This is a genomic window from Desulfobacula sp., from assembly GCF_030145145.1.
GTDB lineage: Bacteria > Desulfobacterota > Desulfobacteria > Desulfobacterales > Desulfobacteraceae > Desulfobacula.
Map to the genome: position 1 here is coordinate 57672 of NZ_JAQYWD010000015.1, position 57671 is coordinate 115342.

Genomic DNA, 57671 nt, shown 5'->3' on the forward strand with positions numbered 1-57671 from the left:
TTTTGATTGATCAAAAATGAGAAGGCCTGAATGTATTGTCCTAGGTGGTTTTTAATAATTCATATCAATTGAGGTTCAATGATGAAAAAACTTATAACCGGAAATGAAGCCGCAGCCTTAGCAGCCAAACTTGCCAGGCCCCAGGTCATCGCCGCTTATCCCATTACCCCCCAGACCAGCATTGGTGAGAAGCTTGCTGAATACACAGCTGATGGAAGTCTAAAGGCCCGCTATATCAAAGTGGAATCCGAGACGTCTGCCTTTGCAGCATGTATCGGCGGCTCACTGTCAGGGGCTAGGGTGTTCACAGCAACATCTTCCCAGGGATTGGCACTGATGCATGAACTCCTCCACTGGGCTTCCGGGGCAAGACTGCCCATTGTACTGGTCAATGTCAACCGTTCCATGGCCTCGCCCTGGTCCCTTGGGGTTGATCATAATGACACGCTTTCTCAACGGGACACAGGGTGTCTTCAAATTTACTGTGAAACAGCCCAGGAGGTCCTGGATACGATTCTGATTGCATATAAACTGGCAGAGTCTGTTATTCTGCCCATTTTTATCTGTATGGACGGATTCCTTTTATCCCATTATTCCGAAGCCGTTAACATTCCTGACCAGGATGAGGTGGATTTATTTCTTCCCCCCCGGGATGCTCAATACTTTATGGATACCAACGCCCCAGCCACATTTGGCGGTGGGGTGAGTTCCGAAGCACTGTATCAATTCAGGCAGCGCATTCAAGCGGATATGGACAATGTGTTAACTGAACATGATCGAATCTGTGACCAGTTTTACCAACGATTTGGCCGGCGATACACAGCCGTTGAAACGATTAAACCGGAAAATCAGGAACTGGTAATTATTACCAACAGCACCATGGCCGGTACGGTTAAAGCCTATATCAAAGAAAAAGGACAGCAAAAAGGAGTGGGTCTTATCAAGATCAGATTTTTCCGGCCCTTCCCCAAAGAGGCCCTAAAAGAAGCGCTCAAAGGGTTTAAAAAGGCGATTGTCATTGATCGCAATCTGTCACCCGGAAGCGGTGGTATTTTTTCACAGGAAATAAAAGCCAGCCTTTATGGCAGTGAAGACCAGATTCCAATCGTCAGTGTAATCGGCGGTTTAGGGGGCGTAGATGTCACTGTGGATCATCTGGATCGTCTGGTCTGTGAGGTTCTAAAACAAAAAAAAGCCCAACCCGGGACCATCTGGATGGAGGCATAAAAATGGAAACAATGCAAATAAAAGACGAGATGTTTTATCCCGGAAGTTTCTCATGCCCGGGTTGTGGGTTGACCATGGCATATCGCCATGTGACAAAGGTTCTCGGAAAGAACACGGTCGTGGTTACAACTGCAGGATGCGGATCAGTGGTGGCTGGATATTATCCCACGACCACATCCAAATTACCCTTTTTCCATTGCTCATTCGGTACGACTGCCGCTACAGCGTCCGGCCTGAAAGCTGGCCTGGATATGATGGGCAAGACAAACACCCATGTTCTGGCATGGGCAGGAGACGGCGGGACATTTGATATTGGATTGCAGTCCTTGTCCGGGGCAGCTGAACGAAATGATGATATCATCTATGTCTGCTACGACAATGAGGCTTATATGAATACCGGAGTTCAGAGAAGTTCAGCCACGCCTTTGGGAACACTGACCACCACCACGCCACCACCTGCACTGGAAAACCGTGATAAAAAGGATATAATCGGTATTATGGCTGCCCACAAGATCCCATACATGGCCACGGCTTGTGTCTCTTATCCCATGGATTTACAAGAAAAAATCCGCAAAGCAAAAAAAACAAAGGGATTTAAATTTATCCATGTGTTGATTCCCTGTCCCACAGGGTGGTTTTTTCCAGCAAAAGACGCCGTCACTGTGGGCCGGTTAGCCGTTCTCTCCCGGGCATTCCCTCTTTTTGAAGTCATTGATGGAAAAGAGTATCGAATGAACGTGTTTGAGGAAAAGATACCGGTAGCGCAATACCTGACTGCCCAGGGACGCTTCAGGCAAATGTCAACCGACCTTTATCCCAGAATTCAGACCGATATCGATAGCCGCTGGTCTGAACTTATGGCCTTGTCTAACAAAAGGGAGGAATCAACATCATGATTGAGGTGAAGATATCAGGACGTGGCGGACAGGGAGCGGTATTGGCCTCCCAGATATTGGCAACAGCACTATTTAAAAAGGGCCTTTCAGTTCAGGCTTTCCCGTCATTCGGTGCAGAGCGCAGGGGGGCACCTGTGTCGGCTTTTATGCGATCAGATTCCGAGGAAATCACACTTCGGTGCGGTATCCAGCATCCGGACTGGATCATTCTTTTTGATCCCCAACTCTTGGAAAATCCATTGATCATGGGTGGCGCAACTGAAAACACGTCAATCCTGTTAAACGCGTCTAAGGATTTATCCTTTTTTGATATTTCTGGTTTTAAAAAAACATTTCGTGTTGATGCCACAGCCATTGCCGAAGGCTTAAACCTTAAGACCACTTCCTTTTCCATCGTGAACACGGCGATGATAGGCGCCTTTGCCCGCGCATCAAACTTGATCGATATTGATGCGATTGCAGCGGCAACCAGAGATCTTGCACCCATAAAAAAGCAAGAAAATGTCGCTGCTGCTGAAACGGCCTATGGAAGGATAAAGGAGGTTTTAAGATGAATCACGACACCAATAATGCTCCCCCAATGGCTGCAGCAACAAAATCCACAATTGATTTTAAAACAGGATCATGGCGATTTGAAACTCCTGTTTTTGTTGAACAGCTTGCGCCCTGTACCATGGTCTGTCCGCTGGGTATAGATATCCCTGTTACGATGTCCTTTGTGGAAAACAATCAACTGAAAGAAGCCTATGGTAAAGTTATAGAGGAAAACCCATTTCCGGGAATCTGTGGGGAAATTTGCTTTCATCCTTGTGAGAAGGCTTGTAACCGGGAGCGGTTCGACCAGGCGGTTTCCATAAAAGATCTGGAAAAATATATCGCCCATTCGCATGGAAAAACCGGCTTTAACTTAAAGCGTCTCAAGGCAACTAGCGGAAAAAAAGTGGCTGTGGTCGGGAGTGGCCCTGCCGGATTCTCATGCGCATATTTTCTTGCCTGTTTAGGACATCAGGTGACGATGATGGAATCAGGGCCTGATCTTGAGATTTTCATGATGGCACCCGAAAACAAATTGTCAAGTAAACTTATCGAACAAGAAGTTGAACGGATCATGTCATTGGGAGTTGAGCTTAGAACGGACACGCCAAAAGACGATTGCCTGATTGAAAATCTTGCAAAAGAGTTCAATGCGGTTTATGTGTCTCAAAAGGCATGGGCTTCAGATAGTGTCGAAATGGGGACGTCAAGCCTTAAGAATGTCTATTCAACACGAGCGTTATTCAGTCGTATCAAGGCTGGCAACCCACCTGTTCTGGCTGACCATCCTGTTATTATAGCGGGTGGCAAAAATGATAGTGATGCCGATTACAGCAAATCCATTGTCCGTAAAATCGCCTCGGGAAAACAAGCCGCCCTGGTTTTGGACATGTCGATTAATAACCTCTCGTCTGAGCAAATCCGGCAACTATCCCTGGGGAGGATGGGTTCATTATCCATGGAAACCTACCAATTGAACCCATCGGTATCAGAAATCCCCAGGACCCATAAAGTGGTCCAGTTTCAGGATCTCAACCCTGCATATTTAAAAAAATCCCCCCGTATTACCCCCTCACTCCCTGATAATCTTTTTACCCAACAAGACTCTCAACTATCGGCCGAGCGATGCTTTAAATGCGGCAAATGCACCTTCTGTTACAATTGTTATGACTATTGTCCGGATTTATCGATCCATATGGATGCTGAACAAAAACAAAGAAAAATCGATTATGATTATTGCAAAGGATGTGGCATTTGTGTTCAAGAATGCCCCCGGGCAGCTATTATTTTGACAAAAGGATAACCGCCATGAGGCTTTTCCTCCAGAGATGTTTTAATAATAAGGATATACCATGTTGACCCAGACAATAAAAACAGAACTGACCGATATTGTTGGAAAAGAAAGATATCTTGATAAAACAGCAGAACTTGCCTGTTTTTCATATGATTCTTTTACTGAAGAAGCCATGCCTGAGGCGGTTATATTTCCAATGACCACCAGGGAAGTCTCCAGGGTAATGGAGATTGCATCAAAATATAAAATTCCAGTCACGGGAAGGGGGGCCGGAACCAGTGTCTGTGGAGCACCTATTCCCGTAAAGCATGGGATCGTTCTTTGTTTTACAAAAATGAACAAAATCATCGAAGTCAACACACCAGACAGATATATTATTGTGCAGCCCGGTGTGGTGAATATTAATGTCCAGAAAGCACTCATCCCTCTTGGATTTTTCTATCCGCCTGATCCGGGCTCCATGACGTCCTCGACAATTGGCGGAAATATTGCACAGAATGCCGGGGGACCCAGATGCCTTAAATACGGGGTCACCATGGACTATATCCTTGGAATGGAAGTTGTTCTGGCCTCGGGAAAAATCGTCAGGTTTGGCAGCAGGAACGTAAAGGATGTGACAGGCTATAAGTTAGCATCATTGTTCTGTGGATCTGAAGGTACACTCGGGCTTGTCACTGAAGCCATTTTAAGGGTAGTGCCCCAACCGGAGACCCAGAAAACAATAATGGTCATATTTGATGATCTTGATAACACGGCAAAAGCGGTGTCGGATATTATTGGATCCGGCATTATACCCGCAGCGATGGAACTGATGGACAATGCCAGCATGAATGCGATTGAAGATGCCGTGGGTATTGGTTTTCCAAGAGATGCGGAAGGTGCTTTGCTCATTGAAATAGATGGTATTAAAGAAGCGTGTGAAAAACAGACAAAGCAAATTATAGAAAAGGCCAAGAAAAACGGTGCCGTGTCAGTCCAGGAAGCCAAATCAGAATCGGAACGGGAAAAATTCTGGAATGCAAGAAGATCTGCATATGGCGCTGTGGCAAGAATTGCCCCTGACCCTATATCCGAAGATGTGACCGTACCCGTAAGCAAGGTTCCGGAAATGATTCGGCGAATTATTGAAATCACGAGTAGGTATGGCCTTAAGGTTAGCGTTGTTGCCCATGCAGGAGACGGCAATATGCATCCTGTGATCCCCATAGACCGCAGCAATACTGATCAAAGACTAAAAGTTGAAAAAGCATTTGCCGAAATTTTCAAGGTCGCCATTGCACTGGGCGGTACGCTTTCAGGAGAGCATGGCATCGGACTTGGAAAATCAAAATATCTTCCCCTTGCAATGAGTAAGGATTCAATTGAATTTATGTCTGTCATTAAAAAAGCGGTTGACCCTGATGAAATCTTAAATCCAGGGAAATTTGTATGACAAAAAACGCGGTTCAAAATTGTGCTAAATGCGGAATGTGTTTGAATGTATGTCCTGTCTACACTGTTTTAAATGAAGAGCAGGCTTCTCCCCGGGCCAGACTGCATCTGATTAAAGCCTATGAGCAAAACAAGCTTTCATCGTCACCTTTGTTAAAGGAAATCATATCCAAGTGCCTTATGTGCGGCAGTTGTGCGGCCATTTGTCCTTTGGGGATCAATCATTATTCAGAATTCATGGAAATGAGAAAGAGGATGGTGGAAGATCACGGAGAAAAGTTGCCCATAAAAAGCCTTGTGTATCTTCTTGCCAAAGAGCAGCGACTAAAATTTGCGAACACCCTTGCAAGGGTGGGACAAAATATTGTGCCTGAGCAGTTTAAGGAAAAATATAAACTTGGCAATATTCCATTAAAAAGGCTCCCTGTCTTAAATAAAAAACCGTTCAGATCTGCCTTGCCCGAGACAATCTTTCCCAATGGAGAACAAAAAGGAACCGTTATATATTTTACAGGGTGTGCCACCAATTATATTTATGAAGACACCGGATTTTCAGCTGTCAACATATTAAGTCATCTGGGATACAGGATCTTAATACCTGAAACTCAAACCTGCTGCGCAATTCCCATGCTGTTCCACGGTTTTGTTGAAAAAGCCCGGCAAAGTATTAAAGAAAATATCGCCGCGCTAAGTCAGGACAGCGTTGATGCCATAATCGTTGACTGTGCCACCTGCGGAACTGCTCTAAAAAAAGAATACAACCTTCTTTGTGATAAATTGGATCTGGATAAATCGGCTGTAGATGAAATTTCATCTAAGGTAACGGATATTGGATCTTTTATGTTAGCAAACGCAGATTTTTTTAACTTTAAGAAAATACAAAATCCAAAATCATTAAACCTAACCTATCATTTGCCATGTCATTTAAAAAATTCCTTTGGGAATACGGAAACCATGGAAACTCTTTTAAAAATTATTCCCAATATAAACTATATAAAAGCAGCAGATTTTGATTCCTGTTGCGGTGGCGGTGGAACATTCTTTTATGAATATCCTGAAGTTTCAAAAAAAATAGGCAATAAAAAAAAAGAAACGGCAATAAAAACAGGTGCAGATTTATGGCTTACCGACTGCCCTGTATGCAGGATCAACCTTTCGGGTAATCTGGACGAAAATGATTCGCTCAAAGTAGTTCATCCTGTGAGCGCAATCAGTTCTTTACTAAAACCTAAAACATAATTAAAGGAGTCTCTAAATGGCAATTATCAAAGTCACCGTCGAACGAATTGATGGATATTGTAAGCAGCCCAAATTAATAGGAGACAGTTTCATTGTGGATGGGGGGAAAATTATTGTAAAGGATAATACGCCGATTTGTATGTGGGCACTCCAAAGCATGATGCCCATTTTTCCAATTCTTCAACAGGCAGGCGGTAGCAGGGACCACTGGACAGGAAAGGTAAACCAATTTTGCTGTCCTGATCCAAAAGGCAGAGTCCACTATTATTTAGAAAGGATTGAATCATGATGACAATTCAAATATTTCCTGAAAAATGCTCTGGCTGCACCCGCTGCGAAGTTAATTGTTCTTTTTTTCACACGGGAGCAACCAGTCGAAACCGGGCCAGGGTGCGAGTCGTGAAAATAGAAGAGATAGGGGTCACCTTTCCCATTTTTTGTAGACAATGCAAAGAAAAATATTGCACTCAATGCCCTGAGTCAGCTATTAAAATAGGCGAATTGGGTCAGGTTTTTGTATCCCCGACCACATGTGTTGGTTGTGGTATTTGCCAAACGCTTTGCCCTGTCGGTGCTATTGAACTTTATAATGAACTCCCCTATATCTGCGACTTGTGTGGCGGCTCTCCCCGGTGTGTTAACCAATGTGTATCCGGAGCAATAGCGTTTGTCAAAGACATCACCGAGCCTGTCAGCCTTAAAAAATATAAAAAAAGGAACAAAGGAAAGAGCCCGGAACAAAAACGTATTGAATATGCATTGGACTTTACCAGTGGGACGCGAATCGATCTTCTATCAGAAGGGAGGGGGTAAAATGCTGCATGGATATGGCGGGCGGATTTTACGGGTCGACTTGTCGAGCCGACGAATATTAAGAGAAAAAATTGATCCTGACTATATGGCCAGAGCCATTGGCGGGCGCGGATTAAATTCTTTGAGGATGCTTGATGAATTGGATCTTAACCTTGATCCATTATCACCTGAGAATCTACTTATCATGGGTATCGGACCCTTGACCGGGTCGCTTCTGACCTCTTCTGCCGGTATGACGATATCAGGAAAATCTCCTCTGACCAATAGGGTAGGTAATTCCATTACCAGCGGTTTTTTCGGACCTGAATTGAAGCGGGCAGGATATGACCAGGTTATTTTTACGGGGAAGGCGAAGAATCCATGCTACCTTCTTGTTGCCGACGATCATGTGGAAATAAAAGATGCAACTCATCTGTGGGGATTGGACACATGGCAGGCAACATCAGCCATCCTAAAAGAACTTGGTAGTAATTTATTTCAAGTGGCAGCCATAGGTCCTGCAGGTGAGAACCTGGTGAAATTTGCGAACCTTGCATTTAATGGATTCCGGATGGGCGGAGGAAATGGGATGGGGTGTCTTTTGGGTTCAAAAAACCTAAAGGCGATTGTCGTGCATGGGACATCCCAGGTGACGCTTGCAAAACCCTTAATTTTTCACGCATTATGCAGTGAAATGGATCAAAAAATAATAGCTCACGATACCTTTGATGAAATCACCAAAGAAACGCCTGCCAGAGCGAACCAGGTAAAGAACAAATCCTGCTATAACTGCAACCTTAATTGTTTCCATTATCATGTAAAAGAACAGGTTGAACTGGAAGGGCCTGAACATGACAGCCTTCATGGCTATTCTTCCCGACTCGGTGTAGATGACCTGTCATCCTCATTAAAAATGAATACCTATCTGAATAAAATGGGGATAGATTCTTTGGAGAGCACACAGACAATCGGGTTGACTATGGAATGTTTTCAAAAAGGGCTTTTGAACCGGAATGACGTTGATGGACTCGATTTTTCCTTGGGAAATCAGAAAACTGTTTATGCCATTTTGAAAAAAATGATAACACGTGAAGGTGTTGGAGATCTGTTTGCAGAAGGAATAAGCAAGTTATCGGAGACCCTTGGCAAAAAGTCTGAAAATTCTTTGAAAATAAGTGAAATAGCCGATCCCCTTGTGAAAAAGCAAAAGACTTTTTTTACCGGGCAAACCGATCAACAGGAATTGCTCATGGACTGCATGACCCTGTGTAAAAAAAATGAGCTTGCCATGGATACGTTGGATATAGATGCTGCATCAAAATTTCTCACTGCCGGAACCGGCATTGATTTTACACTGAAACGGATTGAAAAAAGCCTTCAGGGTATCATTGATGCAAATAAAAAAATGAATACGGATTTAAGCAGTATCAAGGAGTAATTTATGAAATTTTCTCTTCCCCAGAAACCCTGGCATGGAAACGCTTTTATAGAGATAGAAACACCTGGTGATTGGGATGTTGAATTTTGCCCCATGCAGGGTTACGATGACGCTGCGTTGCCTTTTGCCGAGATGGAAGCCGCTTTAAAACATCCAATCGGCACACCGCGGTTAAAAGACATGGCAGCAGGAAAGAAACGGGCAGTGATTATTTTTGACGACATGACTCGGCCCACAAGGGCCTTTGATATTGCACCGATGGTGTTAGATGAACTCCATGCCGCAGGCCTGAGGGCGGATGATATTACCTTTGTTTGTGCTCTGGGTACCCACGGTGCACTGACCATGGCTGATTTTCGTAAAAAACTGGGATCAAAGATCATCGAAAAATATCGGGTCTTCAACCATAATATCTATGAAAACTGTGTGGACGTCGGAAAAACAAAACGGGGAACCCACGTCCTGTTCAACAGAGAGGTCATGGCAGCAGACTTAAAAATTGGTATCGGTTTAGTCTCAGCGCATATTTCAGCCGGATTTTCTGGCGGCGGCAAACTGCTTTTGCCAGGGGTTGCTCATATTGATACTATCTGCCATTTTCATTCAACCGATGCAGCCATGGACAAGAACAATACGGGTATGGGATGTCATACCGGCAATATCCTGCGTGAGGAGATAAATGAAGCAGCCGCTATGGCTGGTGTTGATTTTATCATCAATGTGGTTGTGAACGGACGCGGAGAAACCACGAATATCTTTGCCGGAGACCTATACCATGCACATGATGCAGCTGTAATCAAAGCCAAACAGACATACCAAACGGTTAACAGGCCAAAGGACAAGGATTTGGTGATCGCAAATGTTTTTTCCAAACCAAATGAAAATTTGATCGCTGTATTGCTTGGATCCTCTGCACTTAAAAGCACAGGAGGAACCGTTGTGGTGATTGCGGATTCTCCAGAAGGACAGGTTCCCCATTATCTGTTCGGGCGATTTGGCAGAGATTATGGCGGCAGGCTGTATCCAAACGGTTCAATCCCTTTGAATTTGAAATTGATCGTTATGACTTCCTACCCGGACAGGACCAGCCTGGACTGGTTTGCCAACCCTGAATCCGGTTTTATCGTCAGAAGCTGGCCTGAAGTTTTAGACTTGCTTGGACCTGAATATGGTTCAGGAACCAACGTCGCTATTTTACCCAATGCCGCGATGCAATATTTTATTCATTAATCCATATGAATGATTTTTCTACAACGTTTGCCTGAGCGGATCACAAGATCCGAAAAAAATAGCGCCAATCCTGCCATCGGTATTGACATCATCTGAAGCCCCCCACTTTGTGCGCTGAACTGCAGTGGAATGTATACCGGTAACAAACAACAGACAATAATGAAATTTCTCTTTATTGACAGACCCCTTTCTATATACTAAACAGGTATTCAAGTAATATTTCACACCGAAGTCAAACCGGTTGAATTCTTGATACGGAACGTCCTAGCGTATTATGATAACGGGCTACCATTCGGGTGTTGGCTTCTTTGTTTAAATTTTAAAAAGGACTTTATTAATGACCCCTAATTTTATTAAAATGATGTTTTGTTTATTCTCCATCGCTTTGCTCTCATTGTTCAGTTGCGTTTCCAGTCAGTACAAACCAGCTGAAGATATGGTTACGCTTGATGTGACATTCGTAGACGCTTCATGGGATGGTAAAAAAATCCCGAACGGGCAACAATGTAATAAATTTGGTGGAAATGGCGCTACCCCGGCGTTGAGAATCAAAAACATTCCAACCAAAGCCAATGCATTGATCTTTGAGTACAGTGATCAGGATAACGACAGAATGAACTATGGGGGGCATGGGAAAATCCGTTATGCCATAAAACCCGGATCAACACAGGTGACAGTCCCATCCGTTCCTGGCCACACGTTTGAGCTCCCTGATAATTTTTCGCTTATTTCTGCACATGCCAATCCAGGCTGGGATAAAGCCGGCGCTTATATGCCGCCATGTTCCGGCGGAAGAGGCAATCGCTATTATGTAACCGTAAAAGCAGTGTATGATACACCGGATAAAAAAGATTCCCTGGTTTTAGGGGAACGTCGCCTTAACCTGGGCAAATATTAATTAATAAGGAACCGACAATGCTGGCCCTATTCCAAACCTGGTTCAAACGGCATTTTTCAGATCCCCAAATCATTATCCTCATATTCCTGCTCCTGTCCAGTTTTTTAACCATTCTATTTTTCGGTTCCATGCTGATTCCGGTCTTCTTCAGCATTATGATCGCCTATCTGCTTGAAGGCATCATCAAGCGGCTTGAACAGTTCAAGATACAGCGAAAGGCATCGGTGATAATAGTTACAACACTTTTCGTGACCTGCCTTACCCTCACCCTCATTGGTCTTCTTCCCCTTTTGGCAAAACAGGTGGCCATGTTCGTCCAGGAACTTCCCTCCATGCTGGGCAAGGGTCAGAAATCCCTGTCAAACCTCTTTGAACAATACCCTGAACTTATCGATAAATTCCAGATTGACGCTTTTACCAGCGCCATTGCAGCCGAACTGACCAACCAGAGCCAGCAGCTTATCTCCTTTTCCCTGGCATCGGTACGAAGTTTCATTACCCTCATCGTCTACCTGGTACTGGTCCCCCTGCTTGTATTCTTCTTTCTGAAGGATAAAGCCACCATTTTAAACTGGCTGGCTGCATTCCTGCCTGACGATCTCGAATTGTCAACAAAGGTGTGGAAGGAGGTCAACCTGCAAATCGCCAATTACGTCAGGGGGAAGATCTGGGAGATTCTCTTTATCTGGGGCATCTGTTACAGCACATTTGCCTTGTTCGAACTGAAATTTACCCTGCTGATCTCTTTCTTTGTGGGACTCTCGGTGATTATCCCCTATATCGGAGCGACAATTTTGGTACTTCCCATTGCCCTGGTGGCCTTTTTCCAATGGGGGTTTGTTGCCAAGAGCGCCTATGTTATTGGCGCATACGGCATCATACAGGCCCTGGACGGAAATCTGATATCCCCCCTGCTCCTGTCGGAAGTGGTGGATCTGCACCCCGTGGCAATAATTGTTTCAGTCCTGATTTTCGGCGGGTTATGGGGTGTTTGGGGTCTCTTTCTGGCCATTCCCCTGGCCACCATTGTTCAGGCGGTGATCAAGGCATGGCGAAGCATGGGGACAACACGCGACACCCCTGAAATCGAATCCAGCGGACAGTGACAAAATATTTTCCTTTTTCGTATCTTCCCAATAACCCTAAAGTGGCAGCCTTTACCAGCGGATCCCAGAAAATCAAAGGGCTTTTTAAGCGTTGCTGACCCCGTTTGATTGTGCAGTTCACAGTGACCGGTACCGGTCCTTGTTCAGGCGCAAAGCGGCTGGACATCAATTTCCTGAATCAAATAATCATTAAAGAATGCCTCGGACCAAAGATTCAGCTCATCCTTTTGCCTTGAATTTTTCAAAAATGGTTCAACATCTCTTTTTACCAAAGAAAAATCAACCACCTTAATTTTTTCAGATAATAAGTCAACAACTTTTTTTTTATCCAATGCCTCTGATAAATCTAAGTGGCCTGTTTGTACCATTTTATTCTTAAGATAGTGTAACTCACATGGAATATTATTCTTCACAAACCAGATTAAATCATACCAGTCCCGGCCTTTAATATTGGCTCTTATGGTCCGGCATAATAAAGCATGCATTTTGCCTGCGAACAAGCTGGGCAAGGTCATGGTTTTAATGGTAAACGGAATTGGATGGAGATGATATTTCAGATCACTGGCAAACCCGATAGCTGGATCCTGATCAATTTCTAATTTTATCTTCATCACAGCATTTTTATGGGTCTTCAAATTGGAATCAATTTTCAATAAATGGACCAATGTGTTTGCTTTGATAAAAGCCGAATCGATCGTGCTTTTATTCTTCTTGTCTTTTTCTTCTGTAGAAACTTCAAAACCCCATAGTTCCAGTTCTGATTTTACCGCACCAAGATATTTTTGAATATTAAATGCTTTTTCCGGCTGAATGAATAAAAAATCCAACGCCTCAGAGAACCGGTCCAGCTTATGAAGAATGCGTAATGCGCTTCCACCGTAGAAAACCGCCTTTTCATAAAATTTTGACCGCCATAAACCAAGCAAAACGATTTCCTGTATGATCTCTTTAAGCGCATTCTCATGATCATGAACCGTATGGAATTCATACCTGCTTAGCATTTGTTCAATTTTTTCATCAAACATGATTTTCCTTTAAACAATCGAGCAGCAGTTTTATACTTTGCCTTCGATATCCGGTCTTGATTTCTTCTAATAAAGACAAATCAAAATCTTTATTAACACTATAATCCAACCGCATTAACTCAAGGAATTCCTTCATTTCCCTTTTTGTTGAAATATGCGTTTGCATTGCTGTCATGTCGCACAGCGCCTTCTCAGGGGAAGCAATTAGAAATTTTTTTTGGTCTCCGGCATCTTCAAGCCGAACCCCAATGTTGAATACTTTTTTGGGGCAATATAAATAAGAAAATCTGCCAACCGGCCTTTCAAACTGCTTCTTTCTTTTCATCGTCATGCTGATAGTTAGTTCAACACGTTCCGGTATCATGTTCCAAAATGCCAATGCGGTTTGACCGGTGATGTAAGAAGGCCCATAGATCAGATTAGCCAGGATAAACTTGTTGTAAGGCTTATTATACTCCTTGCCCAACACATAAAGTCCTTTTTTAACCCTAACAATATCCTTATCCTTGAGGAGCCCCCTGATCTTATCTCTTGGTTTTTTGTAATCTCTTAACGCGTGCAACAGCAAATTGTAATCAAACTCTGCGGGAAATTGAATCAAATTTTTCACGATATATCAACCAATATGTCTAATAAATTGGACTTACTGGTCAATTTATAATTTATTGACTGGAAATTTTCAACGAAAATGTATTGCGTGTGGATTAAATCGACCCAAAACAAAAAAGCCCCGTTAAGTTTCCTTAACGGGGCAGTATTGATTGGGTTGGCTCCCCAGCACGGACTTGAACCGCGGACCCATTGGTTAACAGCCAATTGCTCTGCCAACTGAGCTACTGGGGAGCAGTGTCCCTGAACGAGACTCGAAAGGTATATAACACTGCCATTTCTTTGTCAAGAAAAAAGAACAATTAAATTTGACATCACTAGGGAACAGGTTTATTGTATGAAAATTACAATAAATGTTAGACAAAGGAGGGTGCATCATGGATATCAACAGTTTAAACGGGTCAACAACCTATACAAATATCCCCAATGGCACCCCCCCGGTTGACAATACACGGCTTCCAGAACAGAATGCTGAAGCATCCAGTATCGACCTTAACACAGACACCTCGCCGGGTGTACCAAAAGCCTTTGAAGTCACCCTTTCCCGGGAAGCCCTGGATAGACTGGCTGCAGAACCCGCCACCACCCCGACGTCAACACCACAACCCCTTGACAATCCGATCAATCAAAACATGGAACCGGCCGTTAAGGCCAGCCAGATTGTAAATATTGTTGCCTGATAAAAGAAAATAGAATCATGATCACTGAAAATGGAATCGTCACCAATGTCAATGCAGCCACCGCCTGGGTAAAGACCACCCGATCCGGTGCCTGTGAGTCCTGCTCTTCCAAGGAAACCTGTGGAACTGCCGATAGCATAACTGAAATGATTGTTACGGTTGACAACACACTCAACGTGGAAAAAGGAGACCATGTGATCATCGGTCTGGAAACCAGGCCCATGCTTTATTTAACCTTTCTTTTATATGTATTTCCCATTATTCTACTCACCATTGGTGCGGTAATCGGCAACAGCCTTGCAGCATCTTTTCAAATGAATCCTTCCATTCTTTCCATGATCTTCGGATTTTCCTTTTTTGGGCTCTCTTTTTATTTTATCCGGAAAAAAAACAACGCACTTGCCAATGAAGACGCGTATAAACCCTTCCTTGTCAGAAAAAAATCACAAGTCATTCCAGAAGGTTGTTCAACACCTTAAATATTTTTTTTTCTCTTGCCAATATAGCTACAATATAATATAAACGCAGCCTAGTTGTGGGTTTGTCGAAAGTGAACTCTAAACCCTTAAATAAGAGAGAAAAGTATTATGACATCACAACGAGACCTAAAAATAGCTATGTTCATTATGATCATATTTGCGATCACAGGGATTATATGCTATGCCTCTTTTACTCCCCCTGTACCTGAAAGTCCAGTGCGTATGATGTTTCAGAACAAAGGCGGTAAAGTTTTATTCACCCATTCAATACACGCAGGCGACTACACCGAAGATTGCCTGGACTGCCATCATAACATCGAAGATGATGAAACCTACAACTGCAGTGAGTGTCATGAAGATACGGGTGATGAAGACATGCCATCAAGAGCTGATGCATTTCATACTCAGTGCAAGGGATGCCATGAAGAACTTGGCGCAGGTCCGGTAGAATGTAATTCGTGTCATTCATTATAGTTACTCTGGTTTTATACCTTTGAATTAATGCTTTACAAATGGATGATCTTAGCTTTTTACAAAACAAGGACTTATTATGATTAAACGATCTTTTTTCACGTTAACCCAACCACGGCTTAACTATGATCTTGTGGAACCGGATCCTAAAGAGCCCACGTCAATACCCATCCCGACCGACCTTATTTTATTATTAAATGAGCCCATTGACAGCACGAAAGACACTTTAATAAAAAAAGGGAATAAGGTTGAAAAAGGAGAAAAACTCTACCTGTACGCGGATAGTACAGAATACACGATTTCTCCCGTAGCAGGAACCATCAGCAGCCTGGACGTCTATTCGGATAACCTTGGCAATCGCTCCACATCTCTTGTTATCAAAAGTAATCAGGCCCAATCAGATTCGATAACATATGATTTAAAAGAGACCATTGCCTCGGCGGATGAATACTTGCGGACACTACCCGGTGCACCGCCCCTGGAGCGCCTTGCCAGCGATGACAACGAGATCAATACCCTTGTCATCACCTGTGGGGACACAGACCTTTTATCTACAACCAACCAGTATGTAGCCCTTAAATTCCTGAATGACATAAAAAAAGGGGTCCAGGTTTTAAAAACCATAACCACTGCGACAAAAGTCTATGTCACGGTTCCGGAGAACTCACCACTCCAAGGGGGTCTTGAACCGCTTCAGGTATTTAAAACATCCATGGCATATCCGTCCAATCTGCCGGCAATGGTTCTAAAAAATCATTTAAACCTGGTGCTTCCGGCTGGAAAAACACCGGAAGATATGGGGGTCTGTTTTATTGCTGCGGAGGCTGTGGTCTCTTTGGCCAAGGCATACCAGACGAAATCTGCAGGGTTTGAAAAAATAGTCACGATTATTGACAAACAGGGAAATCAACATAGGGCCAAGGCCACCATTGGGACCCCGTTACGAAACATTTTCAATGCCTTCAGCATTCAAGTCAGCGAACAGGATAGAATTATTATTGGTGGACCCATGAAGGGATTTGCAACCTTTACCCTTGAACATCCGGTTCAACCGGATATGGATATGGTCATGATTCAAGATCGGGAGGACATTCCCGAGATATCTGACACGCCCTGCATCAACTGCGGTAAATGCCTCCAAACCTGTCCGGTGAATATTCCCGTGAATATTCTTGTGCGATACCTTGAGGCTGCCCAGTATGAAGAGGCTGCCGACAAATATGATCTTGAGGCCTGTATTGAATGTGGACTTTGCGCCTACGTATGTACCGCCAGGATCCCCATATTCCAATACATCCAGCTTGGGAAACATGAGCTTTTTAAACTTAGAGCAGATGCTTAGAATGGAGACTGAGAATGAATAATATCAAATTAACAGTATCCCATGCTCCTTTCTGGCACGATGGAGATAGTCTTTTTCAAATGAACCTGAATATCATGATTGCCACGCTTCCAGTTGTCATTTTTGCGATTATTCAGTTCGGCGCACCCGCCTTTGGTGTGCTTTCGCTATCCCTTTCCAGTGCCATGATATGGGAACTTATCATGAATCTCGTATCCAAAAAGAGGATCTCCATTGGGGATCTGAATTCTGCCGTTATCGGGCTTCTTTTTGGAATGATGCTACCCGCCACATCCCCATGGTGGCTTATTGTGACCGGAACCTTTGTTGCCGTTGTCCTCGGAAAAATGATTTTTGGCGGTATTGGATCCAATCCGTTTAATCCGACCCTTGTGGGAATGGCCTTTTTAATGCTTTCCTGGAAAGTCTTCTTTGATTTTGACGCCGCTTATGTCAACTACGACTTCGATTTTACAGCGCTGGCACCACTGGCAGCCCTCAAACTCCAGGGCGCCGCTGCAGTGACAGATCTTTTCCCCCTGGGCGATTTGATCATGGGCAGGCAGGTGGGTGCAATAGGCGCCACCTTTGGACTGGGCCTGATTATCGGTGGTATCTATCTGATCCTCAGGGGATATATCCGATGGGAAATCTCGGTGTCCTTTATCCTGGGTATCATTGTGACGGCGTATTGTTTCAAATTAGCGAACCCTGAGATCTATGCAGGTCCCATGATCCATCTTTTTTCAGGATATACGCTGATGGGCGCTTTCTTCCTGGCCACAGAGCATTCATCCTCTCCGGCCAACAGGATTCCCATGTTCATTTACGGATTTTGTGCTGCCTTAATGATCATCCTGATGAGGAATATCGGTGTCTATGCAGACGGCACTGTATTGGCGATCCTGTTGTTAAACCTTGTGAACCCCCTCATCGACACAATTAGACCAAAAACTTTGGGAAAGGGTGGAAACAATGCGTGAAATGATTAGTATGATTGTTGTTTTAACCGTTTTAACCGCTGTTTCCGGCGGACTGCTGGCTGCTGTAAAATCAGGAACCGAGGTTCAAATTGAGAATCAAATTTTAAAATTTCAAAAGGCACCGGCTATTCAGGACATCTTTCCGGAAGCAACCAATGATCCCCTGGCAGAAAGGTTTACAATAACTGCTGAAGATATCAGTTTACAGATATTTCCAACCAAAATGGCCGACGGCAGCAACGCCATCGTCTTTGAAACCAAAGGAAAAGGCGGGTATGGCGGCGATGTCGGATTGATGATAGGGATCAACCTGGAAACAGACCAGATCGTTGGCGCCAGGGTGACAACGCATGCTGAAACCCCTGGATTGGGGGCAAGGGCCAAGGATGACCCGGAATTTGTCAGCCAATTTGCAGACCAACCCATTGATGCCAACCTGGCCTTAAAAAATGACAGCGGCACAATTGATGCCATGTCGGGTGCCACCATAACGTCAAAGGCGGTAACACTGGCGGCCATCCAGGCCCAGGAACTCTATCAGAAACTAAAACCTGAAATTGTCAAACAGATGAAATAAGGCAAATTATTTTAGGAGACACTATAATATGGCACAATCCTTAGCAAAAGAATTTACCAAAGGACTCTGGGCTGAGATACCTCCTTTCAGGCTGGTTTTAGGACTCTGCCCGGTCCTGGCGGTAACAAAATCGGTTGAAAACGGTATCGGGATGGGCGTTGCGACCACCTTTGTTCTGGTTTTTTCCAACCTGTTAATATCGCTACTCAGAAATGTTATCCCTTCAAAAGTCAGAATTGCCTGCTTCATCGTTATCATCGCCACATTTGTGACCATTGTGGAACTGGTGATGCAGGCCTATACCTATGAACTATTCCTGAAACTGGGCATTTTTATTCCCCTTATCGTGGTGAACTGTATCGTTCTGGGCCGGGCAGAAGCCTTTGCCAGCAAGAACAGCCCTGTTCTTTCCGTTGCAGACGGGCTGGGTATCGGCATTGGGTTTACCCTGTCCCTTGCAGCCTTGGGCGCGGTGAGAGAGTTGCTGGGAAACGGAACCATAACCATCTGGGGCGGAACCCCTGTTTTTGAAATGGGGGCCAACTTTTTACCGTTCCAGTTTATGATTGAAGCACCGGGCGCATTTGTCGGTCTTGGACTCATGCTCTGCCTGATGAACCTCATTGGTAAAAAATAGAAAGGAGATTATACTATGGGTGATTTATTCGTCCTTGCAATCAGCTGTATCTTCATCAACAACATTCTCCTTGCCCAGTTTCTTGGAAACTGTCCGTTTCTGGGAACCTCCAAAAAAATGGAGACTGCCGTGGGGATGGCAATGGCCGTTGTCTTTGTCCTTGTCATGGCGGGGATTATCACATGGATCGTGGATGCTTACCTGTTAAAGGGACTCAACGTTGAATACCTGCGGACGGTTTCCTTTATTCTGGTGATTGCCTCCCTGGTTCAGTTTGTAGAAATGTTCCTGAAAAAAAGTATTCCTGCACTGTATGCAGGCCTTGGCATTTTTCTGCCGCTCATCACCACCAATTGCGCGGTTATGGGTGTCTGCCTCATCAATATTAAAGAAGAGTATACGTTCCTTGAAACGGTTGTTTCCTCGTTTGCCTACGCTGTCGGATTTGGCCTCGCGCTGATACTGTTTGCAGGTGTCCGGGAAAGAATTTCCCTGGCAAGGGTTCCCAAACCCCTGCAGGATACCTCCATTGGTCTCGTGACGGCAGGTATCATTGCATTGACATTCATGTCATTTAAGGGAATGGTTTAAAAACAAATTGAATTAATCCAGAGACCTTTCTTGTCAAGGATATGGATTATGCCAAAAATATAAGGTGATATCATGATCCCAGCTTTATTGTTTATGTTAGGTATTGGTGCTGTATGCGGTATTGTACTTAGCCTTTCATCCAAGGTTTTTTATGTCTATGAAGACCCGAGAATTGCTCTTGTTGAGAACAACCTGGCCGGTGCAAACTGCGGTGGCTGCGGCTATGCAGGATGTTCTTCTGCTGCTGAAGCTGTTGTAACCGGTAAGGCACCCCCCAGCGTCTGCGTTATTTCCAGCAAGGAAGGCGTTGAAGCAGTGGCTAAAATAATGGGCGTGGACGCCGGCAGTGCTGAAAGCCCGTTATCCTACAGCCTGTGCGAAGGCGGTTTTCGTGCGGCTGACAAATATCATTATATGGGAATTCCCTCCTGCAAGGCCATGGCCGCTTCATTCGGCGGCAAACGGGTTTGTGGAGTGGGGTGCATTGGGCTTGGTGATTGCGTAAAAGCGTGCCAGTTTGATGCGCTCAAACTGGGTCCCAATGGTTATCCCGTAGTAAATGATGACAAATGCGTGGGGTGTGGTGCCTGCCAGCAGGCCTGCCCGAAAGACATTATCCAGGTGCATACCCTTTCTGAAAATCTCTTGAAATTCAACCAGATGGATGATCCGCTGGCACCCTGTGCCCAGACCTGTCCGGCTGAAATCAACATCCCGCGATATATCAGTCAAATCCGGGAAGGCAAATACAAAGAAGCTGTCGAGACCATCCGCTTGAGAAATCCACTGCCCCTGGCCTGTGGCAGGGTCTGCCCCCATCCGTGTGAAGATTATTGCAGGAGGGGAATTGAAGATGAACCGGTTTCCATTAACCAGCTCAAACGATTTGCTTCTGATTATGAAATGAATTCAGGCTCCCGGATTCCCATCAAATGTGCCCCGGACTCCGGCAAAAAGGTCGCAGTTATTGGCGGCGGGCCTGCCGGTCTCTCCTGTGCCTTCTTTTTACGGCGTGTCGGGCATGAGGTGAATATCTTTGAAGCCATGCCCAAACTGGGTGGTATGATCCGATACGGCATTCCTGAGTACCGGCTTCCCAAAAAAGTACTGGATTGGGAAATCCAGGGGATTCTTGACCTGGGGATCAAATCCTTTACCAATGTTAAATTCGGCAGGGATTTCGGACTCGGTTCCCTGATGGCCTCAGGCTATAATGCGGTATTCCTTGGGGTGGGTGCCTGGGAAGATTATACCCTGGGCATTGAGGGTGAGTCCCTTACCGGCTGTTTTACCGGCATTAACTTTCTCCAGAGGATTGCCGGTGGTGAACAAATCGAACTGGGCAAAACCGCTGCCGTTGTCGGTGGTGGAAATACAGCCGTTGACTGTGCCAGAACCCTTTTAAGGCTCGGTCTTGAAAAAGTATACATGGTTTACAGGCGAACCCGAAAAGAGATGCCGGCCAATGAGGTCGAAATAGTGGCATCAGAAGAGGAAGGCATCAACTTTGTTTTCCTGGCAGCGCCCACACGGGTCATTGGTGATGATAATGAACAGGTCACCCATCTTGAATACCTCAAGATGCAGCTGGGTGAACCCGATGCCAGCGGCAGACGTCGCCCCGAGCCCATTGGGGGGTCTGAAACCCTCCTGGATGTGGATATGGTCATCTCAGCCATTGGTCAGGCACCGGAGACGGAGTTTAAAAAACAGGATCCCAACCCGAGAATGGAGGAACTGGAATTGACCCGATGGAATACCATTGATAATGATCCGGCAACCCTGCAGGCATCCATCCCCTATATTTTTACGGGCGGAGACGCGGCCACAGGAGCCTCCCTTGTTGTGGAAGCCATTGGTGGCGGAAGGCGCGCAGCCCGGTCCATTGACTTATACCTGAAAGGGGAGCCGGTTGAACCGGTGAAAGAGTCTTTACAGAAAAAACATATTCCCGAATCCCTTTTCACAAAGGTGGACGGCATCCAAAAATCTGACCGGGCTAAAATGCCGGAAATTCATGTGGAACATCGGCTTGATTCCATGATTGAAGTCGATCTTGTCCTACCGGAAGAGCAGGCCCTCAAAGAAGCGGAAAGATGTTTGAATTGCTGCAGGATCTGTTATAACCCGGATACGGATTTCCCCATAGAGAAATAACTGATATTCAATTAAACCATTCGAATCGTAATATGACAAAAGGGTATCCTTCAGACAGGATACCCTTTTGTCGTTGATTCGGTTAAAATTATGATCAACCGCAAATTAAAAATTATCGTTGTTTCCAGTTTCAGTCTTCTAGGCATACTGCTTCTTTGTGGGGGGCTGTGCTTTCTTGAAATCTCGTCATTTATTAAAACACCCCCCCACCCGTCTGCCCAAGCAACGGAATTTACCATCACCCCCGGGCAAAGCCTGAAACGTATCGCAAAAAACCTTGAAAAAAATGCCATCATCTCCAATCAACTCTATTTTATTGTCTTCACAAAGCTGAAAAAAGCAGAAAAAAAACTTCAGGCCGGTGAATATCATCTGTCCGGGGCCAGTTCTCCGGAACAAATCCTTGAGATCCTTACCAGCGGCAGGGTTAAATTATACAGGATTACGATTCCGGAAGGACTGAACATCAATGAAATTGGCGATTTAATGGAAACGATGGGGGGTTGCAACCAGAAAACGTTTTCAGATTTGTGCCATGACAGATCGTTTGCCCACTCCCTGGGCATCAAGTCCACAACCCTGGAAGGGTATCTTTTTCCAGACACCTATTTTTACCCCAAACAGGCATCTTGTGAGGATATCATTAGAACCATGGTGGGGCATTTTAACCGTATTTTTACCCCAAAATGGCAAGCCCGGGCCAAAACCCTGGGCTTTTCCGTCCATGAGATAGTCATTCTTGCGTCTATGATTGAAAAAGAGACGGGAGATGCATCTGAAAGACCCTTGATCGCTTCTGTTTTTCATAACCGTCTGAAAAAAAACATGCGCCTGGAAAGTGATCCCACTGTGATATACGGCATAAATGATTTTGATGGAAACATTAAACGAAAACACCTTAAAATGCCAACCCCATACAATACTTACCAGATCAAAGGGCTTCCCCAGGGGCCCATTGCAAACCCCGGTGCCCTTTCCATACAGGCTGCCCTATATCCCGCACCCACCAAATATCTTTTTTTTGTTTCAAAAAAAGACACCACCCATCAATTTTCAAGAACCCTGCAGGAGCACAACCAGGCAGTAAAAACCTATCAGCTGCGGAACGAGTAATCATTCAAACCGTTCAAAGTGTTTCAGGTAAACAATTGCGGCGCCGCTTTTAGATTTCTTCTTTTTATCCCATTCATACCAGATCACCAGATCCTGCCGTTTCATTTCCCGCAATATATCCTCAACAACATCAGGAAGCACCGGCCCTAAATCAGAGTGAAGCCCTTTTCCAACGATAATACGCACCGTAAAAAATCCCTGTTGTTTACAACTGTGGATAAAAGATCGGACCTTCACCTGGGCACCGATGGCATTGTACCCGTGAAGATCCAGCTCAATTTCAACCGGTGGGTAGCGCCGTATTCTTCTTTTAACAGGCATGGGCGCTGTTTTTTTTACAGCTGTTGTGTTCCGGTTTTTAAAGGATTCCTCTAACAATTGAACAAAATCTTCCTCTTTTGAATCCTTTGTGCCTTTTTCTTCTCCCGGCAGATGATCCAATACCCTTACCCCGTGCCTGTTTGTTGATTTTTGGGAAAATGTATCCTGAGCAACAGGCGGTTCCGGGTTGTCTGTCTGCAAACCGTCTTTTTTTTCAAATGCCTCTAAAAAATCATGATCTGAATCAAAAATCGGCAAATCATTTTTTCTATGATTTTTTATGTGTTTTTTTTCTTTTTTTCCCATGAACCTACTCTATCGCATGCAAGACAAATTTTCAAGATTTTCAAACGTGCTGTTTATTTGACAATCCCCCCCCTTCCTGCTATTGTCGGAATCATGATAACAGGGAACATTGTAGAGTATATTGACCAGCAAAAAATTATTTCTGCGGTTATATTACAGGAAAAAAAAAATAAATTAGGGTTACTCAATGAGAACAATCGGGAAGTCAGTCTTTCTGAAAATCGATTATCTCATGTATCCCAGGTATGCCTGGACACCGGTATGGCAAGGGATACCATGGTTGTGCATTTAAAACAGCTGTCCCAATACCGTAAACAGCTGTCTGAAACCATCAATATCCAGGAATTATGGGAGGTACTGCATGAGGAATCCGGGGACATTGATCTTGCGACCATGACCCTTTTCTGTTTTGATCCCCCCCTGACACCTGACCATGAGGCCGCGGTTATCCGGGCTTTTTTCCATGACAGGCTGTATTTCAAATTTAACAAGAGCATGTTCACCCCTTACACCCCACACCAGGTTGACGCTAAACAACGGCAAATCAAAGAGGCAGAAAAAAGGGAGCTGATCATCCGGAAAGGGGCTGCATGGATTGATGATATCTTGAATGGTAAAACCAGCAGCACTCAAATTGATCCACAGATCATTGATATCTTAAAATCCTATTACCTGTTCAACAACGCGTCTGATTTCTATCCCACTGCCAAACATATTATTAAAAAATCCACCCTCAATTCTTCAGAACAATTGTTTAATATCTTTGTAAAGGCCGGCATCTGGGATCAAAACAAAAATGTCGATCTATTAGCCCTGCAAATCCCCACAGTGTTTCCCCAGGATGTCCTGGAACAGGAACATAAATTGACCCGCTCCCTGATCAATTTCTTTGACGATTCCTTGAGAAAGGACTTGACCCATATCCCCCTGATCACCATTGACGGTCAATCCACCCTTGACTTTGATGATGCCATCAGTCTTGAAAATACAGAAACCGGTTACACGCTGGGTATCCACATCATTGATGTGGATGCCTTTATTAAATCCAATGATCCCATTGACCTGGCAGCCCGGGAACGGGCCAGTTCCATTTATATGCCCGATGACAAACTGCCCATGATTCCCCCCAACCTTTCCGAGGATCTTTGCAGTCTCAAAGAAAACGAAATACGACCGGGGATCAGTACCATCATTAACATGAGTCGGTTTTTTGAAATCCAGGATTACAAAATTTTTCCCAGTATCATCAAAGTTCACAAACAGATGAGTTACGCCGAGGCAAACCTGCTGAACGGCAAGAATGATCCCATTACCACCCTTTACAAAATTGCCACACTTTTGCGGGAAAAAAGACTCAAAGCCGGGGCCATTCAAATCACCCTGCCGGAAGTCAATGTCTGGCTCGAAGATAATCAGGAGATTGGATATTTAAAAATTGACCGGGAAAACCCCTCGCGCATGCTCATCTCTGAAATGATGATCTTTGCCAATTCCCTGATGGCGGAATTTCTTGCTGCCAACAAGATACCGGCGGTGTTTCGATCCCAGGCACAACCCAAAAAACGTCTATTCAAAGGCATTGAGACCTCTTTGATCTTAAATTTCATGCAGAGAAAGCAATTGAGCCGGGCCATTGTCGGGACAGATCCGGAAAGCCATTCCGGCCTGGGAGTTAAAGCCTATGTCACGGCGACATCCCCCATCAGAAGATACCATGATCTGCTGACACAGCGACAGATAAAATCCCTTTTTGGATATAACAAAGCCTATTCCAAGAGTGAACTTGAAACGATTCTCCAATCCATTTCACTGCCCATGGCCAATGCCGGCCGGATACAGTCGGCAAGAAAACGATACTGGATCATCAAATACCTGGAATCCAAACGAGGGGACACCTATGAAGCCCTTGTGCTTGATTGTCACAGGGATCACTATACCGTGCTGATCAAGGAATTCATGTATGAGGCAAAACTCCCCGTCAGCGGTATCAAACTCAAAAGTGGGGATATTATCCAGGTGACCATCCAGCATGCAGATGCCAGAAGAGACCAACTCTCTTTATTTTTATAATGGTCCCCCCCATGATACAGAACAGGCAATTGGAACCAGACGATTTTTCTCGATTGAGACGTCCGGTTCCAACAGGGTTAAATCCGCCAATATCAGTGTTTAAAACTTCTTTGGCCCGTATACACCATTGTGGCATCATTTTCATTACAGGCGTCAATAGACTGATAATCATTCAATGATCCACCAGGCTGAACAACGGCTTTCACGCCCTGCCGCAATCCCACATCAATCCCGTCCCGGAAGGGGAAAAAGGCATCAGACACCATGGCAGATCCAATAAGCCCGCCTTTGATATCTTTCACCTCCTTTTCAATCTGGGCTCTCTTGTCCGCATCCGCCAGATCGGCAAAAGAAACCTTGTATTGTTCAAAGCAATATCGATCCGCCAGTTTCCGATAGGCTTTGTCCACGGCGATTTCCGCCACTCCCACCCTGTCCTGCTCACCCGTTCCAATCCCCACAGTGACATTGTCTTTCACATAAATTACAGAGTTAGAGGTAATGCCGGATTCCACCAGCCATCCGAACAGCATGTCCGCATATTCCTGTTGGGTGGGCTGACGGTTAACCGTGTAGGTCTTTTGCTTATATTCTGTTGAAGCCGGCATAAAGTCACTTTCAGACAGGGCCTGGGGAACAAAAGACCATTGGGCCACCATTCCTCCGTCCATAAGGCTTTTAAAATCAATGACCCGCTCACCAATAAACGTTTGAAGGGTCTCAATGGCATTAATCCGAATCACCCGTAAATTTTTCCGGGCGCCCAGGATGTCGATGACCCCCGCTTCGAATTCCGGTGCCACAACCACTTCTGCATACTGGCTGGCAATGGCCTCGGCCGTTACTTTATCCACCGCCTTGTTCAGGGCAATGCACCCCCCAAAGGCTGCCACTCGATCCGCCATATAGGCTTTTTGATAGGCCTGGGCCAGACTGTCTGCCCTGGCTGCCCCGCAGGGGTTATTGTGTTTGACAATGACGGCACAGGGGGTATCGGTAAAATATCGTAAAATATTCAATGCATTGTCCGCATCGGTCAGATTGGTTTTTCCCGGATGCTTGCCGGATTGGAGCAGTTCGATATCAGAAACCAGGTATTTGCCCGGGGCAATGGTCTGGGCATCACCCAGGGCCAGGTTACCGTTGACAAGCCGGTAAAGCGCAGCTTCCTGCCCGGGATTTTCACCATAGCGCAATCCCTTGTTCACCCCGTCAATCACCCATGATACTTTTTCATAAAAAAGGGTCTGACGTTTATCCCCGTCCACAAAAGAGACTTCCATGCTGGGGGTAAAATGATCATCCATAATTGTCTTATACATTTGTTTGAGATCTTTGGACATGGCTTATTCTCCTGATTTATAACACGATGAAACGTCTGTTATGGGGGTTGCAGCCAGGTAATCGGCAATGGTCCTGTCATAGACGGCCGTGTGTTCAAACGCTTTCCGGGCAAGCCCGAACCTGTCCTCAAGGGATAAAAATCCCTTGCTGGCCGTCAATTTTTCCAGGATGGCCGGATATGTGGCGGGATCCACCACCGATGCCACCCGGATAAAATTCTTAGCCGATGCCCGGATCATGGTCGGGCCACCAATATCAATATTTCCCCTGGCCTCTTCGCAGATCACCCCTTCTTTAGCAATGGTATCACTGAACGGATAGAGGTTCACCACCACCATATCAATGGAACGGGCATCCGTTCTTTTTAAATCCGCCTGGTGCGCCTCATTATAGGTTTCTGTCAACAGACCCAGGTAAATTTTGAAATCAAGGGTTTTGACAAGCCCTCCCTGGGTTTCCGGCTGGCCGGTATAGTCAGAGACCTGTTTTAAGCAGTCCTTTGCCCGGTCACCCAAAATTTCTTTTAATTTTCCATAGGTTCCGCCGGTGGACAAAATCAGTATGTCCGGGTTCAAATCGACCAGGCCCGGAATAAAAGCGTCCAGGCCTGATTTGTCAGATACACTCACCAGAATCGTCTTGATTTTCACCTGATCATCAATTTTTTCGACTACATTCTTACCCATGATCGTTCCTTAATTTTATTGTGAGAGGTTTTTATTTTTTCTTTAATAATGCAGATAAATTATATAATTAGCCCCTTAAAGTCAAGTTGTGATACATCAAGGTCCTTCACGGAAACTGAGGACTGCCTCCCTTCGGGGGTCGGGTATGGCCCGGGTCTCTGATTTTATACCAGACAAGACAGCTTCTCCAACACTGGCCTGACCGTTTCCCGGTGCTCCGGCGGCACCACCAGTACGGATATCTTTTCATTCAACAGGAACCTTTCGTCCCGGGTCTGCCGGCAGTAATCTGACAGATGATGCAGGGGGGTATCCGATAAAAAAAGGGTCACCATATCCGACAAATTCCCAAACAAACCGGTCTGGTCCATATGCTCAATATATTGTAAAAACAGATTATTGAGGGTCAGGACAATGGGCGGGACCTGGGCATAGCCCTTTTGCCGGCAAGACACCTGGGACATTAATGCCCTGCAGCCAAAGGGACGGACATCATAGATACTGCAAAGGTCATCCACGAGCAAGGGGCATTTCCCCCAAGCGGGATCGTTTTCTTCTTCAGGGATTTCTTTGCCTTCCCGACACAGCCGGGCAAACCGGTTTGTGGTCATTTTTGGCAGATATCTTTTCGATGGGAAATGATCCATGAGCCGGTCTTGAAGGACTTTTTTCTCCGGCAAGGACATGGCCGCCATCAAAAACCCTGTCTCAAGGCTTGTCAGGGTGACATTGCAGGTACAACAGGATGAACATTTTTTTTGACAGACCCCCTGGATGGGTTCCATGGCCTCATCGTAAATCGCATAAATCTCTTTCAACACTTGAACAGAGGTAACAGGCCATTGGTTTTTCATTTAAAACCCTTTATTTTTTTAACAAATTTGGTTATTTTTAAGCTAGTTTTGTACCGCATTTGTCAAAGGATAACAATATGATTCCGTCAAGAATGAATCAGTTTCTGCACGAAGCCCTGCCTGACAGTGTCTGGCAGAACCGCCTGATCAAGAAGGGTCCATTGAGATTTCTTGAATTCGGCCCCCTGGATGTTGACCGTCTTCAACGCCTGGGGATTAAAGTAGACCGCCTGGGCCCCAGACTGGTCACCTGTATGTGGAATGACGACAGCCCACTGGAAATTGGTGGATTTCTGGTGGTGGACAACCTTGCCATGGGACAGCCCTCCATGGGGGGTACACGGATGCTGCCGGATATCACCCCGGACACTATCCATAACCTGGCAAGGGGCATGACCCTTAAAAATGCAGCTGCAGACCTGCCTTTTGGCGGTGGAAAATCCGGTATTATCCGGCCGGAAAAACTCTGTGAAACAGACAGGAAAGATGTCATCAAGGGGTTTGGCCAACTCTTAAGACGATACAAGGACATCTATATCCCGGGTCCGGATGTGGGAACCAATGACGCTGATATGAAAACCTTTGCCATTGAAAACGGCTTGAACAATGTCGTCTCAAAGCCAGCTGATATGGGCGGCAATAGAATTGATGAACTGGGGGGTGCTGCCAATGGCATTGTCGTGGCGACAAAAGCCCTGCTCGAACATCTGCCGAAATTAAAGCAGCTTCCCCAGTTTAAAGACATGGTCATTCCCAAGCCCTCTGAAATGGATATTCTCATCCAGGGATTTGGTGCTGTGGGGGCCAATGTGGCCAGAATTTTTCATGAATATAATCCCCAGGCTGCACCCATCATCAAGGGAATCAGCGATGAAAACGGCTACCTTTTAAATGCCAATGGCCTGCCCTGGAAGCAGTTGTTTGACATGTGGAAAGCAATGGGTATCGTTACCCAGGCATATTTCCATGATCACATCCTGCACAAACCGCTTCCTGACGCAACCCATACCGTCTTTTCCAATGCGTGTGACAACCTGTTAACCGAATCTGCATTCTGCCTGATTCCAGCCTCACCTGTTTTTAATTATCTGGACCTGGACCCCGCCACAAATCCCTCCATGACATTGGACCGGATGGGAAACTGGCAGATCATTGTTGAAGGGGCAAACACCTATTCGCCGAACCCCACAAGGAAAGCAGCCCGCAGAAGAATGGAACGTCATGTATACCGGGATAAAGGCGTCCTGATCGCAACCGATTACCTGGTAAACTCGGGCGGGGTCATTTATGCGGCCCACGAACGGATGATCCCGACACCGGATCACCTGCTGATTCCCAGGGCTATTTTGGGAAATCCCACAGCCATTGAAGGCTGGCTTGGAAAGAACCGGGATGACTTTGAAAGCCTTGCCGAGCTTCGCAGAGAAGCCGCCGTTAAAAAGCTTGAAACCGTCATCCGGAGAAATATGCAAGAACTCATTGACGGCCTTTGCAAAGATACAGACCGCCTGCCTTGTGAGATGGCGGAACGCATCAGTGTTCAGCGGATTGCCGCTGTGGAAAAATCACGGACAGCCCGGGATATCATGGAAGAAGCCCCCACCATCGGTGTGGATAAAAGCATCACCGATGCCGCCCGGTTACTGGTGGACGCCCATGTCGCCATTGTTAATGTCGTATCTGAAAAAGGCAAACTCATTGGCATTGTAACCAACTGGGATATGACCAATGCCCTGGCATTAAAGCTGCCCATGGATTCTCCATTGACCAAAATAATGACCGCAGATGTCATTACCAGCCACCCGGATGCCACCATTCTGGACTGCATCCGGAAACTGGAAATCTATGAAATATCGGCAATGCCTATTGTTGAAGAAGACACGGTCGTGGGGGTGATTTCAGGGGACATCCTGGCCAGAAGAACCCTCTTCAGACTATTACAAACCATGGCATAAACCGGCCAAACCCCTCGCCTGGTTGTCAGGTTGCTTTCCAGCATGTTAAGCAACCTGACCCTTCCCCCTGAACAGTTTTCTCATCATACCCCTTTTTTTTCACCCGCTCTTCCCTCAAAGCAAGCGTCCCGGGGCTATCCGGGATTCACTCAATTAAACCACCGCATCTGTTCATGTTGGTATTGTTATTGCTCTTATGATTTACAAAACGTAAGTGCGGGTTGTTATTGACATCAGCATAAAAATTAATGCCTATGAGGAGGGAATAACCATGAATCAGACGTCAGAAAAAACCATTTACAAACCCGGATATTATGGGAAAAAAAGATTGAGCGCTTCGGCCTGGACAGATGCGAATATCAAAAAATGGAGCAAGGACCAGGCAGATAAGCAACAGGAAGGACTCCCTCCCATGGTGTACCCGAGTATTTGTTTTTCACGAAAAATCGGAGTGGGAGCGTTGGAAATCGCCGATCTTTTGGCTGACAGTCTTCAGTATCGGGTGATTGACAGAGAAATTCTGGAACATATGGCCAAAGAGACCCAGCTGACCCAAAAAATCATTGAATTTTACGATGAACGGTATCCCGGCAAAATGAGTGAATTGTTCTCCATGCTCACCAGTCAAAAAACCTTTATAAAAAGTGATTATGCCCGGCAATTGGTCAAGACGGTCACCGCCCTGGCCAATACCGAACCCACCATTTTTGTGGGTCGCGGAACCCATCTGATCCTGCCCCGGAACACTGTTTTGGCGGTGCGATTGGTTTGCAGCAAGGCATACCGCGTGGATCGGCTGGCAAAAATGTTAAAAATAGGCAAGTCAAAGGCGGAAAAACAATTAAAAACAATTGATAGTGAACAGCATGATTTTTTTAAATCTGTTTATAATAAAAAAGAAGCCCTTGTGGATGAATTTGATCTGGTGATCAACCAGGATCATTTCCATGGGGCATTTGAAGCCGCCCAGATAGTGGCGTGTGCATTTGAACAAAAATTCGGCGGCAAAAAACCGTCTTGACAAAAACAATCAAAAGTAGGCTAAATGAACCATCAAGACTTAATCGTTTGAGGGAGGTTCAAAATGGAAAATACATGTCCTGAAGGAGATTTCGGTTTTTTTTCAGCCTGCCTGGAAGAGGAGGTGCTCCATATTCGGTTCAAGGAAAATCTTCTGGAACATCTGATAAATCTTTCCAAACGGGATATGATTTCCGATTTTGCAAGCCAGGTGTTGAAAACCCCTGAAGCAAAGGCCATCCTGCTCAATTCAGATTTCCGGGACACCGGTTGCGAGGCCTATACCCGGTTCTTTATGGAAAAAAGCCAGGCCAGCGATCGGTTTGATTTTCACCGGCTGTTCAACGTCACAAGCCAGGTTGTCCTGGGGATCATCGGTCTGGATCGGATTGTCATCCATGCCTGCCAGGGCAACGTGATCTCCCTGTTCCTCAATGTCAGCCTCGCCTGTGACTACCGGATTGCTGCGGACAACACCATGTTCTGCAATCCCTATCTGGACCTGGGCTTGATCCCGGTGGGCGGCGGGCCCTATTTTCTTTCACGAATGATGGGGACCGGAAACGCCTGGGAAACCCTTTTATTGAACCGGGATATTGATGCCCAAAGGGCCCTGGAAATCGGTCTCGTGGACCGGGTTGTGCCGGCAGCAGATCTGGATGCGGCAGCCCTGGACATCGCCCGCAAGTTTGCCGCCCCCCCTGCCGGCACCATTGCGGGCTTGAAAAAACTGGTGAACCTCTCACGGAAAAAAGACCTTCAAGCCTATTTTGAAATTGAAAAACAGGAAATGTTCAAGTGCATCAATTCCCGGGAGTTCTCCAAAAAATTCGACCACTGACCGCTGTGCAGCAGTGAAATATGTGCGCTTTGATGCAACGCAGAAGACCAGCTGAAAGACAGGCAAGATGGAGTGATTATTTATTTCCGAGGCCCTTACCAGTCGATGGGAAAATAATCCTTTAAGAATTTTCCGCACCAATGTTTTCCCGTCAGGATACCATGGAAAAACGGATCACAGATCCTTGCTGCGCCGTCCACAATATCCAGGGGCGGCTGGAAATCATGGCGATCCTGTTTGAGCTGTGCCAGAACCGCAGGATCCTCATCCGTTACCCAGCCCGTATCCACGGCATTCATGAAAATCCCGTATTTGGCAAGATCACTGGCCGCCGTGTGGGTGAGCATGTTCAAAGCGGCCTTGGCCATATTGGTATGGGGGTGGCGGCTGCCTTTTTTAAACCGCAGGAACTTGCCCTCCATGGCCGAGACATTGACAATATGTTTTTGCCCGGTATCCTGTTGTTTCATCAAATCAATCAGTCGGTTGCACAGCACAAACGGGGCCACGGAATTGACCAGCTGGATCTCCAGCATTTCCGACGTCTGGATGTCCCCCAGCCGCAGCCGCCAGGAATTGGTTTTCCGAAGATCCACCTGCTGGAGGTCTGCATCCAGTTTTTCTGCGGGAAAGACGGTGGGCACATCCAGGGAATGATCATAGGAATAGGGAATCTGGGACAGCTGGGCCGACAGGCGCAACCCCACACCCGGGGCCGTGCCGTTCCAGGTGACGGGCAGGGCCTTTTCTCCACCCAGATTCTGGGCCTGTCCGGATTCCAGTTGGTCCAGACAGGTCTGGTACTGGCCCAGAAGGGTCTGGGCATCTTTGGGTAAGGACATCACATCCCGTGTTTCATTTTCCATGAGGTGGGCATAAAATCCAGGGGGCCGCCGGACGGTCTGGGCGGCATTGTTGATGAGAATATCCAGGCGCTGATACGTCGCCTTGATCGTATCGCAAAACAGTTCCACACTGGGGGTGTGACGAAGATCCAGGCCATAGATCTGGAGCCGGTGGCCCCAGTCGGAAAAATCAGGTTCCCGGGCGAACCGTAAGGCCGAGTCCTTGGGAAACCGGGTGGTGGCAACCACCCGGGCACCAGCCTTGAGCATCATCAGGGTGGCCTGGTATCCGATTTTGAGCCGTGAACCGGTGATCACGGCCACCTGCCCTTTTAAGGATGCCGTCTGGAAACGTTTCTGATAATTGAGGTCTGCACAGTCCGGGCACATGGCATCATAAAAATGATGCAGCCGTGTAAACTTTGTTTTGCACACATAGCAATTTCGGGGTGTTTCCAGCCGCTGGGACGTGTCGGGGGCATTGATTCGGCCCTTGTCAAGGGCAATCTGCCGGGGAGGGGTAAACACATCGGTTTCCCGGGCTTTCCGTATCCCAGTGCCCGCCCGCAGTCGACGTTCTTTGTTGATAATGGCCAGGTGCTTCTGCTGTTTTTTATCCTTATTCCGTTTTTTTATTTCCCGCCGGTCCGGCCGGGATATTTTCCCGGCGGCCGTGATCAGCGCGATCCGTTGGGGTTCCGGAAGGTGCGCCAGGAGCTCAGAGTGATCCGCAATCTTTTCCAGAAGAGGAATACACCGGCGTATGGCTGCCAGGGTATCCTCATTGTCATCATTTTTTTGGTTTGTGCTGATGGTATCCGTGCTGATGCTAATCACCGTCTTGTATCCTTGTTCCGGTCGCTGAAGTCAAGTCAACCCTTGGTTTAAAATGATGAAATCATAGCATATTTTCGATAAATTTGTCAATCAGTCCCAGGCGGTAACAGCAATTCTCATTATGCAGCAATTCTAAATATGAAACATAAGGCTAGGGTCAGGCTTGCTTTATTGCGCTTTTAGCCTCTTCAAGAACCGATTTTTGATAAAAAGCATGGAGCCTGATAAAAGATTCAGCCTCCAATAAAACAAGCCTGACCCGTTCAAGAAAATGCTAAAATGAGAATTGCTGAGGCGGTGACGACGGATCGCTGGTTTAAAAATATCCGGATCCATCCCAGCAATGGGTACAAAGTCTGTTTTTGGGCAGACCGATGCCCTTCACCAGGTCATCCAGTCGCTGGAAGCGGATGCTGGTCAACCTTAACCGGTCTGTAATTTTACCGATCATGGCCGAATGTTTTTTTGATCCATCCATGGCATAGTCCGTCAGATCCGTATCTTCGGTTCCTTCAAGCTCGTAAATGGCCTTTCTGCCGGCTAGATCAAGGGTAGAACGAGAGGTTGAAAAATTCAGAAACTCACACGGATGGATAAGGCTTGGGCAGGCAATTCTCATATGCACTTCCTTTGCCCCATAATCATATAAAATCTGGGTATTGTCCTCTAACTGTGTCCCCCTTACAACGGAATCATCACAAAAGATGATCCGTTTCCCTTGGATAATTTCCCTGATGGGAATCAACTTCATACGGGCCACAAGATCTCTCATCCCCTGATTCTGGGGCATGAAACTTCTGGGCCAGGTTGGTGTATATTTAACATAGGGTCGCATGTAGGGAATCCGGCTTGCATTGGCAAAACCAATGGCGTGTCCAATGCCGGAATCCGGAATACCTGCCACCAGATCCACTGTTTCGGTTTCTCTTTTTGCCAGGGCAGCCCCGCAGTTATATCGGACTTTTTCCGTATTGATCCCTTCATAGGAGGAGGCCGGATATCCGTAATACACCCATAGAAATGAACAGATCTGCATGGCCGTGCCCGGCGGCTGGATCTGTTCCATACCGTCGGGTGTGATCCGCATAATTTCATTGGGACCCAGGTAGTGTTCGACTTCAAAGCCAAGATTTGAAAATGCACTGGATTCCGAACTCGCAGCATAGGCATCCTCGCCTTTTCCGATCACAACAGGGGTTCGGCCCAGCCGGTCCCTGGCGGCATAGATCTCTGAATCCGTTAAAATCAACATTGAACAGGACCCTTTGATCTGTGACTGAGCATTGGCAATGCCTTCCGCAAAAGAGCCTTTCTGACTGATCAAAATGGCCACAAGCTCTGTGGGGTTGATCTCTCCCTGGCTTGTTTCAGCAAAATGGATATTCTGTGAAAATGCTTTTTGGACGAGGTCGTCAAGATTTGCAATGCGCCCCACAGTGACAACGGCAAATTTTCCAAGATGAGAATGAATGATAATTGGCTGGGAATCGGTATCGCTGATAGCACCGATCCCCATATTTCCGGTCAATTTATCAATATCCGCCTCGAATTTTGATCTGAAATACGCATTTTCAAGGCTGTGGATTGTCCGTTGAAATTCTTTTTGATCCACCGTTGCCAACCCACCGCGTTTCGTTCCCAGATGTGACAGATAATCTGTCCCGTAAAAAAGTGCTTTATTACATGCTTTTTTAGACGTACAACCGAAAAAACCGCCCATAATGTTTCTCTTTCATTTTTTTAAAATTGATCATTCCCCCTTTCCATATCACCCCGATCAATTAATCATTATTATTTAGGATGTCAAACAAATAAAAAAAAATTATAGCCGTTCCCCCTCACGGATTCGCGCCTTCACCAAAGAATTTGTCAATGATACATATCCGAGGAAAAATCGATCTGCTCAAGATCAATTTCCAATTCAATGTCATAGGAGTCCGGATCTCTTTTCATACGGAAACCCAGTTTCTTGCCAAGCTTTGTCATCTGGATATTTTCAGACAACACCAGTCCCATCACCCGTTTAAGCCCCTGCTGTTTCGAAAAGCGCAAACACGGTAGAAGCAAAGCGGCACCGATCCCTTTCCCCTGCCAGTGATCTGCCAGGACAATGGCAAATTCACCGGTTTCTCCGTCCGGTAGAAAAATAACCCGGGCCACACCAACCATTTTTTGATCTCCCATGGAATTTACAATGGCAATCAAGGCCACTTCACGATCATAATCCACCTGGGTAAATTTAATCAGCATTTGTTTTGACAACTGCTTGATGGGAGAAAAATATCTTAAATAAATTGTTTCAGGAGATAACTGGGAAAAGAAATCAATCATTTGATTCGCATCATCCGGACGAATGGGCCGGATCAGAAACGGATCATTATCCGTTGTTTTGCAGCGCATCTCCTGCCATGATGGATAGGGACTGATAATCAGGTGAGCCGGTGAAACAACTGCCGTTTTCCTGATCAACACCCGGGCATCAACGCCCATAATTTCTCCTTTTCGGACCTGCATGGGATTGATATCCAGTTCCTCAATTTCAGGAAAATCCGTTACCAGTCTGCCCAGTCGTATCATGATCTCTTCCAGAGTCGTCAGATCCATTTGCTGAAAATTTCTAAACCCTTTGATGGCCTTGAATATTTTTGTTTCCCGGATGATTTTCCCGGCAAGGGAATGATTTAACGGTGGTAACGCCAGGGCAGTATCATTGCAGATTTCCGTCATGACCCCCCCCATACCAAACAGAAGAACAGGGCCAAAGGCCTCATCCGTTTTGGCGCCAAAAATCAATTCATAATCCGGCATAGGCGCCATGGGCTGAATGGAAACACCGTCAATCGCTGCGGCGGGAAACGCCTCCACTGCTTTTTTCATAATTTGAACGAATGCCGCTTCAACCTGCTCCGGTGTAAAAAGATTCAGAAAAACCCCTCCGGCATCTGATTTGTGTAAAATGTCTTTTGAACAAATTTTTAAGACCACCGGGAAGCCCATCTTTTCCGCCAATTGAACTGCTTGTTGGGCGGTCTGAGCGATGTCAGTCTGGTTTACGGGAATACCATAGGAGCTGAGCAACTTTTTGGCCTCCATTTCCATCAATACGGTCTGGTTTGCCGTCAATGCCGTTTCTATAATTTCCCGGGCAACCTGCTGGTCAATTTTAAGATTGATATCCTTTCTCACTGGAATTTCATGCAGCATCTCCAAATTTTGCCCATATTGATGCAGATTGGCAAATGCCTTAACAGCCCTTTCCGGCGAATCATAGGTAACCACACCGGACTGATTAAAAAGGGTCCTGGATTTATCAATATTGCTCCCCCCGATCCAGGCGGTGAAAACAGGGCATCGCACCGTTTTTAAAAACTGCGCCAGGGGTTTGGCCAGGGCCTTTGAATCATACGTCCCCACAGGAGAACAGATCAACAACAATCCGTCAACTTCCGGGGCGGTACTGCAAATATCCACTGCCCGGATATAATGTTCGGGTGATGAATCGCCCAAAAGGTCAATGGGATTTGCACGACTCCATTCCTTCATCAACTGCGTGTCCAGCTTCTGAAGGGTCTCATCGCTCAATTCTGCCGGTTCCAGGCCATGGGATGCAAGGGTATCCGCCGCCATGACACCGGGCCCCCCCGCATTGGTGATAATGGCCAGCCGCCCCCCTTTCGGCCGGGGCTGCTTGGACAAGAATTCCGTACAGTCAAACAATTCCTCAAAATCGTTAACCCGCAGGATGCCAGCCCGCTTGAAAGCCGCATCATACACCGCGTCAACCCCGGCCATGGCCCCAGTATGAGAGGCAGCAGCCCGGGCACCGGCTTTTGAACGTCCCGACTTGAGGGCAATAATGGGTTTTATCCTGGACACCGCTCTTGCAGCGCTCATGAAATTTCGGATATTGGGAATGTTTTCCATATACATGACAATGCTCTCCACCTGTCTTAAAGATCCCAGGTAATCAATCATATCGGCAAAATCAACATCCAGTAGTGACCCCAGGCTGACAAAATGGCTGAAACCAACATTTTCCCGCATGGCAAGATCCAGGACTGAAGAACAAACCGCGCCGCTCTGGGACAGGAATGCCGTTTTCCCGGAAAGCGGAAACTGGGGCATGAAACTGGCATTCAATCTTCGTTCGGTATTGATAATGCCCACACAGTTCGGCCCGATAATTCTCATGCCTGAATTTTCGGCTGCTTTCTTTATATCGGCCTCAATTTGCCGGCCCGCTTTACCCGTCTCTTTACCCCCGGCTGAAATAATGACCACCCCGCCCATTTCTTTTTCAGCACAGGCCGCAACAATTTCCGGAACACTTTTTATGGGGGTTGCGATAATCGCCATATCCGTTTTTTTGGGAATCTTTGCCACACTGGAAATTGCCTGAATTCCCAAAATATCTCTATGATTCGGGTTCACCGGAAAAACATCCCCTTTAAAATCATTGAAAATAATATTTCGAATAATGGATTCTCCCACACTGCCTTTTCTTTCACTTGCCCCGATCACTGCAATGGATTCAGGGTTAAATAATTTTGATAAATTGACGGTAGCCATAATATTCTCCTGTGCTATATCAGCATCCCCTCTTATTGACGGATTAAACTCATTATTACACAACTTCAATTACAAAATTCATGCCATGAACAAACACTGGCACCAATAGAGGTCTGGAGGGAATGTCACCGCCTGTGGCCGGATGGAGCCGGTAAAACAACGGCTTTATAGAACCGATCTTTTTGCATCTTGTAAAAAATGCTGACATTCTCGTTTTGTAAAATCCACCACTCCACCCCGTATTAACAAGGGAATACTTTCGGGCTTTAGCGGTAATGGGCGGGATAATTTTTGGATGGCCTTGAATTTAAGTCTGGAAAATATCCATTTCCATGCTTATCATATCTCCCGGCGGACGACCGGGCTTTCAGCAGCTTAAAATTATCTTTTAACACCAGGGACTTTCGATCCCTTATATTAAATGGGTGTTCACATGAAAACCGACCATACCGGCATTACCCTGGCGGCCTACAACAAAAATGCTGACAAATATGCTGACAAATTTATGGCATTTAAATCTTACCAGGAAAAATTGAGCCGTTTTCAACAGCGGTATTTACCCGAACATGCCTCTATTTTGGATGTTGGGTGCGGTCCAGGCAATACCGCCAAATTTTTAATGGGCATCGATAACCATTACACCATAACCGGCATAGATTTATCCGTTGAAATGATCACCATTGCCAGGCAAAACGTTCCCGGATGTAATTTTTCGATTCAGGATATTCGAGACATCATTCCCGACAAAGAATATGATGCGGTTATTGCTTCTTTTTGTATTGTTCATTTGTCTGATCAAGAGACGACGGTCCTCATTCAAACCCTGTCAAAAATGCTCAAACCAAACGGAAGCCTTTACATCAGTTTCATGGAAGGGAAATCCCCCGGACTTGAAACAACCAGTTTTTCTGATGAAAAAATATTTTTCAATTATTTTCCCAGAGATCGGATAAAGGGGCTGCTCGCAGCAAATTCTGTTGAAACGGTGGAACTTTTAGTGGAGGGGTATCCGGAACAGGATGGCTCTATTACCAAAGATATTTTTGTTTTTGCACGGAAAAGATACGCCCTGACCCCAGGCATAAGTTGAGTATTGTAATTTCCAACAAATTAACGTATTGAATATGTAACCATGCTCATCAATACTGTCAGGAGAAAATAATGACTGCCGATGTATTTTTTATGGATTTAGAGGCCACCTCAAAGGAAAATCTTCTCCAGAAACTATCACGACTCATCAAAACAGCCGGTATCGGAGATATCTTGACGGATAACGACCTGACCGGCGTAAAAATCCATTTTGGTGAACAGGGCAATACCGCCTATATCCGACCGGTATTTATCCGGAAAATCATACAGACCCTCAAAGAATTCAAGGTCAGGCCCTTTCTCACCGATGCCAACACCCTTTATGTGGGGACACGGTCAGACGCGGTATCCCATATGCATACAGCCATTGAAAACGGATTCTCTTATTCCGCCATGGATGCCACACCCATCATTATTGCAGACGGGCTGAGGGGAAAGAGCGAAATAAAAGTTACCATTAACCAGAAAAACTGTGATCATGTTTATATCGGTTCCGAAATTATGGATGCAGATGCACTGATTTCCGTGGCCCATTTTAAAGGCCATGATCTGGCAGGGTTTGGTGGTGCGCTGAAAAACCTGGGCATGGGCTGTGCATCCAGAAGAGGAAAACTCAACCAGCATTCCAATGTGAGCCCCAAAATCAAAAGAAAAACCTGTATTGGCTGCGGTGAGTGTGAAAAGCACTGTCCTTCCGGGGCCATTCACATTGAAGACAAGAAAGCCTATCTTGACGCTAAAAAATGTATCGGGTGTGCCGAATGCATTGTCAGGTGCCCCACCAAATCTGTGAACATCAACTGGAACCAGACAGTGCCGGTTTTCCTGGAAAAAATGATAGAACACGCCTCCGGTGCACTCAAAAACAAAGCAAACAAAGCGTTTTTCATCAACTTTATAACGGATATTTCCCCGAAATGCGATTGCGTGTCTTACAACGAGTCACCCATTGTCAATAATGTAGGGGTTCTGGCATCAACCGATCCGGTTGCCATAGACCAGGCAAGCGCCGATCTGGTCAATCAGCAGAAAGCATTACCGGGAACCGTTCTTAAAACAAACCTCAATCCGGGTGAGGACAAATTCAAAGGTCTTTACCCGTCTGTTGACTGGGAGCATCAACTGGAGTATGCCCAGACAATCGGACTGGGAACCCGGGCATACAACCTGATCAAATTAACCACTCTGTCCTATCGAAAATAAGGCTGAAGATCTGGTATGCAGCATTCCCTGGCAACCAGAGGCCCGGCATTTGTTTAATTTTCCGGGCCTGCTTTGCATTGGTCCATACCTGCCGGATGGTAATGTACGTAAACTTTGCGAAGCATCTCAATGCCCGAAAGAAGCGTCTGCTCTACCGTGTCAGCAATTTCGTTTCCCTCCGTTACCGTCAAATTGCCATCAATGCAAATGGTCAAATTTACGACCAGGTAGGGGCCGAACCGATGGGCATGGATATCATTGATGGCTTCGATGGCTCCCACGCCATGGAGAAGGTCATGGATTTGATCGGCCACCGCCTTGCTGGGAACGTTGTCCATCAGATCCGAAGACGCTTCCCGAAGAATGTCCAACCCTGTTTTGGCAACGATCACAGCCACAATGGCACCGGCAACCGGGTCAAGCCAGGCGATTCCCATCATGCTGAAAAAAATACCTGCACCAGCCCCTGTTGAAGCGAAGATATCATTTCGATGATCCCTTGCCAACGCAGTAATGGCCAGATTTTTGGTTTTTTGACTAATCCGGTTGGCATGCAGCATGAGAAAGACCTTGGCCACAATCGTCACCAATGCCACAACCAGTGCAAACAATGGTACTTTCGGCTGCAGACCCGATCCCACAAACAATTCAAATGCCACGTTGACACTATCCCAGAAAATGGCGATCCCGGTGGTGATCACGAAGGCACCAACAACCAGAGCGGCAATACTCTCAAGCTGATGGTGACCGTAAGGGTGCTCAGAATCCGCCGGCTTGCCCGATAACCGCACAAAAATTTTCACCACAATAAAATAAACAACATCGGATACCGAATTGATACCATCGGCCAGAAGCCCCTGGCTGTGACCCAGGATACCGGCCAGAACTTTCACTACGGCAAGGATGGCATTAAAAAACAACCCGACATTCACTACAAATTCGGCGGCCTGCTGCCGATTCTTGATATCAATGGGTTTACCGGTTTTCAGTATATCGGGAATCATCTAGTGGGTATCTTTCGCTTGCCTGAAACTCAACTTTCGAGTTGGCCATTTTTACATGGGGTCAGGCTTTCCTTATGGCACTTTTTACCCAATAGGTTATGAAATAATGATAAAAAGCACAATAAAAAAAGCCTGACCCCGTTCATTAAAGCTAACATCCGAAAGTTGAGCCTGAAAATTTTTTATCATAGATCAAATAAAGAACAATGACCATTCATTTATACAATTGGCGCCGGTTCATCCTGATACTGCCATATGATAGGGAACATCCCCTTGTCAAGGCCGGACAAAATTTATTTTACCCTGTACAGACCACGGATGATGCCTTATTCTTTTATCATGTATATGGCATATATAAAAGACAAAGGTCGGCCACACTACCTGTTAAGAGAATCCTGCATCATTGAGGATGAGTTGACATTCCAGGACGTGTTTGATCTGGGAACGGACCCTTCTGCGTTCATTCACTACCCCGGCGGCAATGCCTTTTATCTTGACGAACAAATGGAGGCTGCTGTCGCTGAAAAGGCTGTGGATTATGATACGGATGAACTTGAGGATCTTTTCTGGCCCTGGATCAAACCGGATATCAAAAGGGCCGTTGAAACCTTCAGAAACCGCTCCTTTAAAACCTTTTCCCAAAAACTGACTGCCAAAGAAAAAGAAGCCCTTGCTGCCCGTATCCATACGTTTGATAAACGAAGAACCCATTATTTAAAATTCGGGACCATGGATCAGGGGCCTGTTGAAAACATGCCGGCAACGCTTTTTAAGGATCATGATCTTCGATCCAGGGATGAAATTGAACACTGCTTTTTCAAACAGGAGTTTACTTTAAAGGCCCATGAATTAAAATCTTATGTGTATACCGTTTTTGATCTTCACCGGTTTTTTTCAGGATTTATGGCCAAAAAAATGCCCCATGCCCTGGATCAGGAAAAGGTGGATGAATTTTTTCTCAGGGAAATCTGCCGTCTCAACAAAGAACTTTTCAACAAAGAGACCCACCTGGATGACCATATGATCCGGTATATCGTCATGTTTTTTGATCACCAGTATGCAAACACGACCCTGCTGGATGATTTTGCCCGGGACTTCATGGCCCGGCATCGTTTTTTTACGCCCCGGCATGAAAAATCCATTACCACGCTAAATGCCTGTAATATATTTAATATTAACAAAACCGAATTGGCAACCATGACACGGCAACACTTGACAAAACTGTACCGAGGGTTTGCCAGACAGGTCCACCCCGATACCGGCGGGTCCCATGACAAATTTGTTGAGCTGAACAATGCCTATGAAGTGCTTTTAGAAACGCTCAGATAAGTCGGCCCATGGTAAAATATTTTTATCTTCCATTATTTTTTTCTTTTTTTTTTGATATACTTACACCCATTGAATTTCAAATGTTAGAGTAAGGAGATCCTTCATGTCCATTATTAATTTTCTTGAGCTGAAAGAAAAATTTGAACTCCAGACCTACGGCAAACCCGGAAATCTGGATAAAACCGACCATATCCCATTTTCAGGTTCCCCGCGAAAGCATCCCTATGAAAAATTCAGGGTGATTTTAATTGCCGACCCGTTTACGGACAATACCTTTTACTATGAATTCAGGGTGAAAGACATTGCCTTTGCAGAAGACCTTCCCAGCATCACCAACTTGAAAGGCGAATCGGTTTCCATGGTCCGTATCTGGGTCAAAAAACAGAGCATCGCCATTCGGTGTACCCCGTTTATTGTGGATACGATACGGCGGGGAACCGCCTGAAACAAGACCAAAACTGCGCCGTCAGCTGTCATCGGCCATACGGCAGGGGTCTATTGAACAGGATAGCACCTGCCGTTGATGATCAAGGACAATTGGCCGTCTTTTTCCTGCATAAACTTTGACATCTTCAAAAGCGCTCGTGAACCGAATTTAACCGTATGTTCAGGGGTTTGAAGGTAAAGGTTATCGTCCCGGACAAACAGCTGCTCCCCGTCAAGTTTAAGGGTCTCATTGTTATTTAGTGTCAGCAGAATGTCGTCTTTTTCTTTTATATCAATAACGAAAAGTGCGGTATCTTCATAAGGGAAATACACTTTTTCTTCATGATCATCGGTCACCTGGTGAACATAATACCCGTTTTCATCTTTTCGTATGCTGGCATTAAAATATTTTATAATTCTGGGATGTTCGAATTTACCGTGTTCGTTATGCCAGGTGCCGTTTTTATCCATCCAGAAAACAGCCTCTTCCTTTGATATCAAGATTTGTTTACGCTCTTTTGACACCATTTTGCACTCCTATATTGACCTGAAGAAAACGGGTGTAAAAACAACTTCTTTTTACACCCGTTAAAATTCCGGACCAAACCGATCAAAAAATGTTAAAGCTGAATCAAAGCATCAAACTCCATAAAACACCCGCTGCAATAGCGGACCCGATAACGCCGGACACACTGGGTGCCATGGCATAACATTCATAAGAAATCTGTTTGGCCTTTGAGTGTCCCGTCAAACCCGCCATCTAATCCTTACATCATAAAGCTCCACAGGATACCGGCGCAAACAGCAGATCCGATGACGCCTGAAGAGTTACAGGCCATTGCATGCATCAGCAGGAAATTAGTCGGGTCTTCCTTAAGGGCCACCAGATGAACTTCACGTGCTGAACCGGGTACTGCTGAAACACCGGCAGCCCCAAGCAGCGGATTGATCTTATCTTTCATAAAGAAGTTCATGATCTTGGCAAAAATAACGCCTGATGCTGTGGCAATGCTGAATGCAAGGGCACCCAGCGCAAAAATACCGACTGATTTGGGGGTAAGAAAGATATCACCCTGGGTTGAAGCACCAACAGTTAAACCTAAAAAGATTGTCGCCGTATCAACGATCGCATTGCTCGCAGTTTTGGCCAGGCGATCAACCACACCCGACTCTTTCATGATGTTACCGAAGAAAAAGGTGCCCAGCAGCGGAATGGAAGCCGGAGCCAGAAAACAGCAAAGTAACAAGCCGACCACTGGAAAGACCACTAGCTCTTTTTTGGATACCGTTCGAGAATCGGACATACGGATAAGCCGTTCCTCGCGGCTAGTCAATAGTCGCATGATCGGTGGCTGAATAAGGGGGATCAGTGCCATATATGAGTAGGCTGCTATGGCGATTGGACCGATCAGGTGAGGTGCCAGCTTGGCGGTTAAAAAAATTGAGGTGGGTCCGTCAGCGCCGCCAATCATAGCGATAGAGGCCGCCTCTTTCGGCATGAACCCTAACGCCATCGCACTCAGCAGCGTTGCCCAGATGCCGGTCTGAGCGGCAGCACCTAAAAGCATGAGTTTGGGCCTTGCCAGCAGTGAGGAAAAATCTGTCATCGCCCCGAGCCCAAGAAAAACGATGGATGGATAGAGGCCGGTGGTAACCCCGAAGTAAAGATAGTGCAGGACACTGTTTTGCTCATAGATTCCCAGCCCGAAGCCTTTGAAAAATGGGATATTACCTACCAGAATACCAAAACCAATAGGCAGTAACAGGAGGGGTTCATACTGTTTGGCAATGGCCAGGTAAACAAATAAAATGCCGATGGCCAGCATAATAATTTGTCGATAATCTGCAAGATAAAATCCGGTATTCGATAAAAACTGGAGAAGCAGTTCCATTGTTCTTTTCCTAATTATTATATCTGTTTCATTTGAAAATTATTCACAACGCCTAAGTCTTATTCGGCCGGCGTTCATAACTTTAAAAAATCGCTCAACTCAAACGGTTGCTCAAGCTCGTCAATAAGCTTCTGATAGATTTTGGCTGTTTCCGAAATATTGTTTGGTCATACATGGGGAACAAATATTTCATCCTTGCTCTTGACGATGGGTTCTGAGGTCTTTTCTATTTTTTTTTAAGGGGTCTCTTTAGGCTTTTTGTCAAAAATGGCTATTATCTTATGCAGTTGCGAGATGATAATGGACAGGATAGCTAATCCCGAGATTACTATCAGCGGGCCGGTAATGGCCATTGCCCAACCATTATAAGCATTTATGGCTTCTAATCCGTACAATTTTATTCTCCTTTCTCATTTATTGTGATCCTGTGGCTATAGCTCTTGTTTTTGAGGCTATTTTGTTAATTTTTTTCATTATTTTTTCACCAAGCGCATTGTCTCTCTGGATCAGCTCAACAAAATCCCTGCTTGATATTTCCAGCACCTCACCGTCTTCTTTGGCTGTAATGGTTCCGATATAGTGGAATGGAGAGATAACTGTAGACCAGCCCATAATTTCACCCGTCCGCTCACAAGTCATCGAACGACCTTCTTCGAAAGCGACCTCATAAGTTCCGGAGATGATAATGAAGAAAGTGAGTGCCGGAGTTCCTTTTTCAATGAGGACCTCACCGGCCTCGACACTTCTGGATTTAAGCGCTGATGCCCACGTTTCCAACTCATGTTGTTTAAAATCCGCAAAAAATTTGAGTGGCTTAAGAATATGCGAATCAATACTCATAACTGGCTCCTTTGCTTGCGAGGATATCACCAGAAGAAACTTCCCGTTGATCGAAAAAAGTTTCCAACTGTTCGATATCACTATTGTCAAGCCCGCCAAAAACAGCGGATCGTTTTAATATGCTTTGTATATCACTCATTATACCCTAGTAAAAATACGTTACTCGTTTAAACCGATTTCATTCAAACATATTTTATCGGTTCTGTCGATAGAAAAATGCTACTTTATAGCTATATAATTTAATTTCAGAAAACAGCCCGCCAGTCGAAAAAAATCCGCTGAGATTTCACCCATCATTATTGTTGACTGGAAGCCCCTAAATATCGTATTATCCTTAAAATTTTAATCAACTTATCAAAGGAGTCCAGCAATGAAAAAATGGGTGATCGGCATATTCATTTGTTCTATATTTTTTATCGGGTTTTCAACCACTGTCTTTTCCAGCGACAAACCGTTAAAAGCCGGCTTTATTTATGTGGGTCCTGTGGGGGATTATGGATGGTCCCACGCCCATGATCTGGGTCGGCAATATGCCGAAAAAAAATTCCCCTGGCTTGAAACCATTTTTGTGGAATCTGTTGCAGAATCAGACAGTTCAAGGATTATTGACCGACTGATCCAGCAGCAAAAATGTGATGTGGTGTTCACCACCAGTTTCGGTTACATGGACGATACTGTTGCAGCCGGCACCCGATATCCGGACAAACTGTTCATGCATTGTTCAGGATTCAAGCGATCCGATAATGTGGGAACGTATTTTGGTGATCTTTACCAGATGTATTACCTGAACGGACTCATGGCCGGCGCATTGACCAAGACCGATAAAATCGGCTATGTGGCGGCATTCCCCATCCCGGAACTGGTCCGTCATATTAATGCCTATGCCATGGGTATCAAGGCGGCAAACCCTGCGGCCAAACTCCATGTAAAATGGATCTATGCCTGGTATGGACCGGACAAAGCCAAAGAAGCAGCAGAAGCCTTGATTGCAGAAGGGTGTGATGCCCTTGCCTTTACCGAAGATACACCGGCTGTCATTGAAGTCGGCCAGAGCCATGCTGAAAAAGGCAAACAGATTTATACGTTCAGCCACTATTCTGCCATGCAGCCGTATGGGGTTGATTCGGTTGTGTCAGGACAGCTCATGAACTGGGGCGGCATGTATGCCAAAATCCTGGAAGACATTCATAACAACACCTGGACCAATGCGGATCTGTGGTGGCTGGCCAAAGAAAACGCAGCCATCCTTGGCGGCAGTGAAACCGATATCATCAATCCCAAGTTTGTGGGTGAGTTGAAAAATGCCATGATCAATTCAAAGGAATTCGGTAAAATCTCTGCCTATGATCTTGTCCTCAAACGCTATGCCCAGATGAAACAGGGGGTTGATGTCTTTGATCCGTATACCGGACCCATCTTTGACAATCAGGGCAATTTAAAAATAAAAGCCGGTGAAACCGCATCAAAAGATGATTTGATCAGCATCATGTATTATGTGGACAATGTTGAAGGAACCCTCCCCAAATAATTATCAGTCAGTCTGATAAAAGCCGGGACAGATTTTCCCGGCTTTTATCAAAAGAGCCTTATGAAAAAAATCCAACGCCTTGAAATGAACGCCATCTCAAAATCATTTCACGGCATCCATGCCAATCAAGATATTAATCTTGTGGTTGAATCCGGTGAAATTCTGGGGCTTTTAGGTGAAAACGGTGCCGGAAAAACCACCTTGATGAATATCCTGTACGGACTTTATCAGCCCGATTCCGGCCAGATTAAAATCAACGGCAACCCCATCCGCATCAACAATCCGGTTGAATCCATCACCCATGGCATTGGCATGGTGCATCAACATTTCATGCTCATCCAGAACCATTCTGTCATTGAAAATATTGCCCTGGGGTATAAAGACACGCCCTTTTTTTTTCCCAAAATAAGTATCAGAAAAAAAGTCGAGCAATTTTCCAAACAATTTGATTTTCACATGGATACGGAAAAAAAGGTGTGGCAGCTGTCTGCCGGGGAACAGCAGCGGGTGGAAATTATCAAAGCCCTTTTAAACGGGGCAGACCTTCTGATCCTTGATGAACCCACATCCGTCCTCACCCCCCTGGAAATAAAAGAATTGATCGCCATCATGCGGGAAATGAAAGCCAAAGGTCACATGATCATTTTCATCTCCCACAAGCTGGATGAAATCATGGACATCTGTGACCGGGTGGTGGTGCTTCAAAAGGGGAAAATTGCGGGCAGTGCAGACACCCGGAACACTGACAAAAAAGCCCTTGCACGGATGATGGTGGGCCGGGATGTGGTCTTTAATATCAACAGGGAACGACTGACCCGGGGCGAACGAGTCCTGAGCATTGAAAACCTTAATGTCTTTGGAGAAAAAGGATTTCAGGTGGTCAAAAATATTTCATTTGACCTGTTTAAAAATGAAATTTTCGGTATTGCAGGGGTTTCCGGAAACGGCCAGCGCGAGCTGGCTGAAGCCATCACCGGCATCCGGCCCATCGCATCGGGTAAGGTCACCATCAATGGCAAGGATATCACCAACACATCCCCCAGACACATTTATGATAACGGTGTTTCCCATGTACCGGAAGAACGGATCCGATTCGGCATTGCCCCGGGTCTCTTCTTATACGACAATGCCATTTTAAAACAACATCACTTGAAAAAATTTTCCAAGCGATATTTCCTGAATTACAGCCAGGTTAAACATCATACAAACACCATTGTGGATCGATTCAAGGTGTCCACCCATTCCATCAACAACCAGATCCGGAACCTTTCCGGCGGGAACATTCAAAAACTCATCCTGGGCAGAGAAATCAGCGAGCAGCCCCAGCTGCTTGTGGCCTCCCACCCGACGTATGGACTGGATGTGGGGGCAACCGAATTCTTGAGAAAACATCTCCTGCACCTCCGGAAACAGGGAAGCAGTGTCCTCTTGTTTTCCGAAGATCTTGAAGAAATATTTGAACTTTGTGACCGGGTGGCCGTTATTTTTCAAGGTGAATTTATGGCCATTCTTGATTCCGATGATGAGCGGTTTTCGGATATCGGTCTGATGATGGCCGGTTCAAAAAGAATCTGATCCAGTGGGATAAAACCAATGATAACCATAAAAACAACAGACCGATACAATATCACAGCTTTCAGATCCTTTATGACCATTATCCTTTCTCTCGTTGCCGGGTTAGGGGTTATCAGTATTATTTTTCTGATGGCGGGGGTTAATCCCCTGCATGCCATTTCTGAAATATTTTCAGGATCGTTCGGATCAATATACGGGTTCAAGGAAACCCTGACCAAAGCCATTCCCCTGATACTCATCGGCGCGGGCCTGACCCTTGCGTTCCGGGCCAAATTCTGGAACATTGGTGCTGAAGGTCAATTGTTAATGGGCGCAATTTTTGCGACCTGGGTGGGGCTCACCTTTGGAGAACTGCTGCCACCGTATTTTATTGTCCCTTTAATTTTTCTGGCAGGTTTTATCGGTGGGGGATTATGGGGAATTATTCCCGCCATCTTAAAAATAAAATATTCGATTAACGAAGTTATTTCCACGTTAATGCTCAATTATATCTGTGCTGAATTGTTAACCATGCTCATTGTCGGGCCCTGGAAAGGGAAAACCCGGTTCGGATTTCCCGGAACCAATAATCTGCCGGATTCTGCCATTTTAGGCCTGATTCCAGGCTCCCGGATTCACTATGCCACATTGATCCTGGCCATCCTGTGTGCTATTGTCTTGTGTGTGGTCATTTATAAAACGCGCTTCGGATATGAAGCAAGGGTGGTGGGTGAAAACCCGGACGCGGGAAAATATGCCGGGATCAATTTTTTAAAAACCAGCCTGATTCTCATGGCCATCAGCGGTGGACTTGCCGGTTTAGCCGGCGTGGGCGAGGTGGCCGGCATTCATCACTATCTCGGGTATCCGGCGTCGGTCTCATCGGGATATGGATTCACCGCCATCATTGTGGCATGGCTGGCCAAATTAAATCCGCTGTTCACCATTATTTCAGGGATCTTTTTTGCCGGGATTCTGGTGGGCGGTGATGCCATTCAGATATCACTGGGACTGCCGGCAGCGACAGTTGAGATTGTGAACGGAACATTATTGATATTTTTAATTATGGGGGATTATTTTTTAAACCATAAAATCACCCTTCAATTTTCACACACATAAGGATGCACTGAATGGAAGATATTATTATTTCAACACTTCAAAGGGCCATGGTTGCAGGAACACCCCTACTCCTGGCCACAACAGGTGAAGTGATTTGTGAAAGATCCGGCATCCTGAATCTCGGCGTTGAAGGGGTCATGGCAATGGGAGCAGTGACCGCCTTTATCGTTACCATAACAACCGGTCAGCCCTGGCTGGGTGTTCTGGTGGCCATTGGCGCAGGAATGGCCATTTCCATCATTCATGCCTTTGCTTCTATCACCCTGCAGGCCAACCAGGTGGTATCCGGACTGGCCTTAACCATGCTGGGGTTAGGACTTTCCGGCATGATCGGCAAACCCTATGTGGGCAAACCCCTCTCCATAAAAATGGATGACTGGACCATTCCCTATTTATCGGATATCCCTTATCTGGGAAAAATTTTATTCACCCAGAGCCCCTTTTTCTATCTGGCGATCTTTCTGGCCCTGGTCGCCTGGTTTTTTCTTGAAAGAACCCGCCTGGGGATACAGATCCGGTCCACGGGTGAAAATCCAAGGGCCACGGAAACCCAAGGGGTCAATGTCTTCCGGCTGAGATATTTAAGTGTGCTCATCGGTGGTGGATTTTCCGCGCTTGCCGGGGCCCACCTGTCCATATCCTATTCCAAATCCTGGATAGAAGGAATGACGGCCGGGAGAGGATGGATCGCCATTGCGCTGACCATCTTTGCCCTCTGGAACCCCGGGCGGGCCATCTGGGCAGCCTTCCTGTTCGGCGGTATTTTTGTGGTCCAGTATTTGATGCAGCCCCTGGGGATTTCACCCAATTTTCTGGCCATGCTTCCCTATCTGGCAACCTTAATCATCCTGTTCCTGATCAGCCTCAAAGACCCCAGAAAATTAAATGCCCCAGCCATGCTTGGAGAACCCTATAAGCGGGGTGAAAGATAACAAACCTTTTGACTTTTCAGGGAAATTTATCGATAATTTAAAAATACGTCATCGTTCCATTTAAAAGGAGAGACTATGCCCGAACCAATGGCATCCATTGATGAAATTTCAAAACTATTTTTGAAAACCGCTCAGCGGACGCTTCAAACCGTAACCCAGCAGGACGTAACCTATTCTTCGACCATCCAGAAAATCCCTAAAACATCCATGAAACCCGATTTGACCTGTTTTGTCCAGTTCAATGGAGACTATAACGGGCTTGTGGTGATAAATTTTTCTGCCAATGCTGCATTTGAAATCTATACCTCTTATATGACGGCCATGGGAATGCCCAAAGAAGAACTAGCCACAACCGTTTCCGACCCGGACGTCACAGATACCATCGGCGAAATTACCAACCAGATCATGGGACAGCTGACCCGGGAAATCGAAGGACAATACAACCTGAATGCCTTGATAGGACAGCCCAAAGCCCTGACCCTGAACAGTTCCATCACCCTTGTCATTGATTCCGATTACCGGGAAAACAGGCGGTTATCTTTTAAAATAGGTCATTACAATTTTCGAATTGAAATCGCAATGGAGCACACCGAATTTGTTCATATTTAATAAAAACAAAGGGGTGATGTCTGGTAAATGTATTCTGATGCTTTTCAGCGTTCTTTTGTTCGTTTCATTCTCTGTAAACAGCAGTCTTGCCATCTCTATTCCGGAAGAAAACAAAGCCGCTGAAAAATTTATGGAAATGGTAAATAACCGGCACATGATATTAAATGATCCCATTGCCAACCATATGATAACCCAGGTCGGCCGTCACATCCTCTCTTTTCTGCCGCCCCAGCCCTTTGACTACTCTTTTTATATTGTAGACGAGGATGTTTTCAATGCCTTTGCAAGTGCCGGGGCCAATATTTTCGCCTATCGGGGATTGATTACATCCCTTGACTCCATTGATGAGTTGGCAGGCATCATCGGGCATGAAATTGCCCATGCCGTGAGCCGTCATGTATCCGAGTCCATTGACCGATCTAAATTTCTCAGTATCGGGAGCCTGGCAGGAATGCTGGCCGGTGCCATTATCGGCAGTCAATCCAATGGTAATGCCGGGGCAACATTGATGACAGGATCAATGGCCCTGGGCCAGACCGCCATGCTGGCGTTCACCAGAGACAATGAAACCGAGGCAGATGAAAAAGGCATCATGTTTTTAAAAAGAAGCTGTTTTTCACCGGAGGGTCTCCTGTCAGGCCTGATGAAAATAAGGGCCACGGACTATCGGGGAACAGAAGGCATACCGGATTATGTAAAAACCCATCCGGGGACAGGTGAGCGGATTGCCCATGTAGAAACCATTCTTTCCGGCTACGTCCCGCCGGAAAAAAAGGTCCCCTGCCCTGAAGATTTCCGGTTTGATATGGTAAAGTACCGACTGTTAGGCCTTTACGCAGAAATTAAGCCCACATTTGATCAACTCACCAATCAATTGGGAGATATTCCTCCCACCGTTGATGCAGGGGCCCTCCATTATGGAATGGGGCTCGTCTGTTCCAGAAAATCCATGGGAGAAGACGCTATCTTTCATTTAAGGAAAGCGCTTTCCATTCACCCCTTTGATCCCATGATCCTTGTGGAAATGGGGAGAATATATCTGCTGAATGGAGAGCCGGAAAAAGCCCTTGTTGCGTTGAATGGCATTGAGTCAGATCCTGTTGTGGGTCTGATGGTCAAGTTTCACCAGGCCGCTGCCTATCTTGAATTGCGACATCTTTCAAAGGCCAAAACGCTTTTCAATACCGTTATAAAAGCGGCGCCGACTCAATATCCCAAAGCATACTACCACCTGGCAAATATTCTGTCCCTTGAAAATGAAAAAGGCCTTTCCCATTATTATCTGGGTCTATACTATGCTGAAATCGACACCCATAAAACGGCTATTGTCCATTTGAAAAAGGCATTAGACGACTTAACGGATGACGCTGACATAAAAAAAGCAACCCAATTGTTAAACCGTCTAAAAAAAGAAGCCACCCGGGATAAGCAGAAAAAATAATATCGGGGGTGATTTTTGTATTGCCCCCCTGTGTCATCACACCTTGTCAAACCGGGAAAACTTCATGGAAAAGGTTCCCCTGCCCTGGCTGGCCGATCGAAGTGCCGTGGAATATCCAAACATTTTAGCCAGAGGCACAACGGCTTTTACGATCTGGATGCCGGCTTTTGAATTGATGGATTCCACTTTTCCCCCCCGGGCATTCAGATCCGATATGGCATCTCCCATGTGAGCATCCGGAACAAGCACCTCCACTTCCATGATCGGTTCAAGAAGACCTATAGAGGCATTATCCAACGCATCTTTACAGGCCATGGCAGCACATACGGAAAACCCAAGCTCGGAACTTCGTTCATCAAATTCCCCATCTTCAACCACAATGGCAATATCAACCAGGGGATACCCTTTGAGATATCCACCCTCCAGACTTTCCCGGATACCCTTTTCAATCGCCGGGATATATTGTTCAGGAATCTGATCCTCCCCGGCAGTGGATGCAAAGGTAATTCCCTCTCCTCGGTTCAACGGCACAAGGCGGATACCCACACGTGCATAATGAGCTTTTCCTGAAATTTCTCTTTCAAACACCGCACGGCCCGTTGTCTGGGCCGTCAGGATTTCCCGATAGACAACTTGTGGATTTCCCACATTTACATTGGTTTTAAACTCTTTCAACATTCTTGAAATGATAATCTCGAGATGAAGTTCCCCCATACCGGATAGAATTGTCTGACCGGTTTCCTCATCTTTTCTCACCGTTAAGGTCGGATCTTCAATGGTAAACTTTTCAAGAACACTGTCGATTTTTTCCTGGTCTGCATGGGTTTTGGGTTCAATGGCAATGGAAATGACAGGATCCGCATATTCCATTTTCTCCAGGAAAACAGGCGAATCCTGGGAACACAGGGTATCCCCCGTTCCAGACTCCTTAAGGCCGACAATCCCCACAATTTCACCTGCAGAAGCCTCATCTAACCGTTCTCTTTTGTTGGCATGCATTTGCAGAATCCTGGACAATTTTTCTTTTTTCTTCAAAAGGGGATTAAACACCTCCGATCCTGCCATTATTTTACCCGAATAGATCCTGGCAAAAGAAAGTTTCCGGCCTTCGATCATGGAAACTTTGAAAATCAACGCCGCAAGCGGGCCTTTTTTCCGGGGCAAAAATACCAGTTCATCCCCGGTTTCCGGATGGATGCCTTTAACGGGTGGAACATCCAGGGGACTGGGTAAATAAGCGGATATCCCATCCAGTAAGGGTTGAATACCTTTGTTTTTCAAAGCACTGCCACAAAAAACCGGAACAATCTGCCGTGAAATCGTAGCCGCCCGTATGGCAACCATCATCTCGTCAACGGGGATATCTTCTTCCGAAAGATATTTTTCCATTATCTCATCATTGACTTCCGATATGGCTTCCAGCAGTTTTTCCCGATACTCATCAGCGATCTGTTCAAATTCAGGCGCAATGTCATCTGTTGCATATTCTGCACCCTTGGTTTCATCATCCCAGGTGATCTGCTTCATGTGGACCAGATCGATGATTCCTGAAAACGTGTCTTCCGACCCCATGGGCAGTTGCAGCATCACAGGATTGGCCCTCAACGTTTCCCTGATGGAGTTGACGGCACCAAAAAAATCCGCACCGACCCTGTCCATTTTGTTAATAAACGCCATCCGGGGCACTGAATACCGATCTGCCTGTCGCCAGACAGTCTCTGACTGGGGTTCAACCCCCCCTACCGCACAGAAGACGCCAATGGCACCGTCCAGAACCCTCAAGGCCCGTTCCACTTCAACGGTAAAATCCACATGACCCGGTGTATCAATAATCTGGATAACCGACTGGTTCCATTTACAGGTGGTCACAGCAGAGGTAATGGTGATCCCCCGGTCCTGTTCATCCTGCATCCAGTCCATGACTGCTTCCCCATCATGAACCTCACCGATCTTATAGGATTTTCCGGTATAATAAAGAATCCGTTCCGTCACCGTAGTTTTACCCGCATCAATGTGGGCCATGATCCCGATATTTCTAAACTGGCTTATTTTTTTTTGGCTCATTTTACAATCAACATATTTGTTTGATAAAAATATTCAAGGTCGATATGACCGGCAAGGGTCATTGCATCCTTACCCTGAATCAGCAGCTTAACCCGTTTTATTTTTGGAATATTTAATGTTAAGGAATTTACCATTGAATACAGGGCCAACAGCTCTGACTGGGTATCCATATTGTCCAGCCGACCCTGTTTCAAATTCAGATCAACATATGCAGCACCTTCATCGGTAATAAAAAATGAATTGATGGTGGCATCTGCAGGCCAGGTTGGTTCAAGGGATGGCAATGATGGGCCGGCAATCAGTGTTTTAATAATTTCCCGGCCCAGCTGGTGCGAATCCAGTGTGGCGGCAAACCTGATTTTCACCGATTTCAATGCAGTCTTCTGTTTGTCTGCATAATACACAAAGCCCTCAAAAAGGTCTTCATATGCCGGCATCGGCTTTGCTACCATATCATTTCCGGCCACACAGATACTGAGCAGCATAAAAAAAATCAGAAAAACAATTAGAACAATCCTTCTTTTTTGCTCGGATTTCATGCATCAGCTCTTGATAAATTTTACCATTAAAATGATATCTGATACAGTATTGCCTATTCCGTGTCAAGAAAATATCCCTTGCAAATCACTTAAGGGTTTAATAAAATCAAAAGCCTAATAAAATGGGATGCCCAAATATTTGACCTTTAATTATTTTCAGGAGTGACTATATTTTATGATTCCAGGATTTGAAGCAATTGTTGAACAACGGATAAAAAAAGCACAGAAAGAAGGGGAATTTGATAATCTGGAAGGGGCCAACAAGCCGTTAAAATTTGAGGACCAGCATGTTCCTGAAGAGTTACGTCTTGCGCACAAAATACTGAAAAATTCAGGATTTCTTCCACCTGAACTTGACCTTAAAAAAAAGATCTCTCGGGTAGAACAATTACTGGATGCAGTCCACGTGGATTCCCCCGAAAGGCTTCCCATTCAAAAAAAATTGAACTATCTTATAACCAAACTAAATACCATAAGGGGAGACAGACAGTGTTCTGCCCTCTTGTCTGATGAATATCGAAACACTATTATTAAAAAGATCTCATGAATTTTAAAAACAAAGATAAAGACGGATTGTTCAGAAGTATTTTTACCGCTTATTTCATTCTGCTGCTACATGTTCTTTTGCTGGCCGGCGTAGGCGTCAGCATTATCTTGTTCAGAGGGGTATATCAATACCTCCCCTGGATAATGGGCAGTATCGGTATTTTAGTCCTGGCAATTGCCTGGGTGTTCTATAGACGGATGAAAAACAGCTCCACCGATATCAAAGACATCCTCTCCATGCCGGAATTCCAGGACAGGACCGTTGAAATCAAACTCCTTGGCGGACTTGCCTCTTTTAAAATCGCTGCAAAAGAAAACCATTCCCTGCGCATTGATCATCAACCGTTAGCGCATCCAAACAGTCGGCTCCTTGAGGATACTGTCCACAGGACCGAACGAAAGATTCTAGAGTTGACCGCCCTGTTCAGAAAGGATCTTATCACCCAGGAAGAATTTGAAAAGGCGAAACAAAACATTATCCAAGGATAAAACAGGAGGTTTCTATGGCGAAAATACGGTTGGCGCTTTTATCCGGTGGTGTCTCTTCAGAAAGAGCGGTTTCCCTTAACAGCGGCAAACAGGTATTTGAGGCCCTTGACAAAGACAAGTATGATATCACCCTGTATGATCCCAAAATCGATCTGAAACAGCTGATCATTAATGCAGAAAACATTGATGCCGCCCTGATCATCCTGCACGGTCCGTTTGGAGAAGATGGCACCGTCCAGGGACTTCTGGATCTGCTGGACATTCCTTACCAGGGTGCAGGCGTTCTAGGCAGTGCCATGGCCATGAACAAACTGGTGGCCAAAAGGCTGTATGATGCAGCCCAAATTCCCACGCCCCCGTACCTTTCGTTTTCCATGAACGAAAAAATTTCCTTATCAAAGGTCATAGAAACCCTGGGGTTACCACTGGTTGTCAAACCGGCCTGTGCCGGATCCAGTGTCGGCATGACCATTGTCAAGGACGCAGCAGACCTTGAAGCAGCGATTCGTCTGGGTTTTGACCATGATGACTGCATCCTCCTTGAAACATACCTCAAAGGGATTGAACTGACCTGTGGCGTTCTGGGAAATGATGAGCTGGAAGCATTGCCGGTCATTGAAATTCTTCCGGGTGAAGGCCATGAATTTTTCGACTACAAGGCGAAATATAT

Annotated in this window: 58 protein-coding genes and 1 tRNA gene (2 of these 59 cut by a window edge); 40 read left to right on the forward strand and 19 right to left on the reverse strand. The window is 45.7% G+C overall.

Translation table 11 applies throughout. The annotated features are described in order from the left end of the window. The 13 genes from Q1Q15_RS10225 to Q1Q15_RS10285 form a co-directional block, all read left to right on the forward strand. Window positions 1–10, forward strand: partial view of a TRAP transporter large permease subunit gene (locus Q1Q15_RS10225; protein WP_300459205.1) — the 3' portion only. It extends 1268 nt beyond the left edge of the window; 10 of the gene's 1278 nt are visible here — the last part of the coding sequence; its start codon lies beyond the left edge, outside the window; the stop codon is at window positions 8–10. 68 nt (window positions 11–78) lie between these two features. Beyond that, window positions 79–1227, forward strand: coding sequence for a pyruvate ferredoxin oxidoreductase (porA, locus tag Q1Q15_RS10230; RefSeq protein WP_300459207.1), 1149 nt, complete (start codon window positions 79–81; stop codon window positions 1225–1227). A 2-nt stretch (window positions 1228–1229) separates the two neighbouring features. Further along, window positions 1230–2123 (forward strand): thiamine pyrophosphate-dependent enzyme, encoded by an 894-nt coding sequence (locus Q1Q15_RS10235; RefSeq protein ID WP_300459210.1) that lies wholly within the window; start codon window positions 1230–1232, stop codon window positions 2121–2123. Next, a complete protein-coding gene (locus Q1Q15_RS10240) occupies window positions 2120–2677 on the forward strand; it encodes a 2-oxoacid:acceptor oxidoreductase family protein (RefSeq protein WP_300459213.1) in 558 nt (185 codons plus the stop codon). The genes Q1Q15_RS10235 and Q1Q15_RS10240 overlap by 4 nt, the downstream gene beginning before the upstream one ends. Next, complete coding sequence (locus Q1Q15_RS10245; RefSeq protein ID WP_300459215.1) at window positions 2674–3960, forward strand: 4Fe-4S binding protein; 1287 nt, start codon at window positions 2674–2676, stop codon at window positions 3958–3960. Before Q1Q15_RS10240 ends, Q1Q15_RS10245 begins: the two co-directional genes overlap by 4 nt. A gap of 49 nt (window positions 3961–4009) precedes the next feature. Further along, entirely contained in the window at window positions 4010–5383 is a 1374-nt protein-coding gene (locus tag Q1Q15_RS10250) for an FAD-linked oxidase C-terminal domain-containing protein (RefSeq protein WP_300459217.1), read from the forward strand. Next, entirely contained in the window at window positions 5380–6621 is a 1242-nt protein-coding gene (locus tag Q1Q15_RS10255) for a (Fe-S)-binding protein (protein ID WP_300459219.1), read from the forward strand. Before Q1Q15_RS10250 ends, Q1Q15_RS10255 begins: the two co-directional genes overlap by 4 nt. 16 nt (window positions 6622–6637) lie before the next feature. Beyond that, entirely contained in the window at window positions 6638–6910 is a 273-nt protein-coding gene (locus Q1Q15_RS10260) for a TIGR04076 family protein (protein ID WP_300459222.1), read from the forward strand. Next, the gene (locus Q1Q15_RS10265; RefSeq protein ID WP_300459224.1) at window positions 6907–7434 is read left to right on the forward strand and encodes a 4Fe-4S dicluster domain-containing protein; all 528 of its coding nucleotides are present in this window, start codon (window positions 6907–6909) and stop codon (window positions 7432–7434) included. The genes Q1Q15_RS10260 and Q1Q15_RS10265 overlap by 4 nt, the downstream gene beginning before the upstream one ends. A 1-nt stretch (window position 7435) precedes the next feature. Beyond that, window positions 7436–8851, forward strand: coding sequence for an aldehyde ferredoxin oxidoreductase N-terminal domain-containing protein (locus tag Q1Q15_RS10270; protein ID WP_300459228.1), 1416 nt, complete (start codon window positions 7436–7438; stop codon window positions 8849–8851). A 3-nt stretch (window positions 8852–8854) separates the two neighbouring features. After that, window positions 8855–10081, forward strand: a complete 1227-nt coding sequence (locus tag Q1Q15_RS10275; protein WP_300459231.1) for a lactate racemase domain-containing protein — start codon at window positions 8855–8857, stop codon at window positions 10079–10081. Between the two features lie 337 nt (window positions 10082–10418). Further along, complete coding sequence (locus Q1Q15_RS10280; RefSeq protein ID WP_300459234.1) at window positions 10419–10979, forward strand: hypothetical protein; 561 nt, start codon at window positions 10419–10421, stop codon at window positions 10977–10979. Between the two features lie 17 nt (window positions 10980–10996). Next, window positions 10997–12085 carry an AI-2E family transporter gene (locus Q1Q15_RS10285; RefSeq protein ID WP_300459237.1) on the forward strand — a complete coding sequence of 363 codons (1089 nt, stop codon included), beginning with the start codon at window positions 10997–10999 and terminating at the stop codon, window positions 12083–12085. Window positions 12086–12228: 143 nt separating this feature from the next. On the opposite strand, the gene Q1Q15_RS10290 is transcribed toward Q1Q15_RS10285, so the two are convergent. The 3 genes from Q1Q15_RS10290 to Q1Q15_RS10300 all read right to left on the reverse strand — a co-directional run bounded on the left by Q1Q15_RS10290 (window position 12229) and on the right by Q1Q15_RS10300 (window position 13953). Then, entirely contained in the window at window positions 12229–13110 is an 882-nt protein-coding gene (locus Q1Q15_RS10290) for a nucleotidyl transferase AbiEii/AbiGii toxin family protein (protein ID WP_363320928.1), read from the reverse strand. Next, window positions 13103–13720, reverse strand: a complete 618-nt coding sequence (locus tag Q1Q15_RS10295) for a hypothetical protein (RefSeq protein ID WP_300459239.1) — start codon at window positions 13718–13720, stop codon at window positions 13103–13105. The genes Q1Q15_RS10290 and Q1Q15_RS10295 overlap by 8 nt, the downstream gene beginning before the upstream one ends. Before the next feature lie 157 nt (window positions 13721–13877). After that, window positions 13878–13953 (reverse strand) — tRNA-Asn (locus Q1Q15_RS10300). Between the two features lie 143 nt (window positions 13954–14096). On the opposite strand from Q1Q15_RS10300, the gene Q1Q15_RS10305 reads away from it, so the two are divergent. The 10 genes from Q1Q15_RS10305 to mltG all read left to right on the forward strand — a co-directional run bounded on the left by Q1Q15_RS10305 (window position 14097) and on the right by mltG (window position 22749). After that, complete coding sequence (locus Q1Q15_RS10305) at window positions 14097–14399, forward strand: hypothetical protein (RefSeq protein WP_300459241.1); 303 nt, start codon at window positions 14097–14099, stop codon at window positions 14397–14399. A gap of 17 nt (window positions 14400–14416) precedes the next feature. Then, entirely contained in the window at window positions 14417–14878 is a 462-nt protein-coding gene (locus Q1Q15_RS10310) for a SoxR reducing system RseC family protein (protein WP_300459243.1), read from the forward strand. Window positions 14879–15100: 222 nt separating this feature from the next. Next, entirely contained in the window at window positions 15101–15352 is a 252-nt protein-coding gene (locus tag Q1Q15_RS10315; RefSeq protein WP_300459246.1) for a cytochrome c3 family protein, read from the forward strand. A 76-nt stretch (window positions 15353–15428) separates the two neighbouring features. Next, on the forward strand, window positions 15429–16691 hold the full coding sequence (locus Q1Q15_RS10320) for a 4Fe-4S dicluster domain-containing protein (RefSeq protein ID WP_300459248.1): 1263 nt from the start codon (window positions 15429–15431) through the stop codon (window positions 16689–16691). A gap of 14 nt (window positions 16692–16705) precedes the next feature. After that, window positions 16706–17674, forward strand: a complete 969-nt coding sequence (locus tag Q1Q15_RS10325) for an RnfABCDGE type electron transport complex subunit D (RefSeq protein ID WP_300459250.1) — start codon at window positions 16706–16708, stop codon at window positions 17672–17674. Continuing rightward, window positions 17667–18251, forward strand: a complete 585-nt coding sequence (gene rnfG / locus Q1Q15_RS10330) for an RnfABCDGE type electron transport complex subunit G (protein ID WP_300459252.1) — start codon at window positions 17667–17669, stop codon at window positions 18249–18251. The genes Q1Q15_RS10325 and rnfG overlap by 8 nt, the downstream gene beginning before the upstream one ends. A gap of 28 nt (window positions 18252–18279) precedes the next feature. Next, window positions 18280–18888, forward strand: coding sequence for an electron transport complex subunit E (locus tag Q1Q15_RS10335; protein ID WP_300459254.1), 609 nt, complete (start codon window positions 18280–18282; stop codon window positions 18886–18888). Window positions 18889–18903: 15 nt separating this feature from the next. Next, window positions 18904–19479: an electron transport complex subunit RsxA gene (gene rsxA / locus Q1Q15_RS10340; RefSeq protein ID WP_300459257.1), complete on the forward strand. Its 576-nt coding sequence runs from the start codon at window positions 18904–18906 to the stop codon at window positions 19477–19479. A gap of 72 nt (window positions 19480–19551) precedes the next feature. After that, complete coding sequence (locus Q1Q15_RS10345) at window positions 19552–21636, forward strand: FAD-dependent oxidoreductase (RefSeq protein WP_300459259.1); 2085 nt, start codon at window positions 19552–19554, stop codon at window positions 21634–21636. Window positions 21637–21726: 90 nt separating this feature from the next. Beyond that, window positions 21727–22749, forward strand: a complete 1023-nt coding sequence (gene mltG, locus Q1Q15_RS10350; RefSeq protein WP_300459262.1) for an endolytic transglycosylase MltG — start codon at window positions 21727–21729, stop codon at window positions 22747–22749. Here mltG and Q1Q15_RS10355 read toward each other — a convergent pair whose 3' ends face one another. Further along, the gene (locus Q1Q15_RS10355) at window positions 22750–23376 is read right to left on the reverse strand and encodes a Smr/MutS family protein (protein ID WP_300459264.1); all 627 of its coding nucleotides are present in this window, start codon (window positions 23374–23376) and stop codon (window positions 22750–22752) included. It lies immediately after the preceding gene. Window positions 23377–23469: 93 nt separating this feature from the next. On the opposite strand from Q1Q15_RS10355, the gene Q1Q15_RS10360 reads away from it, so the two are divergent. Beyond that, complete coding sequence (locus Q1Q15_RS10360) at window positions 23470–25446, forward strand: RNB domain-containing ribonuclease (RefSeq protein ID WP_300459267.1); 1977 nt, start codon at window positions 23470–23472, stop codon at window positions 25444–25446. Window positions 25447–25538: 92 nt separating this feature from the next. Here Q1Q15_RS10360 and Q1Q15_RS10365 read toward each other — a convergent pair whose 3' ends face one another. From Q1Q15_RS10365 to Q1Q15_RS10375, 3 genes are all read right to left on the reverse strand, one after another. Further along, window positions 25539–26789 (reverse strand): IMP cyclohydrolase, encoded by a 1251-nt coding sequence (locus Q1Q15_RS10365; RefSeq protein ID WP_300459270.1) that lies wholly within the window; start codon window positions 26787–26789, stop codon window positions 25539–25541. 3 nt (window positions 26790–26792) lie between these two features. Further along, a complete protein-coding gene (locus tag Q1Q15_RS10370; protein WP_300459272.1) occupies window positions 26793–27476 on the reverse strand; it encodes a hypothetical protein in 684 nt (227 codons plus the stop codon). A gap of 164 nt (window positions 27477–27640) precedes the next feature. Continuing rightward, a complete protein-coding gene (locus Q1Q15_RS10375; protein WP_300459274.1) occupies window positions 27641–28330 on the reverse strand; it encodes a hypothetical protein in 690 nt (229 codons plus the stop codon). Between the two features lie 77 nt (window positions 28331–28407). Between Q1Q15_RS10375 and Q1Q15_RS10380 the strand changes: the two genes are divergently transcribed. The 3 genes from Q1Q15_RS10380 (at window position 28408) to Q1Q15_RS10390 (ending at window position 32146) form a co-directional block, all read left to right on the forward strand. Next, window positions 28408–30285 (forward strand): Glu/Leu/Phe/Val dehydrogenase dimerization domain-containing protein, encoded by a 1878-nt coding sequence (locus Q1Q15_RS10380; RefSeq protein WP_300459277.1) that lies wholly within the window; start codon window positions 28408–28410, stop codon window positions 30283–30285. A 271-nt stretch (window positions 30286–30556) separates the two neighbouring features. Further along, complete coding sequence (locus Q1Q15_RS10385; protein ID WP_300459280.1) at window positions 30557–31306, forward strand: cytidylate kinase-like family protein; 750 nt, start codon at window positions 30557–30559, stop codon at window positions 31304–31306. Between the two features lie 63 nt (window positions 31307–31369). Continuing rightward, complete coding sequence (locus tag Q1Q15_RS10390; protein ID WP_300459283.1) at window positions 31370–32146, forward strand: enoyl-CoA hydratase/isomerase family protein; 777 nt, start codon at window positions 31370–31372, stop codon at window positions 32144–32146. Window positions 32147–32241: 95 nt separating this feature from the next. On the opposite strand, the gene Q1Q15_RS10395 is transcribed toward Q1Q15_RS10390, so the two are convergent. The 3 genes from Q1Q15_RS10395 to Q1Q15_RS10405 all read right to left on the reverse strand — a co-directional run bounded on the left by Q1Q15_RS10395 (window position 32242) and on the right by Q1Q15_RS10405 (window position 38397). Then, entirely contained in the window at window positions 32242–33828 is a 1587-nt protein-coding gene (locus Q1Q15_RS10395) for an SDR family oxidoreductase (protein ID WP_300459285.1), read from the reverse strand. Window positions 33829–34144: 316 nt separating this feature from the next. Further along, window positions 34145–35548 (reverse strand): amidophosphoribosyltransferase, encoded by a 1404-nt coding sequence (locus Q1Q15_RS10400; protein WP_300459288.1) that lies wholly within the window; start codon window positions 35546–35548, stop codon window positions 34145–34147. A gap of 149 nt (window positions 35549–35697) precedes the next feature. Next, the gene (locus Q1Q15_RS10405) at window positions 35698–38397 is read right to left on the reverse strand and encodes a bifunctional acetate--CoA ligase family protein/GNAT family N-acetyltransferase (protein WP_300459290.1); all 2700 of its coding nucleotides are present in this window, start codon (window positions 38395–38397) and stop codon (window positions 35698–35700) included. A gap of 433 nt (window positions 38398–38830) precedes the next feature. Here Q1Q15_RS10405 and Q1Q15_RS10410 point away from each other — a divergent pair, with 433 nt between their 5' ends. Together Q1Q15_RS10410 and Q1Q15_RS10415 are read left to right on the forward strand one after the other, a co-directional pair. Then, complete coding sequence (locus Q1Q15_RS10410) at window positions 38831–39487, forward strand: class I SAM-dependent methyltransferase (RefSeq protein WP_300459293.1); 657 nt, start codon at window positions 38831–38833, stop codon at window positions 39485–39487. A 71-nt stretch (window positions 39488–39558) separates the two neighbouring features. Next, the gene (locus Q1Q15_RS10415) at window positions 39559–40689 is read left to right on the forward strand and encodes a DUF362 domain-containing protein (RefSeq protein ID WP_300459296.1); all 1131 of its coding nucleotides are present in this window, start codon (window positions 39559–39561) and stop codon (window positions 40687–40689) included. Between the two features lie 53 nt (window positions 40690–40742). On the opposite strand, the gene Q1Q15_RS10420 is transcribed toward Q1Q15_RS10415, so the two are convergent. Next, complete coding sequence (locus tag Q1Q15_RS10420) at window positions 40743–41693, reverse strand: cation diffusion facilitator family transporter (protein WP_300459298.1); 951 nt, start codon at window positions 41691–41693, stop codon at window positions 40743–40745. 255 nt (window positions 41694–41948) lie between these two features. Between Q1Q15_RS10420 and Q1Q15_RS10425 the strand changes: the two genes are divergently transcribed. Together Q1Q15_RS10425 and Q1Q15_RS10430 are read left to right on the forward strand one after the other, a co-directional pair. After that, window positions 41949–43022, forward strand: coding sequence for a J domain-containing protein (locus Q1Q15_RS10425; protein ID WP_300459301.1), 1074 nt, complete (start codon window positions 41949–41951; stop codon window positions 43020–43022). 103 nt (window positions 43023–43125) lie between these two features. Then, window positions 43126–43467: an inorganic pyrophosphatase Ppa gene (locus Q1Q15_RS10430; protein ID WP_300459303.1), complete on the forward strand. Its 342-nt coding sequence runs from the start codon at window positions 43126–43128 to the stop codon at window positions 43465–43467. Between the two features lie 50 nt (window positions 43468–43517). On the opposite strand, the gene Q1Q15_RS10435 is transcribed toward Q1Q15_RS10430, so the two are convergent. The 6 genes from Q1Q15_RS10435 to Q1Q15_RS10460 form a co-directional block, all read right to left on the reverse strand. Further along, window positions 43518–43976 (reverse strand): MFS transporter permease, encoded by a 459-nt coding sequence (locus tag Q1Q15_RS10435; protein WP_300459306.1) that lies wholly within the window; start codon window positions 43974–43976, stop codon window positions 43518–43520. A gap of 103 nt (window positions 43977–44079) precedes the next feature. Next, a complete protein-coding gene (locus tag Q1Q15_RS10440; RefSeq protein WP_300459308.1) occupies window positions 44080–44208 on the reverse strand; it encodes a hypothetical protein in 129 nt (42 codons plus the stop codon). A gap of 7 nt (window positions 44209–44215) precedes the next feature. After that, the gene (locus Q1Q15_RS10445; protein WP_300459310.1) at window positions 44216–45340 is read right to left on the reverse strand and encodes a sodium ion-translocating decarboxylase subunit beta; all 1125 of its coding nucleotides are present in this window, start codon (window positions 45338–45340) and stop codon (window positions 44216–44218) included. Window positions 45341–45576: 236 nt separating this feature from the next. Beyond that, on the reverse strand, window positions 45577–45735 hold the full coding sequence (locus Q1Q15_RS10450; protein WP_300459313.1) for an OadG family protein: 159 nt from the start codon (window positions 45733–45735) through the stop codon (window positions 45577–45579). 19 nt (window positions 45736–45754) lie between these two features. Next, a complete protein-coding gene (locus tag Q1Q15_RS10455; RefSeq protein ID WP_300459317.1) occupies window positions 45755–46180 on the reverse strand; it encodes a cyclic nucleotide-binding domain-containing protein in 426 nt (141 codons plus the stop codon). Further along, window positions 46170–46319, reverse strand: coding sequence for a hypothetical protein (locus Q1Q15_RS10460; RefSeq protein WP_300459318.1), 150 nt, complete (start codon window positions 46317–46319; stop codon window positions 46170–46172). Before Q1Q15_RS10460 ends, Q1Q15_RS10455 begins: the two co-directional genes overlap by 11 nt. A 231-nt stretch (window positions 46320–46550) precedes the next feature. On the opposite strand from Q1Q15_RS10460, the gene Q1Q15_RS10465 reads away from it, so the two are divergent. From Q1Q15_RS10465 to Q1Q15_RS10490, 6 genes are all read left to right on the forward strand, one after another. Then, complete coding sequence (locus Q1Q15_RS10465; protein WP_300459320.1) at window positions 46551–47708, forward strand: BMP family ABC transporter substrate-binding protein; 1158 nt, start codon at window positions 46551–46553, stop codon at window positions 47706–47708. 60 nt (window positions 47709–47768) lie between these two features. Continuing rightward, window positions 47769–49283, forward strand: a complete 1515-nt coding sequence (locus Q1Q15_RS10470) for an ABC transporter ATP-binding protein (protein WP_300459322.1) — start codon at window positions 47769–47771, stop codon at window positions 49281–49283. 18 nt (window positions 49284–49301) lie between these two features. Continuing rightward, window positions 49302–50381, forward strand: coding sequence for an ABC transporter permease (locus tag Q1Q15_RS10475; RefSeq protein WP_300459325.1), 1080 nt, complete (start codon window positions 49302–49304; stop codon window positions 50379–50381). A gap of 11 nt (window positions 50382–50392) precedes the next feature. Continuing rightward, on the forward strand, window positions 50393–51313 hold the full coding sequence (locus Q1Q15_RS10480; RefSeq protein WP_300459327.1) for an ABC transporter permease: 921 nt from the start codon (window positions 50393–50395) through the stop codon (window positions 51311–51313). 75 nt (window positions 51314–51388) lie between these two features. After that, window positions 51389–51922 carry a DUF3334 family protein gene (locus tag Q1Q15_RS10485; RefSeq protein WP_300459329.1) on the forward strand — a complete coding sequence of 178 codons (534 nt, stop codon included), beginning with the start codon at window positions 51389–51391 and terminating at the stop codon, window positions 51920–51922. 16 nt (window positions 51923–51938) lie between these two features. Further along, a complete protein-coding gene (locus Q1Q15_RS10490) occupies window positions 51939–53363 on the forward strand; it encodes a M48 family metallopeptidase (RefSeq protein WP_300459332.1) in 1425 nt (474 codons plus the stop codon). 36 nt (window positions 53364–53399) lie between these two features. On the opposite strand, the gene fusA is transcribed toward Q1Q15_RS10490, so the two are convergent. Next, window positions 53400–55427, reverse strand: coding sequence for an elongation factor G (gene fusA, locus Q1Q15_RS10495; RefSeq protein ID WP_300459335.1), 2028 nt, complete (start codon window positions 55425–55427; stop codon window positions 53400–53402). Next, window positions 55424–55966 (reverse strand): GerMN domain-containing protein, encoded by a 543-nt coding sequence (locus tag Q1Q15_RS10500; RefSeq protein WP_300459337.1) that lies wholly within the window; start codon window positions 55964–55966, stop codon window positions 55424–55426. Before Q1Q15_RS10500 ends, fusA begins: the two co-directional genes overlap by 4 nt. A 175-nt stretch (window positions 55967–56141) precedes the next feature. Here Q1Q15_RS10500 and Q1Q15_RS10505 point away from each other — a divergent pair, with 175 nt between their 5' ends. The 3 genes in view from Q1Q15_RS10505 to Q1Q15_RS10515 are tightly spaced (at most 14 nt apart) and all read left to right on the forward strand, a layout consistent with a single transcriptional unit that may run on beyond the window. Beyond that, the gene (locus Q1Q15_RS10505) at window positions 56142–56513 is read left to right on the forward strand and encodes a DnaJ family domain-containing protein (RefSeq protein ID WP_300459339.1); all 372 of its coding nucleotides are present in this window, start codon (window positions 56142–56144) and stop codon (window positions 56511–56513) included. Further along, complete coding sequence (locus Q1Q15_RS10510) at window positions 56510–57001, forward strand: SHOCT domain-containing protein (RefSeq protein ID WP_300459341.1); 492 nt, start codon at window positions 56510–56512, stop codon at window positions 56999–57001. The genes Q1Q15_RS10505 and Q1Q15_RS10510 overlap by 4 nt, the downstream gene beginning before the upstream one ends. A gap of 14 nt (window positions 57002–57015) precedes the next feature. Continuing rightward, on the forward strand, window positions 57016–57671 hold the 5' portion of the coding sequence (locus Q1Q15_RS10515; protein WP_300459343.1) for a D-alanine--D-alanine ligase. It continues 304 nt past the right edge of the window; the window shows 656 of its 960 coding nt (coding positions 1–656); the start codon lies at window positions 57016–57018; the stop codon falls past the right edge of the window.

What these genes read in the sequence shown, in the direction of transcription:
- Q1Q15_RS10445 (WP_300459310.1), bottom strand. Translation starts at nt 45,340, where the DNA reads ATGGAACTGCTTCTCCAGTTTTTATCGAATACCGGATTTTATCTTGCA.
- Q1Q15_RS10290 (WP_363320928.1), bottom strand. Translation starts at nt 13,110, where the DNA reads ATGTTTGATGAAAAAATTGAACAAATGCTAAGCAGGTATGAATTCCAT.
- Q1Q15_RS10265 (WP_300459224.1), top strand. Translation starts at nt 6,907, where the DNA reads ATGATGACAATTCAAATATTTCCTGAAAAATGCTCTGGCTGCACCCGC.
- Q1Q15_RS10435 (WP_300459306.1), bottom strand. Translation starts at nt 43,976, where the DNA reads ATGGTGTCAAAAGAGCGTAAACAAATCTTGATATCAAAGGAAGAGGCT.
- Q1Q15_RS10275 (WP_300459231.1), top strand. Translation starts at nt 8,855, where the DNA reads ATGAAATTTTCTCTTCCCCAGAAACCCTGGCATGGAAACGCTTTTATA.
- Q1Q15_RS10480 (WP_300459327.1), top strand. Translation starts at nt 50,393, where the DNA reads ATGGAAGATATTATTATTTCAACACTTCAAAGGGCCATGGTTGCAGGA.
- Q1Q15_RS10430 (WP_300459303.1), top strand. Translation starts at nt 43,126, where the DNA reads ATGTCCATTATTAATTTTCTTGAGCTGAAAGAAAAATTTGAACTCCAG.
- fusA (WP_300459335.1), bottom strand. Translation starts at nt 55,427, where the DNA reads ATGAGCCAAAAAAAAATAAGCCAGTTTAGAAATATCGGGATCATGGCC.
- Q1Q15_RS10440 (WP_300459308.1), bottom strand. Translation starts at nt 44,208, where the DNA reads ATGGCGGGTTTGACGGGACACTCAAAGGCCAAACAGATTTCTTATGAA.
- Q1Q15_RS10355 (WP_300459264.1), bottom strand. Translation starts at nt 23,376, where the DNA reads ATGGGAAAAAAAGAAAAAAAACACATAAAAAATCATAGAAAAAATGAT.
- Q1Q15_RS10500 (WP_300459337.1), bottom strand. Translation starts at nt 55,966, where the DNA reads ATGAAATCCGAGCAAAAAAGAAGGATTGTTCTAATTGTTTTTCTGATT.
- Q1Q15_RS10345 (WP_300459259.1), top strand. Translation starts at nt 19,552, where the DNA reads ATGATCCCAGCTTTATTGTTTATGTTAGGTATTGGTGCTGTATGCGGT.
- Q1Q15_RS10425 (WP_300459301.1), top strand. Translation starts at nt 41,949, where the DNA reads ATGATAGGGAACATCCCCTTGTCAAGGCCGGACAAAATTTATTTTACC.
- Q1Q15_RS10485 (WP_300459329.1), top strand. Translation starts at nt 51,389, where the DNA reads ATGCCCGAACCAATGGCATCCATTGATGAAATTTCAAAACTATTTTTG.
- Q1Q15_RS10475 (WP_300459325.1), top strand. Translation starts at nt 49,302, where the DNA reads ATGATAACCATAAAAACAACAGACCGATACAATATCACAGCTTTCAGA.
- Q1Q15_RS10315 (WP_300459246.1), top strand. Translation starts at nt 15,101, where the DNA reads ATGATGTTTCAGAACAAAGGCGGTAAAGTTTTATTCACCCATTCAATA.
- Q1Q15_RS10510 (WP_300459341.1), top strand. Translation starts at nt 56,510, where the DNA reads ATGAATTTTAAAAACAAAGATAAAGACGGATTGTTCAGAAGTATTTTT.
- Q1Q15_RS10320 (WP_300459248.1), top strand. Translation starts at nt 15,429, where the DNA reads ATGATTAAACGATCTTTTTTCACGTTAACCCAACCACGGCTTAACTAT.
- mltG (WP_300459262.1), top strand. Translation starts at nt 21,727, where the DNA reads ATGATCAACCGCAAATTAAAAATTATCGTTGTTTCCAGTTTCAGTCTT.
- Q1Q15_RS10240 (WP_300459213.1), top strand. Translation starts at nt 2,120, where the DNA reads ATGATTGAGGTGAAGATATCAGGACGTGGCGGACAGGGAGCGGTATTG.
- Q1Q15_RS10280 (WP_300459234.1), top strand. Translation starts at nt 10,419, where the DNA reads ATGACCCCTAATTTTATTAAAATGATGTTTTGTTTATTCTCCATCGCT.
- Q1Q15_RS10255 (WP_300459219.1), top strand. Translation starts at nt 5,380, where the DNA reads ATGACAAAAAACGCGGTTCAAAATTGTGCTAAATGCGGAATGTGTTTG.
- Q1Q15_RS10305 (WP_300459241.1), top strand. Translation starts at nt 14,097, where the DNA reads ATGGATATCAACAGTTTAAACGGGTCAACAACCTATACAAATATCCCC.
- Q1Q15_RS10405 (WP_300459290.1), bottom strand. Translation starts at nt 38,397, where the DNA reads ATGGCTACCGTCAATTTATCAAAATTATTTAACCCTGAATCCATTGCA.
- porA (WP_300459207.1), top strand. Translation starts at nt 79, where the DNA reads ATGATGAAAAAACTTATAACCGGAAATGAAGCCGCAGCCTTAGCAGCC.
- Q1Q15_RS10365 (WP_300459270.1), bottom strand. Translation starts at nt 26,789, where the DNA reads ATGTCCAAAGATCTCAAACAAATGTATAAGACAATTATGGATGATCAT.
- Q1Q15_RS10235 (WP_300459210.1), top strand. Translation starts at nt 1,230, where the DNA reads ATGGAAACAATGCAAATAAAAGACGAGATGTTTTATCCCGGAAGTTTC.
- Q1Q15_RS10370 (WP_300459272.1), bottom strand. Translation starts at nt 27,476, where the DNA reads ATGGGTAAGAATGTAGTCGAAAAAATTGATGATCAGGTGAAAATCAAG.
- Q1Q15_RS10325 (WP_300459250.1), top strand. Translation starts at nt 16,706, where the DNA reads ATGAATAATATCAAATTAACAGTATCCCATGCTCCTTTCTGGCACGAT.
- Q1Q15_RS10400 (WP_300459288.1), bottom strand. Translation starts at nt 35,548, where the DNA reads ATGGGCGGTTTTTTCGGTTGTACGTCTAAAAAAGCATGTAATAAAGCA.
- Q1Q15_RS10245 (WP_300459215.1), top strand. Translation starts at nt 2,674, where the DNA reads ATGAATCACGACACCAATAATGCTCCCCCAATGGCTGCAGCAACAAAA.
- Q1Q15_RS10310 (WP_300459243.1), top strand. Translation starts at nt 14,417, where the DNA reads ATGATCACTGAAAATGGAATCGTCACCAATGTCAATGCAGCCACCGCC.
- Q1Q15_RS10385 (WP_300459280.1), top strand. Translation starts at nt 30,557, where the DNA reads ATGAATCAGACGTCAGAAAAAACCATTTACAAACCCGGATATTATGGG.
- Q1Q15_RS10250 (WP_300459217.1), top strand. Translation starts at nt 4,010, where the DNA reads ATGTTGACCCAGACAATAAAAACAGAACTGACCGATATTGTTGGAAAA.
- Q1Q15_RS10335 (WP_300459254.1), top strand. Translation starts at nt 18,280, where the DNA reads ATGGCACAATCCTTAGCAAAAGAATTTACCAAAGGACTCTGGGCTGAG.
- Q1Q15_RS10410 (WP_300459293.1), top strand. Translation starts at nt 38,831, where the DNA reads ATGAAAACCGACCATACCGGCATTACCCTGGCGGCCTACAACAAAAAT.
- Q1Q15_RS10375 (WP_300459274.1), bottom strand. Translation starts at nt 28,330, where the DNA reads ATGAAAAACCAATGGCCTGTTACCTCTGTTCAAGTGTTGAAAGAGATT.
- Q1Q15_RS10415 (WP_300459296.1), top strand. Translation starts at nt 39,559, where the DNA reads ATGACTGCCGATGTATTTTTTATGGATTTAGAGGCCACCTCAAAGGAA.
- Q1Q15_RS10490 (WP_300459332.1), top strand. Translation starts at nt 51,939, where the DNA reads ATGTCTGGTAAATGTATTCTGATGCTTTTCAGCGTTCTTTTGTTCGTT.
- Q1Q15_RS10380 (WP_300459277.1), top strand. Translation starts at nt 28,408, where the DNA reads ATGATTCCGTCAAGAATGAATCAGTTTCTGCACGAAGCCCTGCCTGAC.
- rnfG (WP_300459252.1), top strand. Translation starts at nt 17,667, where the DNA reads ATGCGTGAAATGATTAGTATGATTGTTGTTTTAACCGTTTTAACCGCT.
- Q1Q15_RS10260 (WP_300459222.1), top strand. Translation starts at nt 6,638, where the DNA reads ATGGCAATTATCAAAGTCACCGTCGAACGAATTGATGGATATTGTAAG.
- rsxA (WP_300459257.1), top strand. Translation starts at nt 18,904, where the DNA reads ATGGGTGATTTATTCGTCCTTGCAATCAGCTGTATCTTCATCAACAAC.
- Q1Q15_RS10505 (WP_300459339.1), top strand. Translation starts at nt 56,142, where the DNA reads ATGATTCCAGGATTTGAAGCAATTGTTGAACAACGGATAAAAAAAGCA.
- Q1Q15_RS10270 (WP_300459228.1), top strand. Translation starts at nt 7,436, where the DNA reads ATGCTGCATGGATATGGCGGGCGGATTTTACGGGTCGACTTGTCGAGC.
- Q1Q15_RS10360 (WP_300459267.1), top strand. Translation starts at nt 23,470, where the DNA reads ATGATAACAGGGAACATTGTAGAGTATATTGACCAGCAAAAAATTATT.
- Q1Q15_RS10420 (WP_300459298.1), bottom strand. Translation starts at nt 41,693, where the DNA reads ATGATTCCCGATATACTGAAAACCGGTAAACCCATTGATATCAAGAAT.
- Q1Q15_RS10465 (WP_300459320.1), top strand. Translation starts at nt 46,551, where the DNA reads ATGAAAAAATGGGTGATCGGCATATTCATTTGTTCTATATTTTTTATC.
- Q1Q15_RS10455 (WP_300459317.1), bottom strand. Translation starts at nt 46,180, where the DNA reads ATGAGTATTGATTCGCATATTCTTAAGCCACTCAAATTTTTTGCGGAT.
- Q1Q15_RS10390 (WP_300459283.1), top strand. Translation starts at nt 31,370, where the DNA reads ATGGAAAATACATGTCCTGAAGGAGATTTCGGTTTTTTTTCAGCCTGC.
- Q1Q15_RS10460 (WP_300459318.1), bottom strand. Translation starts at nt 46,319, where the DNA reads ATGAGTGATATACAAAGCATATTAAAACGATCCGCTGTTTTTGGCGGG.
- Q1Q15_RS10470 (WP_300459322.1), top strand. Translation starts at nt 47,769, where the DNA reads ATGAAAAAAATCCAACGCCTTGAAATGAACGCCATCTCAAAATCATTT.
- Q1Q15_RS10285 (WP_300459237.1), top strand. Translation starts at nt 10,997, where the DNA reads ATGCTGGCCCTATTCCAAACCTGGTTCAAACGGCATTTTTCAGATCCC.